At 51.4% G+C, this 57,671-nt stretch carries 39 protein-coding genes (1 of these 39 running past the window's edge); 27 read left to right on the forward strand and 12 right to left on the reverse strand.

Annotated elements, in window-relative coordinates:
* The first annotated feature begins 948 nt into the window (after positions 1-948).
* The gene (locus tag MMG03_RS08470; protein WP_073158694.1) at positions 949-1,581 is read left to right on the forward strand and encodes a hypothetical protein; all 633 of its coding nucleotides are present in this window, start codon (positions 949-951) and stop codon (positions 1,579-1,581) included.
* A 29-nt stretch (positions 1,582-1,610) separates the two neighbouring features.
* Here MMG03_RS08470 and MMG03_RS08475 read toward each other — a convergent pair whose 3' ends face one another.
* Complete coding sequence (locus MMG03_RS08475) at positions 1,611-2,744, reverse strand: acyltransferase (protein WP_249506096.1); 1,134 nt, start codon at positions 2,742-2,744, stop codon at positions 1,611-1,613.
* A 45-nt stretch (positions 2,745-2,789) separates the two neighbouring features.
* Between MMG03_RS08475 and MMG03_RS08480 the strand changes: the two genes are divergently transcribed.
* Positions 2,790-4,115 (forward strand): GntR family transcriptional regulator, encoded by a 1,326-nt coding sequence (locus MMG03_RS08480; RefSeq protein WP_073285430.1) that lies wholly within the window; start codon positions 2,790-2,792, stop codon positions 4,113-4,115.
* Between the two features lie 197 nt (positions 4,116-4,312).
* On the opposite strand, the gene MMG03_RS08485 is transcribed toward MMG03_RS08480, so the two are convergent.
* On the reverse strand, positions 4,313-4,978 hold the full coding sequence (locus tag MMG03_RS08485) for an MBL fold metallo-hydrolase (protein ID WP_073234425.1): 666 nt from the start codon (positions 4,976-4,978) through the stop codon (positions 4,313-4,315).
* A gap of 66 nt (positions 4,979-5,044) precedes the next feature.
* Here MMG03_RS08485 and MMG03_RS08490 point away from each other — a divergent pair, with 66 nt between their 5' ends.
* The 14 genes from MMG03_RS08490 to MMG03_RS08555 all read left to right on the forward strand — a co-directional run bounded on the left by MMG03_RS08490 (position 5,045) and on the right by MMG03_RS08555 (position 21,804).
* Positions 5,045-5,851: an alpha/beta fold hydrolase gene (locus MMG03_RS08490; protein WP_249506097.1), complete on the forward strand. Its 807-nt coding sequence runs from the start codon at positions 5,045-5,047 to the stop codon at positions 5,849-5,851.
* A gap of 98 nt (positions 5,852-5,949) precedes the next feature.
* Complete coding sequence (locus MMG03_RS08495) at positions 5,950-7,281, forward strand: fibronectin type III domain-containing protein (RefSeq protein WP_073158717.1); 1,332 nt, start codon at positions 5,950-5,952, stop codon at positions 7,279-7,281.
* Positions 7,282-7,392: 111 nt separating this feature from the next.
* Positions 7,393-8,496, forward strand: a complete 1,104-nt coding sequence (locus MMG03_RS08500) for a VWA domain-containing protein (RefSeq protein ID WP_073158720.1) — start codon at positions 7,393-7,395, stop codon at positions 8,494-8,496.
* A gap of 174 nt (positions 8,497-8,670) precedes the next feature.
* Complete coding sequence (locus MMG03_RS08505; protein WP_073158723.1) at positions 8,671-9,699, forward strand: VWA domain-containing protein; 1,029 nt, start codon at positions 8,671-8,673, stop codon at positions 9,697-9,699.
* A gap of 178 nt (positions 9,700-9,877) precedes the next feature.
* Positions 9,878-10,561 carry a DUF4956 domain-containing protein gene (locus tag MMG03_RS08510; RefSeq protein WP_073158725.1) on the forward strand — a complete coding sequence of 228 codons (684 nt, stop codon included), beginning with the start codon at positions 9,878-9,880 and terminating at the stop codon, positions 10,559-10,561.
* A gap of 10 nt (positions 10,562-10,571) precedes the next feature.
* Positions 10,572-11,636: an HlyD family secretion protein gene (locus MMG03_RS08515; protein ID WP_101479845.1), complete on the forward strand. Its 1,065-nt coding sequence runs from the start codon at positions 10,572-10,574 to the stop codon at positions 11,634-11,636.
* A 42-nt stretch (positions 11,637-11,678) separates the two neighbouring features.
* Positions 11,679-13,058, forward strand: a complete 1,380-nt coding sequence (locus tag MMG03_RS08520) for a hypothetical protein (RefSeq protein ID WP_073158730.1) — start codon at positions 11,679-11,681, stop codon at positions 13,056-13,058.
* 1 nt (position 13,059) lies between these two features.
* Positions 13,060-13,890, forward strand: a complete 831-nt coding sequence (locus MMG03_RS08525) for a polyphosphate polymerase domain-containing protein (RefSeq protein WP_073158733.1) — start codon at positions 13,060-13,062, stop codon at positions 13,888-13,890.
* A 38-nt stretch (positions 13,891-13,928) separates the two neighbouring features.
* Positions 13,929-15,587 carry a lamin tail domain-containing protein gene (locus tag MMG03_RS08530; RefSeq protein ID WP_249506098.1) on the forward strand — a complete coding sequence of 553 codons (1,659 nt, stop codon included), beginning with the start codon at positions 13,929-13,931 and terminating at the stop codon, positions 15,585-15,587.
* A gap of 175 nt (positions 15,588-15,762) precedes the next feature.
* A complete protein-coding gene (locus MMG03_RS08535) occupies positions 15,763-17,586 on the forward strand; it encodes a TolC family protein (RefSeq protein ID WP_088665966.1) in 1,824 nt (607 codons plus the stop codon).
* Positions 17,587-17,623: 37 nt separating this feature from the next.
* The gene (locus tag MMG03_RS08540; protein ID WP_249506099.1) at positions 17,624-18,622 is read left to right on the forward strand and encodes an HlyD family secretion protein; all 999 of its coding nucleotides are present in this window, start codon (positions 17,624-17,626) and stop codon (positions 18,620-18,622) included.
* A gap of 18 nt (positions 18,623-18,640) precedes the next feature.
* The gene (locus tag MMG03_RS08545; RefSeq protein WP_249506100.1) at positions 18,641-19,819 is read left to right on the forward strand and encodes an ABC transporter permease; all 1,179 of its coding nucleotides are present in this window, start codon (positions 18,641-18,643) and stop codon (positions 19,817-19,819) included.
* Entirely contained in the window at positions 19,820-21,010 is a 1,191-nt protein-coding gene (locus MMG03_RS08550) for an ABC transporter permease (RefSeq protein WP_249269388.1), read from the forward strand.
* A gap of 77 nt (positions 21,011-21,087) precedes the next feature.
* Positions 21,088-21,804, forward strand: coding sequence for a zinc metallopeptidase (locus MMG03_RS08555; RefSeq protein WP_083539733.1), 717 nt, complete (start codon positions 21,088-21,090; stop codon positions 21,802-21,804).
* A gap of 320 nt (positions 21,805-22,124) precedes the next feature.
* Here MMG03_RS08555 and MMG03_RS08560 read toward each other — a convergent pair whose 3' ends face one another.
* Positions 22,125-23,885, reverse strand: a complete 1,761-nt coding sequence (locus MMG03_RS08560; protein WP_249506101.1) for a segregation/condensation protein A — start codon at positions 23,883-23,885, stop codon at positions 22,125-22,127.
* Between the two features lie 90 nt (positions 23,886-23,975).
* Here MMG03_RS08560 and MMG03_RS08565 point away from each other — a divergent pair, with 90 nt between their 5' ends.
* On the forward strand, positions 23,976-24,548 hold the full coding sequence (locus MMG03_RS08565) for an FISUMP domain-containing protein (protein WP_249506102.1): 573 nt from the start codon (positions 23,976-23,978) through the stop codon (positions 24,546-24,548).
* A gap of 73 nt (positions 24,549-24,621) precedes the next feature.
* Here MMG03_RS08565 and glmS read toward each other — a convergent pair whose 3' ends face one another.
* Positions 24,622-26,448, reverse strand: a complete 1,827-nt coding sequence (gene glmS, locus MMG03_RS08570) for a glutamine--fructose-6-phosphate transaminase (isomerizing) (protein ID WP_249506103.1) — start codon at positions 26,446-26,448, stop codon at positions 24,622-24,624.
* A gap of 127 nt (positions 26,449-26,575) precedes the next feature.
* Here glmS and MMG03_RS08575 point away from each other — a divergent pair, with 127 nt between their 5' ends.
* Both MMG03_RS08575 and MMG03_RS16110 read left to right on the forward strand, forming a co-directional pair.
* The gene (locus MMG03_RS08575; protein WP_083538093.1) at positions 26,576-27,517 is read left to right on the forward strand and encodes an FKBP-type peptidyl-prolyl cis-trans isomerase; all 942 of its coding nucleotides are present in this window, start codon (positions 26,576-26,578) and stop codon (positions 27,515-27,517) included.
* Between the two features lie 155 nt (positions 27,518-27,672).
* Positions 27,673-28,986, forward strand: coding sequence for a M23 family metallopeptidase (locus tag MMG03_RS16110; RefSeq protein WP_249506104.1), 1,314 nt, complete (start codon positions 27,673-27,675; stop codon positions 28,984-28,986).
* Positions 28,987-28,992: 6 nt separating this feature from the next.
* On the opposite strand, the gene MMG03_RS08585 is transcribed toward MMG03_RS16110, so the two are convergent.
* The 3 genes from MMG03_RS08585 to MMG03_RS08595 are packed head-to-tail and all read right to left on the reverse strand — an operon-like array spanning position 28,993 to position 32,576.
* The gene (locus MMG03_RS08585) at positions 28,993-30,411 is read right to left on the reverse strand and encodes a S41 family peptidase (protein WP_249506105.1); all 1,419 of its coding nucleotides are present in this window, start codon (positions 30,409-30,411) and stop codon (positions 28,993-28,995) included.
* A 41-nt stretch (positions 30,412-30,452) separates the two neighbouring features.
* Positions 30,453-31,784: a S41 family peptidase gene (locus MMG03_RS08590; RefSeq protein WP_249506106.1), complete on the reverse strand. Its 1,332-nt coding sequence runs from the start codon at positions 31,782-31,784 to the stop codon at positions 30,453-30,455.
* A gap of 39 nt (positions 31,785-31,823) precedes the next feature.
* The gene (locus MMG03_RS08595; RefSeq protein WP_073158764.1) at positions 31,824-32,576 is read right to left on the reverse strand and encodes a leucine-rich repeat domain-containing protein; all 753 of its coding nucleotides are present in this window, start codon (positions 32,574-32,576) and stop codon (positions 31,824-31,826) included.
* 302 nt (positions 32,577-32,878) lie between these two features.
* Between MMG03_RS08595 and MMG03_RS08600 the strand changes: the two genes are divergently transcribed.
* Together MMG03_RS08600 and MMG03_RS08605 are read left to right on the forward strand one after the other, a co-directional pair.
* The gene (locus tag MMG03_RS08600) at positions 32,879-34,771 is read left to right on the forward strand and encodes an AIPR family protein (protein WP_073158767.1); all 1,893 of its coding nucleotides are present in this window, start codon (positions 32,879-32,881) and stop codon (positions 34,769-34,771) included.
* 236 nt (positions 34,772-35,007) lie between these two features.
* Entirely contained in the window at positions 35,008-36,462 is a 1,455-nt protein-coding gene (locus MMG03_RS08605; protein WP_249506107.1) for a fibrobacter succinogenes major paralogous domain-containing protein, read from the forward strand.
* A 129-nt stretch (positions 36,463-36,591) separates the two neighbouring features.
* Here the strand turns inward: MMG03_RS08605 and MMG03_RS08610 are convergent, their stop codons facing one another.
* Positions 36,592-37,647, reverse strand: coding sequence for a PD-(D/E)XK nuclease family transposase (locus tag MMG03_RS08610; RefSeq protein ID WP_249506108.1), 1,056 nt, complete (start codon positions 37,645-37,647; stop codon positions 36,592-36,594).
* A 303-nt stretch (positions 37,648-37,950) separates the two neighbouring features.
* Between MMG03_RS08610 and MMG03_RS08615 the strand changes: the two genes are divergently transcribed.
* The 3 genes from MMG03_RS08615 to mnmA all read left to right on the forward strand — a co-directional run bounded on the left by MMG03_RS08615 (position 37,951) and on the right by mnmA (position 47,895).
* A complete protein-coding gene (locus MMG03_RS08615) occupies positions 37,951-39,573 on the forward strand; it encodes an acyl-CoA carboxylase subunit beta (RefSeq protein WP_073158779.1) in 1,623 nt (540 codons plus the stop codon).
* Positions 39,574-39,891: 318 nt separating this feature from the next.
* Positions 39,892-46,767, forward strand: a complete 6,876-nt coding sequence (gene sprA / locus MMG03_RS08620) for a cell surface protein SprA (RefSeq protein WP_249506109.1) — start codon at positions 39,892-39,894, stop codon at positions 46,765-46,767.
* A gap of 51 nt (positions 46,768-46,818) precedes the next feature.
* The gene (gene mnmA, locus MMG03_RS08625) at positions 46,819-47,895 is read left to right on the forward strand and encodes a tRNA 2-thiouridine(34) synthase MnmA (protein WP_249506110.1); all 1,077 of its coding nucleotides are present in this window, start codon (positions 46,819-46,821) and stop codon (positions 47,893-47,895) included.
* A 60-nt stretch (positions 47,896-47,955) separates the two neighbouring features.
* Here the strand turns inward: mnmA and MMG03_RS08630 are convergent, their stop codons facing one another.
* From MMG03_RS08630 to MMG03_RS08640, 3 genes are all read right to left on the reverse strand, one after another.
* Complete coding sequence (locus MMG03_RS08630; RefSeq protein WP_073158784.1) at positions 47,956-48,744, reverse strand: tetratricopeptide repeat protein; 789 nt, start codon at positions 48,742-48,744, stop codon at positions 47,956-47,958.
* Positions 48,745-48,765: 21 nt separating this feature from the next.
* Positions 48,766-50,589 (reverse strand): BatD family protein, encoded by a 1,824-nt coding sequence (locus MMG03_RS08635; RefSeq protein ID WP_249506111.1) that lies wholly within the window; start codon positions 50,587-50,589, stop codon positions 48,766-48,768.
* Between the two features lie 73 nt (positions 50,590-50,662).
* On the reverse strand, positions 50,663-51,736 hold the full coding sequence (locus tag MMG03_RS08640; protein WP_249506112.1) for a CofH family radical SAM protein: 1,074 nt from the start codon (positions 51,734-51,736) through the stop codon (positions 50,663-50,665).
* Between the two features lie 136 nt (positions 51,737-51,872).
* Between MMG03_RS08640 and MMG03_RS08645 the strand changes: the two genes are divergently transcribed.
* Positions 51,873-53,312: an esterase gene (locus MMG03_RS08645; protein ID WP_088658881.1), complete on the forward strand. Its 1,440-nt coding sequence runs from the start codon at positions 51,873-51,875 to the stop codon at positions 53,310-53,312.
* Between the two features lie 76 nt (positions 53,313-53,388).
* Here MMG03_RS08645 and MMG03_RS08650 read toward each other — a convergent pair whose 3' ends face one another.
* Positions 53,389-55,128, reverse strand: a complete 1,740-nt coding sequence (locus tag MMG03_RS08650; protein WP_158535441.1) for an FISUMP domain-containing protein — start codon at positions 55,126-55,128, stop codon at positions 53,389-53,391.
* A 226-nt stretch (positions 55,129-55,354) separates the two neighbouring features.
* On the opposite strand from MMG03_RS08650, the gene MMG03_RS08655 reads away from it, so the two are divergent.
* A complete protein-coding gene (locus MMG03_RS08655) occupies positions 55,355-56,752 on the forward strand; it encodes an ATP-binding cassette domain-containing protein (protein WP_073158794.1) in 1,398 nt (465 codons plus the stop codon).
* Between the two features lies 1 nt (position 56,753).
* Positions 56,754-57,671 carry the 5' portion of an Mrp/NBP35 family ATP-binding protein gene (locus tag MMG03_RS08660; protein WP_073158797.1) on the forward strand. It continues 207 nt past the right edge of the window, so 918 of the gene's 1,125 nt are visible here — the first part of the coding sequence; it begins with the start codon at positions 56,754-56,756; its stop codon lies beyond the right edge, outside the window.

Here is a 57,671-nt window from a genome sequence, read left to right on the forward strand (position 1 = left end):
TCCATCGGGGTGTATTCTCGACCTTTTTCTGAACAGGATTCCTTGGCGCAGGGAGAACCATTGTCAAAATTAAGGTTCTCCGCCATCCACAAAGTCTGTATCCGATTATAGTGATGTTATTCCGCTTGCGTTGGCTGTGTATCTGGTTGGCGGCAGTGATGCTCTAGAAAATTTGATGATGTCGCTTTTAAAGGAAGCTGTTCTTGGAATGGCCCAGAATGCAGGTGATATAAAGAAAAATAAGCATTTTTGTTAAAAGTCTAACTAAAAAATATTTGTTTATTATACACTCTGAATAGTATAGGGCTCCGAGCCATGAATACATGGGTGTGGGGCGATGGAGTAGTTGTCTTGACCCATGAACACATGGGAATGCATGTGTGCAGTAGTTGCCCTGGCCCATGAACACATGGGAATGCATGTGTGCAGTAGTTGCCCTGACCCATGAACACATGGGAATGTATGTGTGCAATAGTGGCCTTGAGCCATGAACACATGGGAATGCATAATACGAAATGTGAGTACGCAGAACTTTTACATGGGAATGCATGTGTGCAGTAGTGGCCTTGAGCCATGAACACATGGGAATGCATAATACGAAATGTGAGTCCGTAGAACTTTTACATGGGAATGTATGTGTGCAATAGTAGCCTTGAGCCATGAACACATGGGAATGCATAATACGAAATGTGAGTCCGTAGAACTTTTACATGGGAATGTATGTGTGCAATAGTAGTCTTGAGTCATGAACACATGGGAATGCATAATACGAAATGTGAATCCGTAGAACTTTTACATGGAAATGTGCCGGTGTAATAGTAAATTAGCGGAACTTTTTGTGCGCTTGTATACAAATGGTGGCTTTTAGTAAATATAAAGTATGATTAATTTATGCAAATGTTGAGCATAAGCTTTTTCTATATTTTGAGTAAATGAAGGTTATGGAGCATGAATCATAAAAAGATTAATTACTTTAGTGACATGGGGATGATTTCTTTTTTGAAGCAACATCTTGAAATCAGTGAGGGCGCAAAGATGATTACCAATCCCTTGCTTACCCATGCTGTTCAAAACTATGTAGCGCAAGTTTCTGCGTTGTCCAAAGTTATCCTGGTTCCCAAGAATTTGAATCTTGCTCAATGCCGTTGGAATATTGTAAATGCATATAAAATATGTCGACTGGGCGTAAAATCGCTTGCCCGCTATAATAGCTCCAAACACAAGGAACTGGTGTCTACTCTTGTAGAAGCCTTTGATGATGCCGTGTGGGGGTATCGTGTCGTAGAAGTGAAAGCGACCATTGTAAATGCGGTGCGGATCGCGTCTGCCATTCCCATGGAAAAGCTGAAGGAAGTGGCCATGGATGAACGGGTGGCTACCTTGCTGCGGGAATATAATCAATATGTTCAGTGCCGTAAGGCCCTGGATAACAACACCTCAAAAAAGAATAGCACCGAGTACGCCGTGTCTCGCAAGAACTGCCTTGTCGCTTACAGATGCTTATTTGAACAAGTAGAAAACCTAAGTAAAATCGGTGACCCCGACAGCAAAAAATTCATGGCCTGGCTAAGAGCACTGTAGATTAGATATGAGTTACGAGATATGAATTCTCACTTAATGCTCAGGCTTTCCTTGACGGTTGTCTTTTCCTTGCCGATGACTTTGTAGAGTTTGCAGCGGAACAGGGGAATGGCTCCGATTGAGAATGCGGTTACGATCAGGATCGAGAGGTAGGCGATAATAGGTTTGTCTAGCTGAGGCTTGAATACGATTCGCAACACCAGCAGCGCCCACCAGTGAACCGCCAGGATGATCAGGGCGTTCCGGGAGATGTTCCGCAGGATTCCCTTGACGATGCGCAGGACGTTTAAATCCGGCAGTTTTGAAAAAAGTTGGAAGGCCCCGATCAGCGTCAAAATACCAAAAATGGAACTCAATATGAACTGGGGCAAATCTTTTCCCAGGTCGTTGTTCATGATGCTGAACCAGGGATCTGGCTTTTCAAAATAGATGTAGAGGGCTAGTGCCGCAATCGTTAAAAAGAAAGTCAATAGGGAATGCTTGCTTAACTTCTGGATGGCTTCCTTACAGAGGTTGCCCAGGGCGAAGAAGGCAAGGCAGGTCAGGTCACGTTCGATTCCCAGGGGCAGGCGGATGTGGTTTTTGAAAAGCAACCAACCAGCGATTAAACTGCTTGCGGCAACGGCGGCTACAATTATTTTCTGAAGGACTGGATTCTTCGCGTTGCTCAGAATGACGCTGGTTTTTTGCACTCCAAAGAACATCAGGCTGATGGAATACAACGTAAATACAAACCAGATGGGTCCCGACCCGACGCTGGATTTCCCCGCCACGAATATCTTGGCCAGGTTCCATCCTACATAATCCTTGAGGGTGTGGATTTCGGGCCGGATTGTCAATACTTGCATCTTGGGGGCTCGGGGGAACCAGTCAAAGTTCCATACCACAGGATCTAGGGCCAGGAACAGCAGCGAAAGCCAGATGTAGGGGAGGAGCAGCACTTCGGTCTTGTGGAGGGCGTAGCTCTTGAAATCCTTGAATCGGCGGGTACTGAACAGCACCCCGGAAATAAAGAAGAAGGCGGACATGCGCATGGCGCTCAGGTGCAACATCCCGAAGTCGATATTCTTGAAGGACTGTTCCACATGGAATAGGCACACCAGTAACAGGACGAATCCCTTGAACTCGTCAATCCACAAAATTCTTCCCTTGCTCTGCTGCATGCTCGTATAAATTTATTATAGTTTAGGGTGAAAGAGGGAATAGACATGCTAATTGAAGACGTAAAGAAGTCCATTGCCGCAGCCGGTTTTAACGATGGCGACAAGATGCCGTCGGTTCGTAAGATGGCCGCCCAGTTGGGGCTTTCTACCGCTACCGTCCACAAGGCCTATAGGGAACTTTCGGACGAGGGCTTTATCAAGTCTTATCAGGGCAAGGGCTGTTTCTGGGGCGATCTGCCCGTGGCCATGTCGGTTCCCAAGAGCGATACCAATTCCGTAGTGGAAGCCCAGTTCGCCAGAGACCTGGAAGCGGGATTCCTGAATGCCTTCGAACGTTTGCCTTCTATTAAGGAACTGTCGATCCGCTACAAGGTTTCGCCCTACAGCGTCAAGAATTTTTTAAGCGCCCAGGTGGCCCGCGGCGTGCTGCGCCAGGTGGGGGCCAAGTATTATTTTAACGAAGAACGTCCGGTCGGATTTTCCAACTACATTATTTTCGTCCACCGTTCCGATGAACATGGCCATTTTAGGATCGATGCGGAACGTGAAACCGAAGTATTCCGCATGATGTCCCAGTTTGCAGCGGAACAGAAAATCGCGGTGCATTTCGTAGGCTATCACGAATCCAGCGATACCCTGTTTGCTTCGGATGGACGCCCCTTTGTTCCCAGGGATGACGTTCACTGTCTGGGTGCATTCCTGTCGACCTGGCTGGTGTTCAATCCCTCGAACCTGTTCAATCATTTTGCAAAGTTCACGGGCCCCATTTCGGTGTGGTGGGAGTATTCCCCCAATGATGTTCCCAAGACGACACAGAACCGAAAGAAGTGGGCGTTCTACAATGTGGCCTTTGGTAAGGAAGCGGGCGTTATCGTGGCGCAACACCTGAAGTCCAAGGGCTTGCAGAGGGTGCATTTTATTTCGCCCTTCCATAACAGCTTCTGGTCTAAGGCCCGAATGGAAGGTTTGGAAATTTCTGGATTGGAAGTTTTGCCTTTGGTGGATGACCGCTTTGCCAGTCCCTTTGATATTCCCGATGTGGCCGCCGAAGAGGGCGTCACTCCCCAGGCGTATTTGCGTGCCATGGTGGAACGGCTATTGGATGGGGCGACCCTCAATTCGTTTGTGTGTTCTAACGATTGGGTGGCCTTGACCTTGTTGGACATCTATAGCGACAAGGGCTACCCCCGTCCTTATGTCATCGGCTTCGACGATACCATCGAAAGCTACAAGTACGTTTTCGATTCCCTGGCCTTTAACGTAGAGACCATGGTGAAGGAATCGCTGTACCACATCACCTCTCCCAGCATCTACGCCAACTTCCGCCGACAAATGCAGACCCCCCTGGGGAAAGTGGTTGAGAAGAAGTAAGCAGTGAATAGTGAAGAGATCTTTTGACGTGTCATTCTGAACTTGTTTCAGAATCCCATGAATGCACGAGACCCTGAACGCCTGAAGCCTATCGCCTAGAGAAAATTATCATTTACGAGATATGAGTTAACAACTTAGGCACCGTTGGCGCGATTATCTAGCTCGTCGCTCACGGCTCATCGTTCCCCGCTCTTCGCTCAGAATTGCGATTTTCTTTCTTCTTCGATGGTTGTGCTTGGACCATGGCCGGGGAGTACGATGGTTTCTGGGGGCAGTGTCAACAGCTTGTTCTTGATTCCCGTTACCAGGGCGTGATCGTCGCCTCCGAAAAGGTCGGAGCGTCCGCGGCTTCCGGCGAAGAGGATGTCTCCCGAGAACAGTAGCGGAACCTCGATGCTTTTTGATGGAGCTAACTGCAGTGAAGCCTTTTCGCAGTAGAATGCGACGCCGCCGGGGGAGTGGCCTGCCACGTGAAGGACATGGAGTTTTACTCCGGGGACTTCCACTGTATCGCCCTCGGCGATATAGTCCCCCAGGGCGGGGGCGGGATCCTCAAACGGTAACCCATAAAGTTCGCTTTGTTCTTCCTGCAGATCCAAAAGAAATTCATCTTCCTGGTGGGCTTCTGCCTTTACGCCGTAGGTGCGTTCCACGAAGGCGTTGCCTAGCACATGGTCCAGGTGCAGGTGGGTATTCAGCATCCTTCGCACCGTCAGGTTATTCTCCTTGATGTACTTGTCCAATGTCTGCTGTTCCATTGTGTTTGAAACGCTGGGATCGATAAGGATGGCATCGCCCTGTTCGTTGCTCAATACGAAGCAGTTCACGCCGAACGGATTGAATGTAAAATGCTGAAATTTCATGATGGACCGAAAATAAAAATTTGACGTTCTGAATTTACTATATTTGTGCTCCTTACGGAGGTCGTTATGGCAGAAATCCTATCGGTAAAAACCGAAAAATTTGAAATGGAATACGCTAAGTTTGGTGATGGCCCCAAGACGTTCATCATTATTCCTGGTCTTAGCCTCAAGAATGTGTTGAACTCGGCTTCGTCGGTTGAAGTTGGCTATAAGATTTTTAAGCAGGACTATACCTGCTACCTTTTTGATCGAATCAAGAACCCTCCGGAAGTGTACCCCATTTCGCAAATGGCCGAAGACCTGGCCGAAACCCTCAAGGTTCTCGGAATCAAGGACGCTGACGTTTTTGGTTCGTCACAGGGCGGCATGGTGGCCCAGTACATGGCCATCAACCATCCGGAACTGATCCGTAAGCTGGTACTTGGTTCTTCCTTTTCCCGTGCGGAACCCCGCCAGCTGGAATGTATCGGTGGCTGGACCGACATGGCTATTGAAGGCCGTGCCGAGGAACTGGTGAATTCCTTCATCGACAACTGCTTCAGCAAGGAATTCGTGGATCGCTGGCGCAAGGTGCTGCTGAAAATGAATTCCGGTGTGACTCCCGAAGAAATGCATCGTTTTTCCATTATGTCTGCCGCCTGTGCCGGAGTGGATACTTACGATGACTTGGGCAAGATCAGGTGTCCGGTCTATGTGATCGCTGCCGGTAATGACTCCGTAGTCACGACTGTTGCTTCCGAAAAGATTTTTGCCAAGCTCCAGGCCGAAAACGTCCCCAGCGAATTCTTCATGTATGAGGGGCTGGGCCATGCCGCCTATGACGAAAATCACGAGTATAAGCAAAAAATTCTGGATTTTTTCAATAAGGCTTAAATCAGGTTTGTGGAATTGACGAAAAGGCAATAAAAATCTTACGCAATATGCTATATTGTATGCGAGTCCAATAGGGGATTTAACCTAAAGAGGAAAATATGAAAAAGATTCTCGTTCCCGCAGCTGCTATTGCTATGCTCGCAGCCTGCTCCGACAACACTGTCGTCAATTCTTTTGAAGAAGCCAAGTGCAAGGGCAAGATTACCCTGTCCGTGATGGATGGCGATGCCAACACTCCGGTCGCTGGTGCTTCTGTCCGCTCTCAGTACAGTGCCGCAACCGAAAAGACTGATTCCAGCGGTTATGTCGTTTTTGACAATAACGATATCGGTGGCTACATCTTCGAAGTTTCCAAGAGCGGTTACGCAACTGTCCGTTCCTATGTCAGCGTCGAAGAAACCGGTGCAAACGACGTGTCCCGCGTTCCTGACGTGGTGCAGACCATTCCCATGTACAAGGCTGGCGTCACCGTTTCCGGTAACGTCTACTACCGCGATGCCGAAACTGGCAACCTGAATCCGGCCAAGAACGTGACCGTGATCCTTTCTTACCCCGAAGCTTCCATCTTCCCGTCTGAAATCGAAATGAAGACTGGCAAGGATGGCTCCTACAAGTTCGAAGACGTGGCCGAAAAGGTTGAGTTTAGCATCGAAACTGTTCAGTCTACCATCGACGAAAAGATCTACATTCCCGAAAATTCCGTTTCCGCTGTGGGTGTCCGTACCGGTTCTTCCAAGGATATGGACATGCTGGTCCTGAAGCGTGACTCCAAGGCTCCTCACTTCCTGAGCAGCAATCTCAGCAAGATGGATACCGACAAGAACATCGAACTGACCTTCTCTACCGCTCTGGATGCAGACTCCCTGCTGAACAACTGGACTGTCAAGCGTAACGGTTATGCTGTTCTTACCACCCAGTCTCTGTCTAAGGACAAGAAGACTGTGGTTATCGAACCGGTTTCCGGTAGCTGGAGCGATGACGCTTCCTACACCGTTAACGGTGTTGCCTACAGCAAGGAAGGTGGCAAGGTTGTCTACTCTGACGTATTCACCATCGGTTCCGTTGCCCTGCCTGGTCAGGTCTCCAACTTGAAGGTCTTTGTGGATACCACCGGCTATGATCCTGAATACGAAGAAGACTATGGCTATAGCGATTCTGAACTCCTGGCCATGATGAACCTGAACCTGACCTGGAAGGCTCCCACTGGTGATGTAGATACCTACGAAATCTACTACAAGACCGACGAATCCAACGATTTCGTCCAGTTCACCTACACGTCTTCCACCAGCTACTCTGAAACTCTGACTAACCTGCCTTCTTCTATCACTTCTGCTGAAAAGGTTTCCTTCTACGTGCTGCCCAAGAACAAGACTGGCATGGCAAACCCCGAAGAAGCAAAGCCCGTAAGCTGGACTGTGGTTAAATTCTAAGCTTTTTTAAGAGCTGATTTTTAAGATAAGGTCTCTCTACGTAAGTAGGGGGGCCTTTTTTTGTATATTATGAACCGCTAAACGAATATTTGATGTCATTTGGAGTTTTTTATGGATATCGGTACCTTGCATTTTCAGAATCCCGAGGCCTTCTGGCTTCTGCTTCTAGTTCCTATTCTTATTGCCTCTTATATCTACCGCAATAGACGCCGCAAGAGTACCATCAAGTTCCCTGCCCTGTCCATCGCCAAGAAGGCGGTCCCCAGCCGTCGTGTCAAGTTCCGCCACATTGTGCCGGCCCTGCGACTGGCTGCCCTCTGCTGTTTTGTTTTTGCCCTGGCCCGCCCCCAGAATGCCATGGAAGTGGAATACACCTCTACCGATGGCGTCGATATCATGCTGACCTTGGACGTTTCGGGCTCCATGGGTACCTTGGATATGTTGACCCGCGCCGAACAGGCAAAACTTGGGGTCATGAATGCCGAACGAATTTTGAAGACCGGAGCCTACTGGAAGTATAGCCGTATGGGGTACGCTCAGGAGGTCATCGCAGACTTTATAAAGAAGCGCCATAGCGACCGTATCGGCCTGTCGGCCTTTGGTTCCCGCGCCATGACCCAGTGCCCCCTGACTCTGGATTACGGGAGCCTTCTTGAAATCCTGGGCGCCAGCGATGAACTGGCCAAGGATTCCGTTATTGCCGGCCGTACCGCTATCGGTGATGGATTGATGAACGCCCTGGCACGACTCGAAAAGTCCGAGGCCAAGTCCAAGGTGGTGGTCCTCTTGACCGACGGTAAGGATAACGCCAGCGTGATTCCGCCGGTTCGTGCCGCCGAAGTGGCCAAATCCCTGGGCGTAAAGGTTTATACCATTGGCGTGGGTAAGCGCAATGGCAAGATTCTGGCCTTCCAGCAGAACCCCTGGACAGGGGATATTAGCTGGGGCGAACGTGATATTACCCCCGAAGAAGGTATCGATGAAGATGTTCTGAAGGCTGTTGCCCAGAAGACCGGCGGCCGTTTCTACCGCGCCGAGAACAAGGACGAACTTGAAAAGATCTATTCCGAAATCGATGAACTGGAAAAGACAGAAATCGAGACGGTGGCCTATGCCCGCTATGCAGAAAAGTTTTACCCCTGGTTGTTAGTTGGCGCCCTGTTGATCTTGCTGGAACTGCTCCTCGCCAACACAAGATTCGTGAGGATCCCGTGAGGCAGGATTCAGATACAAGATCCTATAATCGCGCCGGAGGCGCCTGGCGTCACCCTGAGGGCGCTCAGGGTCTCGTGCATTCATGGGATTCTGAAACAAGTTCAGAATGACACGTCAAAAGACCTCTTCACTATTCACTGTTCACTATTCACTATTCACTCTTAACTATTTGCCATGCGTTTTGCTGAACCGATGTTTTTGTGGGGCTTGCTGACCCTCCCGCTGTTTGCCTTGCTCTTTGTGTACGCCTATCACCGTCGCAAGAAGCTGGCTGCCCGCTTTGTCTCTCTTTCCATGCTGCCGAAGCTTTCCACCTCGGTGTCCCCCTGGCGTAGACTTGCCAAGGTGCTGTTGCTGCTGTTGGCCATCGCTTTCTTGTTTGTGGCTCTGGCTCGACCCCAGTGGGGCCGTAAGATGGAACATATTGAACGTCGCGGTCTGGATCTGGTGCTGCTTCAGGATATTTCCCTTTCCATGTTGGCAGAAGACATCAAGCCGAACCGTCTGACCCGCAGCCGTCACGAGATTTCCGCCTTCCTGGAAAGCCTTTCCGGCGACCGCGTCGGTCTGGTGGCCTTCTCCGGCGAAGCCCAGGTCATGGTTCCCCTGACTCTGGATTACGGTACCGTGCAGATGATGCTCCGTGAACTGAATCCCGGCTGGCTCATGCCCGGCACCAATCTGGAAAACGCTATCCGCAAGGGTATGTCGCTGTACAGGAATGCCGGCACTGGTGGCCAGTATTCCGTCATGATCCTTATGAGCGATGGTGAAGAACTGGAAGCTGCCGCCGTGAATGCCGCCAAGGAAGCCGCAGAAATGGGGATCCGCATCTATACCATCGGTATCGGTTCCCGCGAAGGCGTGCCTATTCCCGTGCCCAGCCGCAATGGGGAAGTGGCCTACAAGAAGGACGTCCAGGGTAACATTGTGACTACCCGCCTTGAAGACGGAACCCTCCAGGAAATCGCCAGCGTCACCGGCGGCCTGTATTTCTATGCCAGTCCCGGTGAGTTCCAGCTCCAGAAGGTGCTGACCGAAATCGCATCCCTCGAAAAGAAGGAACAGGCCAGCGACCGTATGGAAAACTACCAGGACCGTTACCAGATTTTCCTGGGTCTTGCCGCCCTCCTCTTCTTGATCGAGGCTCTCGTATCCGAACGAGGCGGACGTAAAAAAATGCAAATAGGGCGTTTTAACTGATTTTTTAGATTATATTACGGTTGGTGTTTGAAAAATTGAGGTGATTTATTCCCGAAAATGGCCTCAAAGGTGCTGTTTGGTTTGCTTTGTTCAGCCGAATTTACACAAAAACCCTTAAATTTAGGGCTTAAAAAGGTAAATTATGGGGGCAAAAATACAGTAAACCAACGGAGTCTTTATGTTAGACCTTTTAGCTGTCCAGTCCGGCACAGCCAACGCTTCTCTGATTACTCTGGCCTACACTCTTATTCTGGCCTTTATTCTTTCTTCCGTTATTGCCTGGACTTACGAAAAGACCTTCCTTGGCCTGTCCTATTCCCGTAATTTTGTTCAGGGTATCGTCCTGAGTTCTGTGGTGGCCGCCATGGTGATGTCTGCCATCGGTGATAACGTAGGACGTGGTCTTGGTATGATGGGTGCCCTTTCCGTGGTTCGCTTCCGAACCAGCTTTAAGGACCCCCGCGACATCATGTTCATTTTCGCTTCCCTGGGCGCCGGTATCGGTTGCGGTGTGTACGCCTGGGGTGCTGCAGCCGGCGGTACCTTGGCCTTCTGCGCTGTAGCTTTCCTCCTTTCCCGTACCGGTCTGGGTACCAAGCACTTCTTTGACGGCATGCTCCGCTTTGCCATGCCCAATGAATCCGCTCCCCGTCAGGCTATCGAAGATATCATGCGCAAGAACATCAAGACCTACGTGCTCATTACCATGCGCGAGGTTGATGGCGGTGCCCGTGTGGATTGCGCCTACCAGGTCCGTCTCCGTGCCAACCGTCCTGCTGCAGAGATTCTGAAGGAACTTTCTGCTGTAGAAGGCATTTCTGACATTAGTTTCATGATGCAAGACGCCACCACGGAAATGTAAGGGGTAAAAGATGTCTAAGATTGAAGAAATTCTCGATAACTTCTGGAACACCCACAAAACCAATCCCGGTGTGGCCCACGTCTACAAGTACAAGCTGCTCTATGCCTGGTGCCTGAGCATTCTGGTGGTGATTGTCCTGGGTATGGTTTACCAGGGCAAGGCTACCATGTTCCAGGGTATTGCCGAAGCTGACGAAACTACCATCAGTGTTCCTAGCGCTACCGAAATTGTGAAGGTCCATGTGGTTCCTGGCCAGGCCATCAATGCCGGCGACACCATCGTCCAGCTGAACCGCCCCGACTTGACTTTGCGCATTAACGAAGTGACCCGCGAACTTGACGCCCTGGAAGGCCGCAGCAATCTTTCTACTGCAGAAATCGACCAGAAGGTGGCCGAAGTCAAGGCGACTCTCGCTACCCGCAGCTTGACCCTGAAGGCCGAAATCCGTAACCTTGAAACTGAATACAAGAAGAACAAGGAAATCGCCTCTAAGCTGAAGAGCCTCAAGAATTCTAACGGCGACAGCGATGGCAACGACGCCATGGCCATGCAGATCAAGAGCCTGAAGAACGAACTGGCAGTGGCCCAGGCCAACGCCAACGAACAGATCAAGTTGCTCAAGAGCAGCGGCCGCCTCCAGAAGACTACCGGTAAGAATGAAGCCGAAAACCTCCGCAAGGAACTGGCTGAACTCCAGAAGGAACAGGAAGAACTGATCCAGGTCGCCAAGGAAAGCTGGGTTGTAGGTTCCGTGAATGTTCGCGACGGCGAAAAGGTTTCCAGCTTTACTCCCATCGTGACCTTGACTCATAAGTCTCCCACCCTGGTCCGCGGCTACATCCACGAAAAGATGTACCAGCGTATGGACCTGGGCGAAAAGGTAAAGATTCGTACCTTGGGCGGTACCGGCAAGGCTATCGAAGGTAAGGTTGTGGGTCTTTCCAGCCGTATCGTTCCGTTCCCCACCCGTATGTGGAAACTGCCCGAAATGCCGATTTACGGTCGCGAAGTGACCATCTCCATTCCGGCAGACAATCACTTCCTCCTTGGTGAAATGGTAACGATTTCTGAATAGTACGTTTTTGAAATAGAACGTTTTGGATAACAGGTTTTTGATATGAAAAAGTTTGGGTTAATTTCTCTGGCTCTTGCCGCATCCGTTTTTGCAGGTCCTCTTACTTGGGAACAGCTGATCAAGTCCGCTGACAATGACCCTCGTTACCAGGCTGCCCAGAAGCGCGCCCAGATGACCGGTGGTGAAAGGAATACCAAGCTTTGGGACAAGCTGGAACTGCGCTACAAGCTTGATGGTTTCAGCTTTGCCCAGCACGACTTTGAACTTCGCATTACCCCCAAGGCTTTTGGCGAAGGTGCCGCTGACCGTGCCCACTGGGACGCCCAGGTCCAGTACCAGAATGCCCGTCTGGCCGAAGACCGTGGCGTGCTGATGTATGACCGTTATGAACGCGCCATCCATTACCTGATGCGCCTCCGCCTGAACAAGCTGACCAAGGAACAGTACCAGGTGAATGCCGACCGTATCGAGGTGATGCACCTGAAGTCCGGTTCTGCAAGCTTTAATCCCCAGGACCTGATGACCGCCCTCGAAAAGGAAGCTTCCCTCAGGGCTGAACTCATTAGCGACAGTACTTCCCTGATTAACGCCGAGGCAAAGCTCCGCCTGTGGGTGCCCGACTTTGATGGCGTGGAACTGGATTCCTCCTGGCTCCCCACCATGGAAGAAGTGGAAAAGGAAATTCAGGAAGGCATTACCGTAGACGAAAGCTTCCCGCAGATTGCCAAGGCTCTGGGCAAGAAGAATTCTGAAACTTCCAAGGCCAGGCAGGATGTGGCTTCGGGCCGCGACTATATTTCCCATGTAGGTATCGGCTACTCCATGAAGGTGGAATCCCTGATGGAGAAGTATAAGGATCTGGATGCCTATGATGTATTCTCGACAGGTTCCTATGCAGATTACAGGGACGAATTTACAAGCCAGACAGGCTGTACCTCTCAGTTGAACTGTACTTCTACGGCTAGCGTTCTTGTTCCCGATTATGACAACCGCAAGACTGCAGACAAGTTCTTCTTGAATGTGGGTGTCCGTCTGCCGTTCTTCGACAGCAACAAGGATAGCGAGCTTCGCTACCAGGTGGCTGAACTGGATGCCGAAGGGGACTACATGGATGTGGTCCGTTCCGTGAACCAGAAGGTGACCAAGATTGTAGAAGAAATCAATGCCTTGATTGCCCAGTGGAAGGTCCAGAAGGAATTTGTGGAACAGGTGAATGCCGGCTCTATCTTTGAACAGTTTGCAAAGAATGCCGGTTCCGACCCGCTGCTGTTGCTGCGTGCCCGTGAAAGCGGTATCGAAAGCGATATGCGCGCCATCAAGCTTGAAACCGAAGTGCTGAACCGTTATCTTGAATTGCTGATGTATGCCGGTGTGCTTTCCCAGGAAGGAACCATGAACCATCTGCAGAAGGGCCTGAAGTAATATGGCAGAAGCCCGCGGTTTTAGCCTTCTCGAACGCTTCGAGCTGAAGTACCACATTCCTGTGGAATGGGCCGACAAGATCGGCGCCTTCATTGCTCCCTATTGCGAAGAGGACTATTACTCCAAGATTACGCCCGGTGGATTTTACTGGATTACCAACCTGTACCTGGATTCTCCCACGTGGACTTTCCTGGGTTGGAAGAAGAAACAGTTGCTGGACCGCTTCAACATGCGTATTCGCACTTATGGTGAACACCCTGCTCAGGATGGGACGTTCCACTTTGAGGTAAAGCGCAAGATCAAGAGTATCTGCTATAAGAGTCGCGCCACCATCAAGGGAATCAATCCAGGCGAAGTTTGGCATATGAAGCCTGAGGAATGGCCCTGCAAGACCGACAAGGATCGTAAGTATCTGAAGGACTTTCTGTATAAGACAGAACTGCATGGCGCTCACCCCCGTCTGTTGACCCAGTACAAGCGTCGCGCCTGGTTCGGCCTTCGCGAGGAATATTCCCGCGTGACCATCGATACCGGCATGCGTTTCCGCGAAGAGAACGGTTTTGACTATACGGTGGACCCCCATTATATGCAGACCACGGGAATTCCCAGGTTCTTCTTGCCGGGCTGTGATGCGGTTCTGGAGTTGAAGTGCCCCTGTTCCCAGGTGCCTTACTGGATGATCGATTTGATTCGGTTCCTGAACCTTAAACAGGGTGGATTCTCCAAGTTTGGAAATGCTGCGGCTGAATGGCAGAGACTTTATGAAAATCCCCGCCGTTTCAAGACCCCTTATTGGACCAAGCTGGGCCAGACCCTAGAAGAAAATTTGTAATATAAACCTTAAGGCTTTATAAAAAGAGGATGTCTCCTATGGATATCAAGAAACTTATTTTGACCGGTTCCTGCGTGGCTGCCATGGGCATGTTCAGCGCCTGTTCCGATGATAGTGCTTCCGCTGAACCGGAATCCAGTTCCAGCGTTCAGATGATCACTTCCGTAGACGATAACGGAAACGAAGTCCTGGTGCCTGCATCTTCCGCAAGTGCTCCTACTTCAGCTGGTTCCGATGTCCTGGTGTCTAGCTCCGCATTGAGCGACAAGGATGAACCTCAAATGGCCTGCTCCGAAATCATGTACAACGCTCCGGATAGCTCTTCCCTGGAATGGGTGGAAGTCTATATCGCTGGCGGTATGGACATGGACAACATGCAGGACTTCTTGCTGCACCTGAGCGGCGACGTGTCTTTCGACTTCCCTGCTGAACCCTTGAAGAAGGGTGAGTATGTGGTGGTGACCAACGATATTGACAAGTTCAAGGAAACTTACCCCACCTTTACGGGTCGTGTCTTTGGTAACATGACCGGCAAGATGGTTAACGAAGGTGGCGTGGTGAATGTGAAGGTCCGTGGTGAAGGTGACGTTACCTGCGCCTTCAGCAGCGAACCTCCTTGGCCCAGCCTGGCCGATGGTAAGGGCCGTTCCCTGGTCTATACCGGTGGCATTGCCGCCCAGTCTGTTTCCTGGTGCGCCAGCGCTGTTGACTATGGCGTTCCTGGTGTAGGCAACGATGCCTGTGTCGATGCCGTGAATACGGTTCGCATTAACGAAGTCAAGCCTTATGACAGCGATGCTGATCATTCCTGGATGGAACTTTACAATTCTGGCTCTGAAGCTGTAGATGTGACTGGATGGAGGGTTCGTGTAAAACGTCGCAACGATACCTTGACCATTAAATCTGGCGTGGTGCCTGCTGGCGGTTATCTTGTTCTGGATGGTGTTGACGATTTTGATAAGGAACTTGTGGTTGCAAAGACTGGTGGTGAAATTTATTTAGACGGTACTGTTACCGGTCAGGAATCCAGCATCTGGATTCCCGCAAGTGAAGGTGTCAGCGGTACGATCGATGTTGCTGACGGTTCCATTGCCCAGGGTCCCCTGGCTAGCGCCACTCCGGGTGAAAAGAATGCCGCTCTGAAGCTGGGTTCCGTCTATATTGATGAAATCCATTACCATCCCGATGATAAGGGAGCTTTGCCCTTTGAATATATGGAACTGGTAAATGCTACTGACGCTGACATTTCTCTTTTCAGCACTACGGTGAATAGGGGCTGGAAGATTGAAGGTATCGGTTTCGAATTCACTTCCGGTAGTGTCATTCCTGCCCATGGCAGGATCCTGTTGATTCCTGAAAATCTGGAAGATATCTCTATCGATAACTGGGGTCCGGAACTTGTTCGTACCAGCTATGGAGTTCCTGCAGACGTTCAGATTTTCACCTATACCGGTAAACTTTCTAACCGTGGTGAAACTATCGCTGTCAAGGAACCCTTTGCCAAGGAAGAAGACCCTCGGGATCCTTCGAATGTCAAGTACTTCTACATTTGGCATGACGCAACCCTCTATTCCGATGCATGGGCTGGTCTTACCAGTGCTGACGGCATGGGTTATAGCTTGCAGCGTAAGGATTTGACCACCATGGGTTATGGCCCCTCTGCTTGGACTGCAGCGGAACCGACCCTGGGTAAGTAACGTTCTCCATCTAACTTTTCATTAAAAGTTTGCGGAAACCTAGTGCGGTAAACACTGGGTTTCTTTTTTTATTTATTACATAGGTTGTAAGTTTTGTGTAGTAAAAACGTAAATATCGTAAGTTTTGCTTACCTATGTGGTTTACCATAGTCCAGTTTATTATTTTTTACGTGGTATGAATAAGAGCTTGTTTATTGCATTGTCGTCTTGCGCCGTTGCCTTTGCAACGCCTATTTCTCTTGCTGATGCCATTGCCATGGCAAAATCCAGTAACTCCCAGATTAAGGCCGAAAAGGCCAAGGTGGAAATGGCTGAAAGTGGTCAGACCGAGGCTCGTTCCCGCTTCTTGCCCCAGTTGACTTTGACCGCCAGCGTTACCAAGATTAACGATCCCATTACCATTGACTTGAGTTCCTTGCAGGGACCCTTGGCCGATATCGCAGGGACTGCCGCTTATTCCAAGGCTTATATTTCTACATACAGTGCCGCCTACGAAAAGAAATATGGGGAACTGTATGATGGGGCTGTCAAACAGATGATGGCTGCCGGTTTGACGGAGACTCAGGCCAAGGCTCAAGCTAAGACCATTATTGATGAAAAGGCTGGAGATATTTGGAGTGGCGTGGTTTCTAGCAGGGATGCTCACAACGCCGCCGTTCAGCAGGCCGAAACTTACCAGAAGGCCACTTCCGACCAGATCAAGGAATCCAGGGATTTCGAGATGAAGGTTCAGGACGACGTTTTCTTTAACGCTCGTCTGACTGCCATTTGGCCCTTGTTTACCGGTTTCAAGCGCACCGCCGCCTACGACGCCGCCAAGGAAAATGTGACCGCCAAGAAGGCTGCCTTCGACATGGCTCAGAATACGGTCCTGATGGACGTGGCTACGAAGTATTTCACCTTGCGTCTGGCCGAAGAATTGACCATCATGCGAGAGGATACAAAGAAGAATCTGGAAGAACATCTGGAGCGGTCAAAAAAATTGGAAGAGGGCGGCCAGATTAGCAAGGCGGAACGCCTCCGTGCCGAAGTGGCTTTGGCCGAAGCCCAGAATGCTGTTGAAGATTCCTACCGCGATCAGACTCTGGCCCGCATGGCTCTTGCAAGCCTTTTGCATACCGATACCAGCCTGACTGCAACAACTCCGGTTCTTGCTCCCGAGAATATCCATTCTATGGAAGAGTTCAAGGCTTTGGCTTTGGATAAGCACCCCGGTCTCCGTCAGCTGCGTACCGAACGTAAGCGCTCACAGGATGCGGTTAGCGCTGCCCAGGGTGATTATTACCCTATGATCGCCTTGTTCGCCTACAAGGAACTTTATACCAAGGATTTGACCATTCTGGAGCCGGAATGGGCTGTAGGCGCCAAGCTCCAGTGGGATTTGTTCAAGGGTGGCGAAACCCGTTCCAAGGTGGCAAACGCCAAGGCTCTGGATCGCTCCCTGGCCAGCATGGAAGAACAGACCATGGATAATATCAAGCTGCTGGTAGAAAAGCGCTGGCGTGAAATGGAACATGCCAAGAGCCGCCTGGAAAGCTTGAAGAAGACCCGCGAACTTGCAGAAGAAGCTCATCGTAGCCAGACCTTGGCTTACGAGGCTGGCCTTGCTACGGGCCTCGATGTGGTGGATGCTGAACTTTCACTTTCCCGTTTGCAGGTGGCCGATTTGAAGGCTCATTACGATGCCGTGATTGCATGGCTTGGCTTGCTGGAAGCCAGTGGTGAAGTGGGTAACGCCGGAGAGATGATGGCTAACGTTCAGGCTCCTGTTGAACCGGCCAAGGTTTCTGAACCTGTGGCAGCCCCGGCTCAGCCTGTATTGCCTGTAGTTCAGCCCGCTGCTCAGACTGCGGCTCCGGTTGCTGAACCCTCTGTTCCGCCTGCAGAACCTGTTGCAGAAACTGCTGCACCTGTAGCCCCGGCTGCAGAACCTGCTGCAGAAACCGCTGCACCTGTACCCCCGTCTGCTGAACCTGCTGCAGAATCCTCTGCACAGTAAGTTTTACCACGAAGATTTTAGAAATGGAGAATGACAAATGAAGGCTATCAAGTTCTTAGGAAAGTTTTTTGTTGTTGCCGCCCTCATCGCTCTGATTGTCCTGGGCGTAACGACTTTGCAGAAGTTCGCTACCGAACCTCGCGATGCCTATTTGCAGGGCCAGATGGAAGCCCGTCGCGTTCTGGTGGCCGGTAAGGTTCCTGGCCGTGTGGAACGTCTGTTCTTCCGCGAAGGGGATATGGTCGAAAAGAATGCCATTGTGGCCATTATCAGCAGCCCTGAAATCGAGGCCAAGAAGATGCAGGCCCAGGGTGCTCTCGGTGCTGCCCGCGCCCAGGCTTCCAAGGCCAAGAATGGTGCCCGCTCCGAAGATATTACCGCCTTGAAGGCCATGGCCGATCGCGCTCAGGATGCCGCCAACTTGGCAAAGAGCACTTACGACCGCGTTCAGAAACTTTATAACGAAGGCGTTCTCCCGCTGCAGAAACGTGACGAGGCCGAAACTCAGATGAAGGCTTCCCAGTCTGCCGCCGATGCCGCCAAGGCTCAGTATGACCAGGCTCTTGCCGGTGCCCGCTCCGAAGATAAGGCTGCCGCCAACGCCCTGGTGCTTCAGGCTAAGGGCGCCAATGCCGAAGTGGATGCCTACCTGGAAGAAACCAAGATCCGCGCTCCCATTGCAGGTGAAGTTTCTGTGAAGCTGGTGGAAGAAGGCGAAGTGGTTGGCTCCGGTATGCCGGTGGTGGCCGTAACCGACCTGGAAGATTCCTGGGCAGTATTCCACCTTCGCGAAGACATGTTGAAGAATGTCTCCAAGGGAAAGGTCTTCATGATGTATATTCCCGCACTGGCGGCTCATATCGATATGGAAGTCAGCTATATCGCTTCTGTGGGTGACTATGCCACCTGGCGCAGCTCCAAGGAAAGTGGCGGTTTCGACTTGAAGTCTTTCGAAGTCCGCATGCGCCCCACCAAGAAGATTGAAAATCTCCGCCCGGGCATGAGTGTCCTTTTCCCCGTGGAACAGATTCAGTAATTCGGCTGGACGGTTCTAGTGTTTCGGAATTTCTTTAGAGCGGTTCGCAAAGTTTACTTCGGCCACAATCTGGTGTTGTGGCTGGTGCTTCTGATTTTGCCTGTAGGAACCTCTGTCTTTATGGTGGATGTGTTCTCGGCGGAAATCCTGCAGCACATTCCCATTGGAATTATCAAGCAGGACCGTAGTCAGCTGGCCGATAAGATCGAGGCCGGATTCAAGGCCAACCCGGTGTTGGATGTGGCCTTGGAATGCCATGACTTTAGCGAATGTGAACACTCCATTGTAAAGGGTGACCTTCAGGCTTTCGTGGTGCTGCCCTATGACATGGAACGTCGTGCGCTGCGCCTGGAAACACCGGTGGTTCCTGTTTATTCCAGTGGCCAGAATTACCTGACCAATTCCTTTGCCACCAAGGAAATCCGTACGGTGGTTTCTTCTGTGGGGGCTGGCGTCTTTACCAAGTCCATGGACGACCCGGTTAAGGTGCAGTTACAGTCTGTAGGAAATACCAGCGGAAACTATCAGGGCTTTCTGGGAATGGGGCTTGTGACGGCCATTTTCCATTTGGCAGGTATTCTTGCAGCCGTGTACTTGTTCAGCTTGACTTTCCGTGACCATCGCGTACGTGAATATTTGGCTGCTGCCGGTAATTCCCGCACCATCTTGTGGCTTGCAACAATGCTTCCGCTGGGTGTTGTCCAGTCTTTGGCCATGATCGGTGTCTATGCCTATACCCACCGCTTTATGGCGCCTATGACCTTGGACGAGTTCATTATGACTGCCGGTGGCCAGGTGGCCATGGTGTTTGCCTGTAATGGTGTCGGTGCGGCGTTTGTTGGCCTTACCGGAAACATGCGCATGTCTACCAGTGCGGCTGGCGTGATTGCGGGCCCTGCCTTTGCCTTTGCCGGTCAGACGTTCCCCATTATGGCTATGCCCTTTGCCGTTCGCTGCTTTGCCTTCTGCCTGCCTCTGACTCACATTCTGAAGGTGCAGTCCTGTATGTTGCTTGGGGCTGCAGGAAAGGCTCATGCCTGGAATTCCATCGAGATTCTTTTGGGGATGGCTCTCTTCTGGCATCTGCTTGCAGTTTTCATGCTGTCTACTCGCTGGAAAAAGAGGGCTGAACGTGAACGGGAACTTAACCTGCGCTCCGTAAGCATTATGGGCGACGAGATGGAGGAGGCTAAATAAATGTTTGAATTGTTTGCCCGACTCATCAAGGTTGCCTTTGCTGAATGGAAACTTTTCTACACGGATGCTGCCGCTGTCTTGCTGTTGGTGGTGGCCGGTATCCTGTATGCTTTTTATTATCCCACGCCTTACATGAACCAGACGGTGTCCAAGGTGCCTGTGGCCGTGGTGGATATGGACCATACGGTTATGTCTCGCCAGCTGACACAGATGTCGGCATCGGCCCAGCAGATCGACGTGCGCTATATCTTCTCTGATATGCGTGAGGCGGAAGAAGCTCTTGCCGACGAAAAGATTTACGGCTTCATGGTTATTCCCAAGGACATGGAAAAGACCTTGCGCAACGGCGGCAGTGTGAACGTGAATGTGTTCACCCATGGCGCCTACGTGATGCTCCACGGAAATATCGGAACCGCCTTTACCACTTGTGCCTTGACTGTTGGCGCTACTACCAAGGTGAAACGTATTGCCTTGGGAAAGAAGGTGCCTGCCGCCAAGGCCATGGCCATGCGCGACCCTACGCCCCTGAGCATCCAGACGTTGTATAACAACACGGGTAGCTATTCCAATTACGTGGTTCCCAGTGTATTGGTGTTGATCTTGCAGCAGACTCTGGTGATCGGTATCTGTGTTCTGGGTGGTGCCCGTGCCCACCGCAAGTTCCGCAAGAAATATCGCGAAGCCGCTGTAGAAAATGAGAAGTTGCCCTACCGCTATTTTGGTCGTTCCCTGGCGTACTTCTTGCACTATTGTAGCTTTATCCTGTTCTACCATTTCGTGGTCTATAATCTGTTTGACTTCCCCCGTCGCGGTCAACTCCTACCTATGATTGCCTTTGCCGTGGTGTTTCTGTTTAGCACCATCAATTTCGGCATGGTGCTTTCCCAGGTGTTCCTCCGTCGTGAAACCAGTATGCAGATTTTCCTCTACATGAGTATTCCCATTCTGTTCCTGGCGAATTTCAGCTGGCCCAGTTACCTTGTTCCCAGTTGGATGGTGGGGCTGTCGGCTTTGCTGCCTTCCACTTTTGCGGTACCGGCCTGGCTTAGCATTCAACAGCGTGGTGCCGACATTTACGAGGCTTCGGCCTTGCTGTACCCCCTGGCGCTGCAGGCAGTGTTCTATATGCTGCTGGGGCTGGTGCTTACCCGCATTCGCGACAAGACTCCGCTGAAGACTGGCGACATGTAGCCACTTACGAAAAAATAATGACGCGGGCCGTGTTTATGGGCTCCCCGTTTTGTACATTTAGGGTAGAGGTATAAAATATGATGTTTGATCCCCTATATATGTCCATCCTGGTGGTAACCCTTGCCCTTTCCGGCATTGTTTCGTGGATGGTGAAGTCCCGCTTTAACGCAGGGCAGAAAGTGAATATTTCCAGCGGCCTGACCGGTGCCGATGTGGCCAAGGCGATCCTTATGGATGCTGGCATTACCGATGTGACTGTACATGTGCATCAAGGTTTTCTTTCGGATCACTATAATCCGCTGAACAAGACCCTCAACCTTTCAAAGGAAGTTTTTTACGGCAGGAATGCAAGCGCTGCTGGCGTAGCCGCCCACGAAGTGGGCCATGCTATTCAGCATGCACAGGGGTATTTCCCCCTGTGGCTCCGCAGCTTCATCGTGCCCGCCGCCAACATCGGTTCCAATCTGGGACCGTGGCTTGTGATTATCGGTATCATCCTGATGGGTGCCGGTCGCGCCCTAGGGTACTCCCTGGCTATCGTTGGCGTTCTGCTGTTTGCCATCGCCACCCTCTTTACGCTGGTGACTGTTCCGGTTGAATTTGACGCCTCTGCCCGCGCCAAGAAGGCTCTTGCCCGCATGGACATCGTGGCCCAGGGTCGCGAATACAATACGGTAAGCGGAGTGCTCTTTGCCGCAGGCCTTACCTATGTGGCGGCCGCTATCGGTTCCATTATGCAGTTGCTGTACTGGGCTTACCGCGCCGGGCTGCTGGGCGGCCGTAGCGACGATTAGCTCGTCATACTGCCGCGACGATTGTTGGCTGCATTCAGTCAAAAATGCTGAAAAATGCGATTCTTACGAACCAAATGGCATATATATCGCTGTTTGGTTCGTATTGTTTTGTATAAAGTAATTGAAATTGGGCGGAAGAATGTCGAAAAATCGCATTTGGGAATGAAAAAGGATTGTGAAATTCTCTAATTCTCAAATTTAAAATGAAATTTTGTCCCGAAATACGGAATTTTATTGTGTATAAACTAAATAACTACTTACCGATGCTGGAGAATTTGTTCGCTTGGTTAGTAGTTTTTCAAATTTCGTGAATTTGAGGATTATTTCTTGCCGAAGTTCTTGGCACTGCGGGTAAGGTAGGCGATATATTCAGCATCGGTCATTTCGTTGCCAGCGAAGATGGGGCCCTCGTCCTCATCTTCTTTTTCGTCTGCGGGTGCCGGGGCCGGTGCGACAGGTGCTGCGGGCGTCTCAGAAACCGGGCGCTCCTCGACAGGCTTGACGGCGGGTTCGGCAGGGGCCTGGGTAGGCTTTGGCATGGGCATTGCCGGGGCTTCGCCCTGACCGCCGTTGTTGTAGAATTCCTGGGCCTTGCGCATGAACTCGGCGAATTCCTCGTCGGACATCTGGGACGGATCGCTGCTTGCGGCAGGCTGTTCTGTCTTTGCGATGGTTGCGTCGGGTTGTTCCGCTGCACTGGCGACAACAGGCTCTTCTGCAGGCTCTTCTTCGTCATCGTCGGCGGAAGTGACTACGACGACGGGGGCGTCATCCTCTTCATCTTCTGCGGTTTCGAATTCATCGCCGTCTTCAAAATCATCTTCAAACTCGCCATCTTCAAACTCGTCGCCAAGGTCTTCGCTTGCGGCAGTTTCGGTGGGCTCGTCGTCTGCGAATTCTGCGAGACGTTCAACGACCGGTTCTTCGATGGACTCGTTGGCGGCTTGTGCCGGTTCTGCGGGCTCGCTAACCATTTCCGCGGCCTGTGCATTTTCCGCGGCTTCTGCAGCCGGTGCTGTACCTTCCTGCGGCATGCCGTTCATGGCCTGTTCGGCGGCTTCGTCTGCCTTCATCATTTCGGCGAAGGGATTTTCCTGCACGTCGGACATATCCACCTTGCCTTCCAGCATGGCGGTCAAGTCTTCGTCAGAAACGCTGCGGCCGTTGTTGGTCCACTGCACCGCTTCGCGCATGACAGCGGCCAAGTCTCCCACAGACTGTTCCTGGGAGCGGGCCAATGCCTGGTTACGGATGGCTTCCACAAGGCCGGGCTTGACGTCGGGATCCTTGCTGAAGAACACGGTCTCGCGAGCCATTTCGTCGGCATAATCAGCATTGTTCTTCTTGCGGTAAATCCAGATCGGTCCAAAAAGTTCGCTCTGTCTAAAGACGATTTCGTCGGTCTTGATCATCTCCAGCATAGCCATGAAGGTAACGGCTGCCACGATGGGGTGGGAGTCGTTGTCCAGCAGGTCTTCGAACAGGGCGCGACCATTGACGCTCAGGTAATTGTTGATTGCCTGCTGACGGTCCTGAATGGTGACGTAATCCAGTTCGATGTGGTGGATAGTCTCGGAAATCTTGGTCTTCAGACTCTTCTGATAGGCGCGGAAAAGCTGCCAGATGTTGGCGTCGGCCAGGGTGTCTTCGTCGGACTGGGTCTTTTCGAGACGGCCGCGGGAATAAGTACCGAAGTTGTTGCCTTCCATTTCCTGGAGGCCGCTGGCCACCTGCTTGAATCGCTGGTATTCCAGCATTTCCTTCATGAGGGCTTCGCGGTCTTCGTTGTATTCCGCTTCCATTTCGGGGTCGCGTTCTTCGGCAGGCAAAAGTTCCTGCACCTTCAGCGCCATCAGTCGGCTGGCCATCGACAAAAAGTCGCCTGCCTTGGAAAGGTCCATGCTGGTGGATTCGCTATAGACGTTCACCCATTTCAAGAACTGGTCGGCAATTTCCGCAATGGAAATCTGTTCCAGGGGAACTTCCTTCTTCTGGACAAGGTACACCAGAAGGTCCATGGGGCCGTTGAAGGCTCCAATGCGGACTTCGTAATCTTCCTGTTCCAAAAATTCCTGTTCCATGGAGCGAGAAATGTAGAAAAATCAGAATGGAACGTCTTGCTTTATGGGGTGGATGGAATCTAGATTTATTCAAAGAAAAGGAGCTGCTCCATGACCTGGAAACCATCTCGGATTTTGAAGTCTCTGCCCCGCGTCATGGCCGGGGTTTCGTTGCTGACGGCCCTGTGCTTTGCGGGCACCCTTGTAGATAAAAGGGACGGGACGTCATACAAGACCGTCAAACTGGGGAAACAAGTTTGGATGGCGGAGAATCTGAACTTCAAGACTCCGGGAAGCAAGTGCTTTAATGGCGACGACTGCGCCACCTATGGACGCTTCTACCGCTGGAAAGAAGCTCGTGAAATTTGCCCCGACGGCTGGCACCTTCCGGTAAAGGGGGAACTGGATGCCCTTCTGAAGCTTGGTCCCAAGAACCTCCAGTCCGCAAACGGATTCGACTTGAAATTCGCAGGCAGTTTTGGGGGACAGGACGATGTCGTCTACAATGCCGATAATTCCTTTATCTGGAGCGATACCTTTGTAGACGAGTGCGGTGAAGGTGACGAAGGCATCATCGACTGTTCCTACACCTACGTCCTCAGGAATTCCCATTTCGGAATTTCCATCGTGGAAGAATTCTTTGATGCGGATGTGCTCTATTCGGTACGGTGTGTCAAGGATTAGTTTGGACGTCAAATGAAAAAGCCTCCAGGAAAAATCCTGGAGGCTTCTTTGCAAACTTTTGAGACCCTGCGGATTATTCCACAGTCACGCTCTTGGCCAGGTTGCGGGGCTGGTCCACGTCGTTTCCGCGGAGCACGGCAATGTGGTAAGCCATGAGCTGCAGGGGAATGCAGGTGAGGATCGGCATCAGCATGCTGATGGTCTTGGGAACCTTGATCAGATGGTCGGCGATTTCATCCAGCGGGTGGCAATCGTCGGTCGTGATGGCGATAACCTTACCGTCTCGGGCCTTGATTTCACGGACGTTACTGATAACCTTGTCAAAGAGGGCGTCCTTGGGGGCGATGACCACCACGGGCATGTTTTCGTCGATCAGGGCGATGGGGCCGTGCTTCATTTCGGCAGCGGGGTAGCCTTCGGCATGGATGTAGCTGATTTCCTTCAACTTCAGAGCGCCTTCCATAGCAACAGGGTAGTTGTAGTGGCGTCCCAGATAAAGGAAGTTGTTTGCCTTTACATACTTCTGGGCGATGCCTGCAATCTGGTCCGAAAGCTTGAGGGTCTGTTCCACCTGTTCCGGCAATTCCTGCATGGCCTTGACGATATCTGCACCGCTTTCAAAGCTGAGGCGACGCTGACGGCCCAACAGCAATGCAATCATGGCAAGAACGGTCACCTGGGAAGTAAATGCCTTGGTACTTGCCACACCGATTTCGGGACCGGCGTGCAGATAAACGCCACCGTCGCTTGTACGGGCGATGGTAGAACCAACGCCGTTACAGATGGCAAGAGCGGTGGCTCCCTTCTGCTGGGCTTCCTTCAATGCGGCCAAGGTATCGGCGGTTTCACCGGACTGTGAAATGGCCAGCACCAGGGTGCCCGGCTTAATGATGGGGTTGCGGTAGCGGAACTCGGAAGCGTATTCCACTTCAACAGGAACGCCTGCCAGATCTTCGATCATGTATTCGCCAACCATGCCGGCATAATAGCTGGTACCGCAGGCGGTAATGATAATGCGGTTGATGTTGCGGAGCTCGCGGATGTTGGTGTCGAGGCCTGCAAGCTTTGCGTTGCCTTCGGCGCACAGGAGGCGTCCGCGCATGGTGTTGCGGAGCACTTCGGGCTGTTCAAAAATTTCCTTCAGCATGAAGTGGGCGAAGCCGCCCTTGGCGATGGAGTCCGCATCGAATTCCACATCCTGGACTTCGTGCTGAACCGGCTGGCTCTGGGTGTTCAGCAGGTTGTACTTTTCACGATGGATTTCCACCACGTCGTTGTCGTCCAGATAGACCACCTTCTGGGTGTGGCTGATGATGGCGGAAACGTCACTGGCCAGGAAGAATTCGTTCTGACCGATACCGAGAATCAGGGGGCTACCGCGACGTGCGCCAATCAGAGTATTGGGCTCATCCTTGCAGATGACGGCCAGGCCGAAAGTTCCTTCGATGAGGGAGAGGGCCTTGAGAACCGCTTCCTTCAGGTTGCCCTTGTAGAACTTTGCAATCAGGTGAGTCACCACTTCGGTGTCTGTTTCGGACTTGAACAGGATGCCGTCTGCCTGGAGACGCTTCTTCAGGGAGGCATAGTTTTCGATAATGCCGTTATGGACAATGGAAATCTTGCCGTCAAAGCTCTGGTGGGGGTGGGCGTTCTGTTCGGTGGGGGCGCCGTGGGTGGCCCAGCGTGTGTGGGCGATACCGATGCTTCCGCTTACAGGGGTGGCCTTGAGCTTAGCTTCCAATGCCGAAATTTTGCCCGATGCGCGAACAGTGCTGATTTCATCATTGTCGATGAGGGCGACGCCCGAACTGTCGTAACCACGGTATTCTAGCTTCTTTAGACCGCCAACTAGAATCGGTAAAGCCTCACTTTGCCCAATATACGCGACAATTCCACACATATAAATTCCTTACTTTTTTAATAAAGTGCAATATATGAAAATCTTTTGGTAAAAATGCGTTACAGATTGTCTTTTGAAGCCGCATTTTGTTATTTTTCCACTCGTCTAACAAAAAAAGAGGAATGAAATGAACAAAAAAATGCTTCTTGCTGCAGGTGCAATTGCTCTTGCTATGACTGGTTGTGATCAGCTGTGCCAGGGTTCCGCTCCCGCAAAAAAGACTGCTCTCGTTACTGAAAAGGATAAGTATAGCTACGCTCTCGGTGCTCACTTTGGTAACCAGGCTCACTTCCAGCTGGTGACTCGCGACTCCATCGATCTGGACATCGACGTGTTTATCCAGGCTTTCAAGGAACGCTATAACGAAGATTCCGCAAGCTTCCTGATGAACGATTCCGTTATTTTCCAGACCCTGACCGACCTTTCTCAGTCCCGTCAGAAGGAAAAGGAAATGAAGGATAGCATCGCTGCCGCCAACAACAAGGCTGCTGGTGAAGCTTTCCTCGCTCAGAACAAGACTGCTGAAGGTGTCGTTACCACCGAAAGCGGCCTTCAGTACAAGGTAATTACCGAAGGTACTGGTGCAACTCCTGCCGATGGACACATCGTCAAGGTTCACTATACCGGTACTCTCCTGGATGGCACCAAGTTCGATAGCTCCGTCGATCGTGGCGAACCTCTGGAATTCCCCATTGGCGCAGTGATTCCGGGTTGGACCGAAATGCTGAAGCTCATGAAGGTTGGCGAAAAGGTTACCGCATGGATCCCCAGCGATATTGCTTACGGTCCCCGTGGTCGTGGCCCGCAGATTCCGGGTAACAGCACTCTCGTGTTCGAAATGGAATTGATCGACACCCACTCTGCTGACGAACCCAAGGCTGAACCCGCAAAGGAAGAAGCAAAGGCTGAAGTGAAGCCCGCTAAGGCTGAAAAGAAGGCTCCCGCCGCTAAGGCTGCAAAGCCCGCAGCTCCCAAGGCTGAAGCTAAGCCCGCTGCAGAAGCACCCGCTGCCGCTGCACCGGCTGCTGCTCCCGCCGCTGCTGCAGAAGCTCCGGCCGCTGCACAGTAATTTGCGCTGAAATCTTTTATGATTTGAGGACCTCTCCAAACAAAGGGAGAGGTCTTTTTTTATCTTGCGCTTGTTAACTGAAATAGCTGCATTTTATGTGATGCTTTTTGAGGGTTCGCAGATTTGACAATGCAGCTTGTATAGTCGAGGTGTTTGTGTTCCGTTTCTTTATAAAATTTGCGGTAGTCATTTGCGTCATCACCCTTTGGGGTTGTAACGAACAGGAAAAGATCCTGCAGTTGCAGGCAGAGGGTGTCGCCCTTCAGGCCAAAATCGATTCCCTGAATCAGGCTATAGAACAGTCCCAGATGCTTCCCGGAAACTGGGTTGTAGAAAATGATACGGTCCGTGCTGGCGATGGCTTGTTCCAGGTGCTTTCCCGCATGCATATTAACGAAAAGGAACGCGGCAAGTTGGTGCTTGGCATGCAGGATAGCGTGGAACTTTCCAAGATGCGTGTGGGGCAGGTCTTCTTTGCCGCCCTGGATTCTACAGGCAGCGTTCAGCGATTCCGCTATGCCACTTCTCCCGCCACCATCCACATGATGAGCAAGACGGATACGGGCTACATCTATAGCCGTATCGAAAAGCCGGTGACCCGCCGCATGTCTATTTTCGAGGGTGCTCTTACCGAAGGCAGCACCCTGAACGGCACCCTGTTCAAGGTGGGCATTCCTGGCCGCATGGTGGGTATCGTCAGTGGCGTGCTCCAGTGCAAGGTGGCCTTCCCTCTGGCCCGTGCCGGCGACAAGTTCCGTATCCTTCTGGAAGAGACGTTCTATCAGGATTCTATCTGGATTAGCGGCAAGGTGGTCTATGCCGAATTCGACGGTCGCATTGTGGGCCATCACGAAGCCTTCCGCTACGAGGATCCGGATCCCAAGAGTTCCTTTAACGCCCACTATACCGAAAAGGGCGAAGCCCTGGTCTATGACGGTCTGCGTTACCCCTTGGACCGTCTCCACGTAACAAGCCCCTATGGCTCCCGAATTCACCCCATTACAGGCCAGCGCAAGAGCCATCACGGTATTGACTATGGTAACCCCACGGGCACTCCGGTTTATGCCGTGGCCGAAGGTGTGGTCGTGGTTTCGGGTTATGATGATTTAAGCGGTAACAAGATTGCAATCCGCCATCGCGACAATTCCCAGAGCTGGTACATGCACCTGTCTGTTCGCGGTGTAGGTGTCGGTGCCAAGGTGGCTCCCCGTCAGGTTATCGGCCGCGTGGGTAACACCGGTCGTAGCACCGGCCCCCATCTGCACTTCGGTTTCAAGAACGAGAAGGGCGCCTGGATCAATCCCACCAGCAAGACCATGATTGCGACTCCCAGACTGGAAGGGGAACGCCTGGGCCGCCTGCAAAAACAGGTTGCCGAAATCCGTGGAGAAATTGAAAAGACCCTGGCCGCTCCTGCGGTCAAGGCCAATGATACGACGGACGTCATGGTCCGTATGCGAAACCTGTAACAGGTGCTAATTCGCTACTTTCTTGAATCTGAAGCTTCCTGCGCCGCGGCGGATATAGTCGCGGTCAAGAACCTTTGCCTCGCTGCTTTCTCCGGCGGCTTCCTTGTCGAAGTTTCCTGTAGAGACCTTGCCGTAACCGGCTGTTCTTTTTTCTGTGCCTAGGGTGGCAATTTCTACAGCCTTGGTCATTTGCTTGTCGGGGTCGTAGATGAGGTGGTCGGGCTCGATTCCGAAGGAGTGGTATGTTTCCCCGTTCTTGTCAAAGATGTGGGCGTCGGTAATACCGAAGATTCCTCCTGCGAAGGTTTCGCTATAACCCTGGCCGATGCCCTTGCCGTAGGTGGTGGTTCCTACAATGGGGGAGGCCTTGTTGCTGGTAATGTTCATCAACATGATTTCAGAGCAGCTGGCGGTATTCTCGTTGGCCAGGAATACCACATACAGGTCCTTGCCGATGCCGTCGACTTCTGCGTAATCCGTGGTGGTGTCGAATTTTTGAACAATCTTGTTCTGAATTCCGCTTTGAACGGAATCCCAGGTGGCTTCAACGAATGTGGCCAGTTTTTCTCCCTTGGAAAGCAGGTCTGCCGATGCATTTTCGCAGTGTTCGATTGTGCCGCCACCATTGTCGCGCAAGTCGATGATGAGGGATTTGTCGCCGTTGTCTACAATCTTCTGGAGGCGTTCATGGAATTCTCCATAGGTTCCGTATTCGTTTGCGGTAATGTCGGTAAATTCATCGATGGTAATGACAGGGATGCCGCTTTTGTATGCCAGATGGACTGTAGGGGCGTTAAATGAGTCCAGCTGGATCACGGCGGTGTGGGATTCTCCGTCGCGGATGTATGCAATCTTGATGATGTCCAGCTTTTGCCCCTGAATCGCCTCTTCGTAATCGGCCTGGCTTGTGATGGTTCGGTAGTTTACCGCGGTGATGATGTCGCCTTCCTGCAGCCCTGCGAAATAGGCGGGGGAATTGCGGAAGATTTCGGTAAATACCAGTGCGTTGTCGATAACGTCAACCTCGGCGCCGATACCCACGCTTTCTGGAGATTCGGTCAGGGCCTTCATGATGCCGTCAGAGAACTCGGGGTCGTAATAGCGGGTGTACCTGTCGCTCATCTGGTTGTACATGCCGCAGACGTCTGCATAACGAGATGTGCAGGCACCCTTGGAGAAGTCGGCGGTAAAGAGTACCTTGAAGTAGACGTCGGGATCGCTGTTCAGTTCATTTTTGAGGTGGGCGTCGTAATAATAGGCGCTTAACAGAAAATGATTGTACAGGAGTTCCTGGTAATAGATGGATTCCCTGTCCTGGTCCGTGATTTCCTTTGTGGCGCTGCTGCTGTTTTCGGTACAGCCCCACATCAGGAAACCCATGGTCAACGCAGCAATGCTTGCTATAGATAAACTTTTGTTCTTCATTTCATCCTCAATAAACTAACCCAGACTTTCTAACCCAACGTTCAAAATATAAGAAAAGGTTCTTCACTTTCTATGAAAGCACCACCGATAGATGGTTTGCTGGGGCTAATGGCCTTCTTCGAAACTTTATCGTCTTCGGAATCGGAGAACTTTTTCCCGTAATATTTTTCTAGGGCTTTCATGCCGCAATTCAAGTCGACGCTTTGACAGGGGTAGTCGGGAATGATTCCGATTTTGTGGTAGGAGTTCCCCTTGGGTGTCAAAAATTCCAGGTTGGTGATAATGGCGAGGCCGCCTGCCATGGTGTTCCAGGTGGTCTGCCCGATGCCCTTGCCGTAGGTAGTGTCGCCGGCAACAGGGATGCCAGCGCCCTCGGCGATGGCTGCAGTAAAGATTTCCGCGCAGCTGGCGCTTCCTCCGTTGACCAGGGCCAGGAACTTTCCTTCTTCGCCTGCGTCTCCGGAAATGGCGTTAGATGTATTTGACTTTTTGACAGGAGTCCCGTCGCCGTTAAAAGTTCTCCAGCTTCGGGTAGAAATGGGTCCGGACTTTATGAATAGATCCGCCATGTTGACGCACTGGGTTACATGTCCGCCCGGGTTGTTTCTCAGGTCCAGTATTCTGGGCTTGCTGTAATTCCGCGTGGAATCAAGATAGGCTTTCAGTTCGCCATACGATCCCTTTTCCTTGTCGGCGGTAGTTTGTTTGAACTCGGTGATGGTAACCACGATGGTTCCGTCGATTGTGGTATCTACGAAAACGGTGGGGGCGTAAACGTCTTCCTTTTCCATCTTGTAAGAAAGGGTGTCGTCTTCGTAGGCGACCTTCAATTCAATGGACTTGTTGTAATTCAGGACGGAATCGTAGGTGTTGTAGGCAGCGCTATAAGAAAATGTCTCGGTTTGCAGAAGGCTCTTGCCGTTGACTTCCGTGATGTAACCCCAGCGGCGAATTCCTGCGCGCCCTGCAGGGCCATTGGGGTAGACCCGCTTAATGCGCAAGGGGTATGGCTGGTTAGCGTAGAGCACGTATTCCATGCCTAGAGAACCGGGGACGATGCTGGTGTTGATGGAGATGGAAGTCTGCTCGCTCTTGGACGGGGCCACGTATCGGGTGAATGGGTCGTCCAGGACTTCATACAGGGTTTGAACGGAATCCCCTTCCGGTTCCAGTTTTTCCAGTTCCTCTTCGAAGAGGTAGGTCCGTTCCAGCAGCCAGTAATTGTAGGTGTACTCTGTGGGGGCGGGGGTGCTTTCTACGGGGTGCATAAAATCACCGCAACCCCAGAGGTTGGCGATAATAAGCATACCGATAAAAAAAGAAAAAACCGATGGAATGTTCTTCACACCGGTTTCTGTAGAAAGCTTCTGCATAACCCTTTAGTCTTTAACCTTTAATCGCTAAGCTAATGATTACTGGTCGATTTTCAGGTTCTTCTTGTCCAACAGGATGCGAGGAACGCCGCCTTCCATGGGGTTTTCCATGACGGAGATGGTTTCCAGCTTTTCGCATTCGGCCAGGCTTTCGGGCAGGGATTCCAGCTGGTTTGCGTCCAGGACCAGTTCCTTCAGGTTCTTGAGGTTGCCGAATTCAGAAGGAATTGCTCCCAGGCTGTTGCCGGAGATCATGAGAATTTCCAGGGATTCCAGCTTGCCCAGGGTGGCGGGGATGCTGGTGAGATCGTTATTGTCAAGATAGAGTTTTTTCAGCTTGGAGAGCTTGCCCAGAGATGCGGGAATTTCGGCCAGCATGTTGTCGTGGAGACTCAGCTTGGTCACCTTGGTCCAGGAGCCGATTTTGTCGGTCAGGTCCAGCAGCTGGTTCTTGGCGATGTTCACCTGCTGCAGGTTCTTGAGGTTACCTACGGAATCCGGCAGTTCAGACAGACTGTTGTAACCCAGGTACAGGTGTTCCAGCTGGGTCAATTCGCCAATGGTTTCGGGAAGTTCCATCAGGTCGTTTTCGCTGACGGAAAGCTTTTTAAGGTTCTTGAGCTTGCCGATGTCATCGGGCAGTTCTACCAGCATATTACGGTCTAGAACCAGTTCCTCGAGGGAATCCAGTTCGAACAGTTCCGGAGGGAGCAGACGAATATTCTGCTGCGACAGATCCAGTGATTTGGACTTGTCGGCTTTGGCCTTGGCAATAACATCGAGCAAATTCATAACGTATCTCCTATAGCTTTAATCATAGTATTTTTAAGTTGCGTTGGAGCGACATCGGCCGAAAAAATGCTAAAATCCATCTTACATTTTTCGTACGGTTAGAGGTAATGATTTGAGTGTTTTTCTATAATTAGTGCTCAAATGTTTATGAAAACGTCAATTTTTTTCAAAAAAAATTAAAAGTTTTTTGAAAATTGTGCTCAAAGGGGGGGATTTGAAGCTATTTTTTATATATAAATATGACAAATTGGAAGGTACATCATTAGTACCGGACTTTTTAGTGTATCATACTGAGGAAAAAAATGGAATTGACCAAATCACAGGAACGCCGTCTAGCATTTGTAGCTAGCCTTTTGAGTCTTAACCCTAACGATCCTACTGATCGAATCAAGGCACTTCGGCACCTAAACCTGGATGAAAATGGTTGCTTCCATGGATTCCAATACTCCCAGGGCTTTATGGAATTCTTCATCTTCCTGGATGAAGATACTCCCCTCGAAAAGGTTGTGGCTCACCTGAATGCCGACCTGAAGCAGTTGCAGATCGCCGTGTTCCGTACCAGCGATCCTTCCAATCCGTTCTTCATGTCTCTCCGTGAAGAAGCCGACCCCTGGGCTGTCAACAAGATTTCCGATGATGCCGAAGAAGAAGATTCCGATGCACCGGCAAGCCGCCCCTACATGGAAACTCTGGAAATCACCGTGCTCCGCACCCGCGCCAGCCGCGATATTACCGACTCCGAACTGGAACGTACCCTTAAGGACATGCGCCGTAAGCTTACCCTCTGGAAGGACGAAATCAAGGCCAAGCTGGAAATCGTTGCCGAACACGATGACCTGACCCGCGACTTCCGCTCCGCCGACGACAAGCTTGAAATCGTCATGGAATCCGAACCGCTGCACCTCACCAGCGATCACGGTGAACTCTTCCTCGGTTTCTGCCCCATCCGTACCATTTTCGACTACCATGTTGCATTGGGCAAGCGCCTCAAGACTAAGCACAACATGGCTATCGTCAGCTCCAACATCCGTACCTACCTCGGTAACCTCACTCATACCAACGCAGCCCTTATCGATGCCTTCCAGACCATGGAACGCGCCGACGACCAGAATGTGAACGTGGACGACTTCCCGTTCCTGCACAACGGTATGACCCTTACCGGCGATGACCTGCGCCTGAAGGATCGTGACGGCAAGAAGGTGCTGTTCATTGAACGCCCCAAGATTATTAACGGTGCTCAGTCCCTGTTCACCTACGAACAGTACGCCAAGAAGAGCAAGAAGCCGGTGAACCCCTACGTTCTCGTGAAGGTTGTGGTGCCGTACCCCGGTGCAGACAGCTTCCTGAACCAGGTGACCATGGCTAACAACCGCCAGAACCCGGTATTCAGCTACCACCTGCGCGCTGCAGACGATCTGCAGTTCTTCATCTGGCAGCGTTACCAGGAAGAAGGCTTTACCTATGTCTATAAGGATGGCGTCCGCCTGAAGGCTCGTACCCGTAAGCTGGAAGTCCGTATGCGTCCGGAACTTGCAAAGACCCTGTTCATGATGGATGGCAAGCTTTCTGAATGCCGTTCTTCTGATTGCATCTTCGACAAGGAAACTCTTTACCAGCGTTGTTTCGGCGCCTTCGTCCGCGTGGCTCCCGAAAAGGAACGCGATTTCGTTCGCAAGACTATCGCCTTCACCAAGGCATGGCAGCTCCTGAGCCGTCTGCCCATCAAGATCCGTAAGGTGACCCCGGGTAAGGGCGTGTCTATCGAAGCTAACGACGATAATCCGCTGACCCGCATTACCTGGAACGGCCGTCTTGAAGACAAGTTCATCTTCCGTAGCGCCGTCAAGGACCTGGTCGTGGCTCTGGCCCTCAAGCACTGGCTCATCTACGGTGATCCGATCCAGGACTTCGAATGGCTGGTCGAAAACGAACTGAACTTCAACGATTCTATCCTGAAGTATGCCGCCAAGATCTACACCGACGATCTGAAGGGCATCCTCATCAGCGAATTCAAGGATAACTCCAACTACTACGACACCATCACCACCATCGACAAGGATAGCGGTGAATCTGTGGAACGTCGCCTGTGGAAGGGCTTCTCCAACACGGCCACCTACGAAAAGATGATGGATCTGTTGTGCAAGAAGAACCCCCAGTGGGAAAAGTGCCGCGAAGGTATTGAAGCATTTATTTAGGAAAATGAGGCCGGTCCCCTTGCAGGGTCCCTTTGAGGGATGAGGTCGCACCTTCGGTGCTTTTAGGTAAAAGGCTCCTGGCGAATGCCGGGGGCTTTTTGTGTTTGTGGGATTGGTTTTGGACGTACAGTCCGTTAATACTTGTTTGGGGAGAGGGGCTCTGGCAAGGGCCTGTAAATTAAGTTATACTTAACGCATGGAGCGAGTATGCAAACTTGTTCTCGGGGGTAGATTCGATGAACATAAATTTTTTTGAAATGGTTGCGGTTAAGGCCGGCTTTGTTGCCTTTGCTCTGGCCATGGGTCTTGTGGCCTGTGGCGATGATGGTTCTACAAATGGACCGTCTAATGGCCATAATGACTCGAGTGCTTCGTTCGTTGAGTCTGAAGATGATTTGCCTAACTGTACAGAAAGTAGGGATGGTTCTGTTAGCTTTGTTGACGGGACTAAGGAAGGCTTTGTTTGTAAGGATCGTAAGTGGCTTCATTACGATATGATTGTTGACGTTGATGAAAACTTGCCTGGCTGCACGGGGTCAAGAGAAGGCCTGACTGCCTACCTTTATGAAGAAAACCGCGAACTGAAATGTGTAGAAGGTGTCTGGGGGGCTGTTGGCGAAGCGGCTGGCTCGTCTTCTTCTGTCTTCCCGAGTTCTTCTTCAAGTGTCATCCCGGGCACCGCCCCGGAATCTGGCAGCTCCGTTGCGTCGTCCAGTTCCGCGAAGTCTTCGTCGTCGGTAGCGAGCAGCTCCAGCGAAAAAAGTAGCAGCTCCGTTGCGTCGTCCAGTTCCGCGAAGTCCTCGTCGTCGGTAGCGAGCAGCTCCAGCGAAAAGAGTAGCAGCTCTGTTGCGTCGTCCAGTTCCGCGAAGTCCTCGTCGTCGGTAGCGAGCAGCTCCAGCGAAAAGAGTAGCAGCTCCGTTGCGTCGTCCAGTTCCGCGAAGTCCTCGTCGTCAGTTGCAAGTAGTTCCTCCGCAAAGAGTAGCAGCTCTGTTGCTGACAAGGCAAACTGTGCCTACTTGAATCCGAACATTGACTACGGCACCATGACCGACACCCGCGACGGCCAGGTGTACAAGACCGTCACCATTGGCTCCCAGACTTGGATGGCAGAAAACTTGAACTACGACCCGGGGAATGTGTCTAGTATGGGCTCCTATGCATGGAGCGGCTGCTATAACAATGAGTCAAGTAATTGTTCCAAGTACGGTCGCCTGTACACCTGGGAAGTTGCCATGAATGACGCAAGCTGTAATTATGGTACAACCTGTGGTGCTTCTCTAAACCCGACAAATCCTGTTCGCGGTGTCTGCCCCAGCGGCTGGCATTTGCCTAGCCATTACGAGTTCGAACAGTTGATCAACTTTATAGACCCAACCTTCGGTTATAGCCATACTGATGACGCTTATTCATCTACCGCTGGCCAGTACCTGAAGTCCCTGTCCGGCTGGAACTCTAGCGGCAACGGATCGGATGCCTACTGTTTCTCCGCGCTCCCCGGTGGCTTCAGGAACCTCGATGGCTATTTCTACGGTGCCGGCTACGACGCTTACTTCTGGTCATCAGGTGAGTACGGTAGTAGCAACGCCTTCCACTTGGACTTGGTCCTGTACTACCTTAACGAGGGCGCACTCCTCTGCTGGAACGACAAGAGCGACGCAAGGTCGGTTCGCTGTCTCAAGGACTCTAACTAGACCGACGTAAGTCGGACTAGCGGTTGGCTAATGTAGGACAATCAAAGCGACAAAGGATTGCCCTTTTTACAAAAAAAACACCATTGCATTTTTTTGAATGGTGTTTTGATTGTTACTTTATCTGTGATTTTACTGTTGGAATAAGTTTTTCTGAATCTCCAGCACCCTTTCAATCGAAACATCGTTGTCTTCTGCGATTTCATCCAGGGTGAGCTTGCCTCGCTTTAAAGCCTTGATGACCGCCTCGGTCCGAGCTTCGTCCTTACCTTCAGCACGGCCTTCAGCACGACCTTCAGCACGGCCTTCTGCGTGTCCTTCGGCTAGTCCCTTTTCAAAGCCTTTTGCATGCCCTTCGTTGATGGCGTCGTCGATGCAACAGTCGATGTCGTACTGAGTAGTCATGGAAAAAGCCTGCCTTTCTAGAACTTCCTTGGGGGTTCTACGGATGCGCAACCGCTCGTAGGCGTCGCGGATGGCGCCCTGGGCGGTGCTGGGAATTTCGTCGCGGCTGCCGCAGTTGTTGATGAAGTCCATCCATTCCCGCTCCCTTTCGGGAACGTCCTTGGCGGCTTCCAGCTTCGGCAACTTAATGAAAATATAGTTCAAAACATCGCTTACGGGCAAGGCGTCCTTGTTTCCCAGGTCGCTCTTGCGATAGATTGCCCAGGTGTCGCGGTAGTCCTTGTTACCGTCGGTGGCGTTCTCGCAGATCCAGATGCTGTATATCTTGGGCATGCGATAACGTTCTGCGAGGGAGAGCTCGCGGCGGCGCTTCTGAAGGGAAAGAAGTTCTTCGCGGTGGGCCTCGGCGGCCATGACGGCTCCGTACAGAACGACGCGATCCTTAAAGTGAGTGTGACCGTATCTCTGCATCTCTACGTCGATGTATTCGCCCTTCTTGGTCTTGGCGTGAACATCGACACCGACGATGTCGTCGCTGGGGTAGATGACCGCCAGGTCGCGGTTCATGTGCTCAACCTCTGTAATGGCATCCTCGTCGTTGCGACGGAGGACTGCGTTCAGGAAGTCCATCAGGATTTCCTTGTCCTCGAAAAGCCTGACGAAGGCGGTGTTCTCCTTCGCGGAAAGGAAAGTGGATTGACGCAGCAGCTCCGGAATTTCCTGTTCCGGAAGGTCCTGGTTCAAAATGACACCGAAGTCGGCGCGTGATCCCAATGCTGTCATGGGATACCTCTTGAGAAAAAGTTTAACGATATGGTGCCGACCTCAATTTTTCGTTGAAATCGGGGGCCCTACGTTACACACTCAGGAAGCGCTTTCCCAGGTACCCTGCGGCGTCCTTCCTTCGGTCAAGTTGAAGACGAAGTGCCGCGAGCAGCAAGCAGAGAGTTAATGGCCGCGCACGAATGCCGGATGAGAATAGGCTGAATATAGTAAAATACTCTAAAGATGGCGTTTTTTGTTGACCGCTTTTACAGCGTTTTTTATCTTTGTTTGCGAAAATTTTACACGAGGAGTTCTTACAATATGTGGAACGAAAAACATCTTAACAGACTGAATGAGTACCTGAGCCAGGCTCAGGCTGCTGGTGGCGCTGCCCGTATCGATAAGCAGCACCAGTCCGGCAAGTATACTGCTCGCGAACGCATGGAAATGCTGTTCGATGCAGGCACTTTCGTGGAAGTTGGCGCTCTCCGCAAGTCCAGCAACCGCGTTCTCAAGGAAAGCAAGGTCATCCTGGGTGATGGCGTCGTTACCGGTTACGGCAAGGTGAATGGCCGTCTGGTGTTCGCTTCTTCTCAGGACTTTACCGTTGGTGGTGGCGCTCTCGGTCAGTGCCATGCCGAAAAGATTTGCCGCGTCATGGACATGGCTGTTGAAGCCGGTTGCCCGTTCGTTGCTATGAACGACTCTGGTGGAGCTCGTATTGACGAAGGCGTGTTCTCCCTGGCTGGCTATAGCGCTATCATGGCTCGTAACGTTTGGGCTTCTGGTGTTATTCCCCAGATCGCCGTGATTATGGGCCCCTGTGCTGGTGGTGCCTGCTATTCTCCGGCTCTGTCTGACTTCATCTTCATGACTCAGTCCACTTCCCAGATGTTCCTCACTGGCCCCGCTGTGGTTAAGCAGGTCATGGGCGAAAACATCACCGCTGCCGAACTGGGTGGCGCTCCGGTGCATACCGCAAAGTCCGGTGTGGCTCACTTCATGTTCGAAGATGACGTAAAGACTTTGGAAGGCGTTCGCAAGCTCCTTTCTTACCTGCCTCAGGGCAACAAGTGCAAGCCGGTTCCTGCTGCAGAACAGCTGGAAGAAAAGGCTGACGAAAAGGGCATCAAGAAGCTCTTCAAGAAGTTCCTGAACAAGCAGGAAGCTACCTGCGAAACTGCAGAAGATAAGAGCGCAACTATCCAGGACATCGTTCCGGATAACTACAAGCAGGCTTACGACGTTAGCGCCGTGATTGCCGCTTTCGCTGACGCTGACAGCTTCTTCGAAGTTCAGAAGGACTGGGGCAAGAACGTGGTGATCGGTTTCGCTCGCCTGAACGGTGAAGTTATCGGTATCGTTGCTAACCAGCCCAAGGTCCTGGCTGGTTCTCTGGATGTTGATGGTTCCTCCAAGGCTGGCCGCTTCGTTCGCTTCTGCGACGCTTTCAACATTCCTCTGCTGGCTCTCGTAGACGTTCCGGGTTACATGCCTGGTAGCAAGCAGGAATACTCTGGCATTATTCGCCACGGTGCAAAGCTCCTGTACGCCTTTGCCGAAGCAACCGTTCCTAAGGTTACCCTCATTCTCCGTAAGGCCTTCGGTGGTGCTTACATCGCCATGAACTCCAAGGACGTGGGTGCAGACTATGTCTTCGCTCTGCCTATTGCTCAGGTGGCTGTGATGGGTGCAGAAGGTGCTGTTGAAATCATCAACAAGAAGGAAATCACTGCTGCACCGGATCCGGTTGCCGCACGTGCCGCTTGCATCGCCAAGTACGAAGACGAATTGATGAACCCCTACGTTGCCGCTGCCATGGGCGTGGTTGACGAAGTCATCAAGCCGGAAGACGTACGTAAGCGCCTTGTGGGTGCCTTCGACGCTCTGAAGACTAAGGATCAGAAGCGTTTGTGGAAGAAGCACGCTAATATTCCGCTGTAAGTGAAATAAGGCCGATAAAGATCGGTCCTTGATGCTCACTGTTTTTAAAAGGTTCCTGGTTAATGACCGGGAACTTTTTGTATAAACTAATCTGCTGTTTTGAGGCTGTTTCGGCGGATTATGCGGTTTAGGGGCTCTTGTTGTAAAGTTTGCGGCTTCTACTGCGAAAAAAAATGCTAATTTCCCAAAAAATTTCGGTGCTTTGTCCATAAAAGTAATGGTCTCCGCAGGGCGGAATTCAGTATTTTTTTGGTAGGGTGGCCGAGGGGTTGCTTACAAGGATTTTTTCGCGGCTTATTGTTTGTGTCTATTTCTGATTTGAAATACTGGTTTTATGCTTTAGGTGTTGCTCTGACGGCGGGTTTTGCCTGGTCTCAGAGTGATTCCATGTCTGTTGTTTCTGCGGCGGATGCCGAGGTTGGCGAGGTTGATCCTGCAGAAACCGAGTGGCAGCCTACTATGCAGTATATGGAGTTGCCCCCGTCCGTGACACCTTTGAGCGGTATGGCGCCTTTTGGCGGAATCGGTTCTTCTCCCCGTTTGATGAATACCATGAAGGGGCAGGTGTTCACCCACGATGTGGATGTGGCAACCCGTGAAATGGACATTTCCGAGAAGCATGTGAATGCCGCTTCCCGAGATACCACCGTGCTCTGGTCGGCACATTATCCGGAATTGACGGATTACGTGAACGACATGTATCTGGCAGGCCGTAAGAATTTATGGTTGAACGGTCTGGTGGGGCAAGCTAACGAAGGGTACGAGACTCCGGAGACGGGTTCCGTTTTCGACATTACGGTCCCGGTGACTATGCCGGCCTGGATGCGCGATTTTGGTCTGGATAAGCCTAAGCTGATGCTTCAGGGTACCATGGATATCCGACTGAAGGGATACGGTGAAAAGGATGATGCCGAAGGTAGTACCTATACCAGCCTCTGGCCCAGTCCCACGCTGAACTATACTCCCAACTTTATGGTGAAGGGCAAGATCGGCCCTTACATTACCGTCGAAATCAATAACGTTGAAGAAGGCCTTGGTACCAAGAACCAGGTGCGCGTGGTGTACGAAGAATCCTATAAGGATGAATTCGAGGACTACATCTTGCAGCGTGTGGAAGCGGGTACCACGAACCTGGCCCTGACCGGTACGGAACTGACGGGTTATTCGGAAAACCATCAGGGCCTCTTTGGTATCAAGGCGGACTGGAAGCTGGGCGACTGGCGCCTGACTACCATTGCATCCCAGGATGGTGGTGAACAGGAAGAATATACCTTGAAGGCTAGCGAGTCTACGTCTGAATTCCAGATTCTGGATAAGCAGTTCATTGCCTACCGTTATTATTTCTTGAACCATGGTGCCAGGAAGGCTTACGTTAAGAACGCCATTCATGGTAAGACTACGTCTGACTATCCTGCCGCAAAGAACTTGCAGCTCTATAAGCGCGGAAACATCACCACTTTCAGCAATTCTACAAAGGATGTAATCGATAATGTAACGGCGGTCTATAGGACTCCCGATGGCAAGGTTATCGAGAAGAAGGTGGACCGCCTGATCGCCCTGGACCCCAAGACGGACTTTACCTACGATAGCAAGACCGGTATCTTGAAGGTTAACGGTGTCAGCCGCAATACCTTGATTGCCGCAAGCTGGAGCGACGATAGTTCTGGCCGTGGAAATACGTCTGACGTCAAGAACGGATCCAAGGTAATCTTGGTGCAGTGGGATGCGGCTCTGCCGGAACTGACGGACATCGACAAGTTGATGCTCCGTAACGTGTACTCTGTGGGTATTTCTGACGCCAGTGCCTCCAGCTATGTGCTGCGCATGAAGAATAAGTCTGGCATTGCCGGCAACTATCTTAAGACCCTGGGCCTTGTGGATGATAAGACCGGAAACCCTCTGGTTAACGACGCAACCATCTTCAAGAAGAATGAATCCGGTACCTACACCGGTGAAATGTGGCTTCCCTGTAAGACCACTTCTGATACGACGGTAAAGTCTGAATCCAGATTGATGGATAACTGTCTTGAACCACTCCGCTGGGTGGACTCCTCGGCGGCTATGGCCCAGATGTATTCCTTGCCGGTCTACAACCTTTCCCGCTACACCAGCAAGTTCTATTTCGAAACTGTGGGCAAGCGCCGCAGTTCAACGCTTAGCGTTCGTGATCCCAGCTCCAGCTATTCTGTGAATGGTAGTTCCTGTATGGATATTTCTCCGGGCTCCGAAAAGGTGACCGCAGGTTCTACGACTCTTATCCGTGGTACCGACTACGAGGTAAACTACGAACTGGGGCAGATTGAACTTTTGAGTGAACGCGCTCTTGACCCGAATAAGGAAATCAAGGTCAGCTACGAATGCGAACCGCTCTTTGAAATCGACAACAAGCTGTTGCTGGGTGCCCGTGCTGAACTGCCTTTGGACTTGTATGGCCTGGGTGCAGGATCTGTTCTGGGTATTACCGCCCTGTACAAGAGTCAGAGCACCACGGCTGAAGTGCCGACCTTGGGTAACGAACCTTACTCCAGCGTATTGCTGGGTATGAACCTGCGCTTGCAGGATACCGTAAACGCCTTGACTGAACTGGTGGACGCCATTCCGGGAATCAATGCTACTGCTCCGTCTTCCTGGCGCTTTGAAGCTGAAATTGCCGCAAGCCATCATAATGCAAATACTAGCGAGAACCAGTCTGCCTTGGTGGAAGACTTTGAAGCCACCACCTCTGGCTTGACTTACCCGCTGTCTAGGCTTTCCTGGTATCAGGCTTCTCCTCCTGGTGGTACGGACCGCTCCATCTTTACATACATCCCGGAGCTGGATTACAGACATCAGGGTGAATTCATCTGGCATAGCAACAATACGGAACTGTACAAGAACATCTACCCGGCTGTGGGTAATTCCGATGTGGACAATCAGCACTTGACCGTGCTGAAGATGACGCTTCGCCCCAATGACAACCTGATGGGAAATTCCTGGGGTGGTGTCATGCGCCCCAACAGCGCCTACTATCAGGATATGAGTGACCTGAAGTATGTCGAAGTGGTGGCTCGTGGTAACGTGGGATCTATTTACCTGGACCTTGGTCTTGTTAGCGAAGACTTGTCTATTAACGGTGATCGTCCTAACGAAAAGTATGATGGTGAAAATGACCTGGGTACGACTACGGCCCTGCACGACAAGGGTCTGGACAACGCTACTGGCGCCGATGAAGTCCGCTATGTATGGAAGTGCAGTAATGCCGGCTGTGAATCCAGGGAAGTGAAGGCGGATGCCGGTTCTACGGATATCGCTCGCGATGATTACGATGATGACCTGGAAGATCTTAGCGATCCTCCGGTAAACATTAACGGTACCGAAAACAACTCCGGTGAACGCAGCTACGATACCGAAGACATTAACAAGAACGGCGCCCTGGATACGGACATTAGCTTTGTTCGTTATCGTATCGACCTTTCTGATACGCTGAAGGCTCATTTCGAGGAATTGAAGAACGGCTGGCGCAAGTGGCGCATCCCGCTGAACCAGTATGATACCATCGTGTCTTCTACGGGTAGCGATTATCTGTCGATCTTGTCGGGCGCTCAGTATTCTCGACTCTGGATGGGTTCCTTGAACAAGGGTGTGGCCGAAGCCAAGGTCCAGATTGTTCATCTTGCCGTTGTGGGTAATGCCTGGGAAGAAACAACCGTTGCCGACCTGTATCGCACTTCGACTAACGAAAATTCCCAGATTGTAGAAATCAATGGCGTTGAAACTCAGGTGAGCGAAGTGACCTCTGCAAGGGATACCACCTACATCAAGGTTTCTACAATCAATAACCGCGAAAACTCCGACAAGTATTCCAAGTCTCCCAATACGGCGACGGAACGTGATTCCGATACAAACGCTCCCCTGAAGGAAACGGCACTTGTCCTGGATTACCATAATATGCAGCCGGGTCAGGAAGTGGGCGTGACCCGCATCTTCGAGACGGACAAGAAGGACTTCTCCAGCTATAAGTCGGTGAAGATGGAAATCCATTATGCCGCGAAGGACAATACGGGTGACGTCCGATTTGCCATTCAGTTCGGTGAAGGCTCGCTGGAAGGTTCAAGCGATTACTACGAATGGAGCTTCAAGCCGGTTAAGCTGGAATGTAGCTCTACCGTATGCCACGATGACAACTGGCTCGACAACGCCTTCTCTATGAATGTGGCTGATTTCTCTGACTTGAAGCGTGGCCGTACTCCGCCGTTTGTAACCGCTGTCGAAAAGAAGCTGAAGCCGAAGAGTGGCGAAAGAGACCGCGAAGAAAAAATCCGCCTGGTGGGTAATCCGTCTATTACCAGCATTGACTGGATGCGCTTTGTGATTATTGCGGATTCCAGCAGCGACGCCTCTAGTTTTGAAGGTACCTTCTGGGTAGACGACTTGCGCCTTTCCGATATGGATACGGATTGGGGTTATGCAGGCCGTGTTGGCGGTCAGGTGAACTTCTCTGACTTCATCTCCCTTTCTGGAACGGTCCGTTATCAGGATGGAAACTTTGCTACCCTTTCTACTTCTAATGGCTCTCCTAAGCCCAAGGTTTCTGAAGCCGCTTCTCAGCTGGATGTGGCCAGCGACTTTACCATGAATTTGAACAAGTTCCTGGATGATAGCGCCGGCTTCCATATTCCGCTTTCTTTGGGATACCATAGCACTACGAAGCGCCCCTACATGAAGCCTACTGATGACATGATGCTGAACCACAGCAGCTTTGTCGAAATGACAGGCGATATGTTCCAGCAGCAGCTCGAAGTGGATCCCAGTGATGAACAGCAGCTTCGTGACGAAGGTGAATCAAAGGGCTACCAGTCTTACGTTCGCGAAAAGACCATCGGTATCAGCTACCGCAAGGACTACAAGGCTCACGAATCCAAGTTCGGTGAAGTGATGTCCCAGATTTTCCTGGACCGCCCTGCGTTCAGTTATTCCTATACTGAATCTGAAGGCCGTTCCACAACCAGTGCCGACTCCACTTATTCGTACCATACGATTCTTGAATATAAGTTGGGTACGTTTAGCCTCTTTAAGTTTAAGCCGATGGAAGGCCTGTCTGACATCTCCTGGCTCAAGGAACTTTCCAAGACTGAATTTGAACCTTGGCCGCAGACTTTCGACTTGACCCTGTTCGACTTGAACTATGTGCGTTATGTGAACCAGGCTCGTGATCCGGATTATGTGGATCCCCAGGTAGACAAGGTGGTTACCTATACCACGGAATTGAACCACAAGCTGAACATGCGCTGGAATATTTTCTCGTTCTTGACGACCAGCTATTCCTTGAACATCAAGCGTGATATGTATGGTGGTGGCGACCGTGAAGCCTTTGTAAAGAAGAACTTCTTTACTTCAAGAGACGGCGGCCTCTTTGCCAGCGATTATGTCTTTGATTTCGATCATACTGATCGCAAGGTCTACATTTCTTCTGATAGTGTGCTTGTCATTCCTTACGACACCATTCCTAGACCGAAGCTTTCTGCCGATGGCGATACCTTGGGTGAGGACTGGGTGGTCGATATGCAGAATCCCGACTCCTATGAAATCCTGTATGATAGCACCCGCTTCTACAAGGTGGATAGTGTGGGCCACAGGGAATATGGCCGTTCCTATGGTATTCTTCGTAACGAACGTGCTCGTAGTCAGCAGTTTAGAATCGGCTTTAACCCCAGGCTGATTCCCTTCATTCCGTTTACCACGAATTTCACCTCTGACTTTAGCCAGCAGAAAACGATTCCCGATGATTTCTCCTTTAGGGATGAAACCATGATCGAAAAGAACTACTGGACTATTTCTCAGACCAACCGATTCGAATTTTCTCCCACCTTCAGGATTTTGGATTTGGTTCAGAGCTTTGGCAAGGAAAATGCCGTGGCCAGCGCCCTGGAAAAGATCAAGTGGCGTGAAATTCGTTTCAACTGGACTGCAAGCACAAACACCGTGGGTGAAAACTTCACCTTGTCTCAGCTTTATGAAGATCAGGGTGTGACTCCGCTGCAGTATTATCTGTACGGTCTCGGTCTTGGCAATGGCTATAGGAACCGCGGACTCTACAATATCGTAACTGGCGACATGGGACTTGACCATCGCGATGATTTCCGCAGGTTTGCCCAGTATCGTAACCATGAAGTGGATACTCTGGTTTATCAGGGGAACTTTAGACATGCCGTTTCCCGCCAGTTCCAGGTGGGTACGGGAATTACCTTGCCGATTTGGGATATCGGTGTGACGGGCGATTTGCAGTGGAAGGAAGATTTCTCCCAGTCTCGTGAATACCCGCTGTATATCGATACCACCACGTTGTGGCCGAAGATTGGTGTCGGTGTGACTGTTCCCAACTTCGCCCAGAGAGTTTCGTTCCTGAATGATTTCAAGAGTGTTTCTACATCTCATCGTTTCGACTACTCCTACACAACGACGGTTCATCCGTTCCAGAGTGCAGAAGATTCCTGGAGTCAGACGCTTAACTTCAATCCGCTGGTCAAGATTACCTTCTTGCTCCAGAACAATATGCGTATCGAAAATGCGGTCCGCATGAAGATTGAGAGCACGGATCGTCGCCCCAAGGAAGAAGTGGTCAGCTGTACCAGTTGGGCTCCTGAAAATCAGGATTGCAGTGGTGGAAGCTCTCGCGATACGACGGACTATTTCTGGGAAACGCCCTGGATTCATACGGCCCTGTATAACGACTTCGCCTTCAATATTGGTGACGACTTTACCGTTACCTATCCTCTTAAGCTAGACAAGGTACTTAAGATCTGGAAGTGGTTCTACAAGTTCAAGAATTCTATCGACTTGAAGTTCACCGCAGGTTACGACTACAAGAAGACTATTCGTAAGGAATACGTTCCCAACGAAGGTTATGACATGTGGGCTCCCGAAAGCGGTACTTCTGATGGTGTCTTTAGACAGTGGTCTTATGTGGCTCCCACGACAGGAACTGAAGAGACTCTGACGGTGTATAATCCGAAGCTTCATCTGGAAGAACGTAGGGTTCCCTCAAGAACACACGAATGGTTCCTGCGTCCTGCAGCCAGCTATCAGTTCAATAAGATGGCCTCTATGAGTTCTTACGTCGAGTACCGCCAGATTCATGAAAAGCTGGATGACGAAACTCCTCACCTGCGTCAGATTCTGCAGTTTGAAATTGCGCTGATGCTGCGATTCAATTAAAAAATATGAGGCGCCTCTTCGGGGGCGCACATTGTTTTAAAGGATGTAATTATGGCAAAGCAAAGAGTAGCTGTTGGAATGAGCGGAGGTGTGGATTCCTCGGTGGCGGCGCTTTTGTTGCAGGAACAGGGGTACGAAGTTTTTGGTGTGACCTTGCGAGTGTTGCCTCCCTTGGCCGAGGCTTCTCGCGCCTATGATCCCGAAAAAGATGAGAGCGTTTTGAAGGCTCGCTCCGTGGCTGATAGATTGGGAATTGAGCATCATATGGCTGTTTGTGATGACGCCTTTACGGAACGTGTGTTAAAACGTTGCCACAATGATTTTTCTAGGGCCCGTACGCCAAACCCCTGCTGCTATTGCAATCGTTACATCAAGTTTGGCTGGATGATGGATTTCGCCCTGGAACATGGTGCTGATTTTTTGGCGACCGGTCATTATGTCCAGATGAAGGACGTTGACGGAGCCCGCAGACTTTTTAAGGGACTTGACGTAGGTAAGGACCAAAGCTATTTCCTTTTCGGTGTTCCCGACGAGTCGCGTGCCCGTGTGCTTACTCCTCTCGGAGGTTTTGTTAAGTCCCAGGTTCGTGAAATTGCCGCCCAACATGGTTTCGTAAATGCCAGTGCCAGCGATAGCCAGGATATCTGCTTTGATATTTATGGCGAGGACTATACAAACTTCTTGACGGACCGTTATGGCCAAATGACCCGTGGCGGGAACTTTGTTACGGAAGAGGGCAAGGTGCTTCGCAAACATGACGGTTTCCATCGTTATACGGTCGGTCAGCGTAAAGGGCTTGGAGTCGCTTTGGGCGTGCCTGCCTTTGTGCGGAACGTGAATCCGGAAACAGGGGACATTGTGGTGACTGCCGACAAGGCTGCCGTAAGTGCCGACATGGTGCAGATTGAAAACTGCGTGTGGCATGGAGGGGCGGTAAAGCCCGGTGATGTATTCCGCTGCGAGGGCATGGTGCGTTATAGGCAACGTCCTGTGTCTTGCGAGGTAAGCATCCTTGAAGACGGGAAAGCTATCGCCCGCTTTATGGAACCGCTATTTGCCGTGACTCCGGGGCAGTGTGCCGTATTCTATGATGGCGACATGGTCGTCGGTGGCGGCTGGATCGTATAACTAAAAAACGCGGGAGATGCCCCGCGTTTTCTGTTTAGATATTTTTTGTGAATCGAATGCCTAGCGGACGATACCTATTTCGCTACGCTTTACAAACCCCTTGACCTTTTCGCCGAGGCGGATTTCTACGAAACGGCCTTGTTCCGAAAGAACTTCGAAGGAGGTTCCTTCAGAAAGGGTATTCAAGGTTTGGGCCTTGTCGTTAGGTGCGCTGGTGACATCGGCATCGGCTGCGGTAACGACTCCGGTAATTTCGGTTTCGGCAACAATGATCTTGTAGCCAGCGCTTGCTCCGATGATGCTGAAAATGGCGGTGAGCACGAAAATGAACCCGATAAAGATATTCTTGGTCTTTTCGCTGGTGGAAACCTTGCGGACGATGGCTGCCAGCATAATGAGCCAGAAAATACCTAACAGGGCGAACATCTGAGCTTTCAGGGAAAGGGCATGGTGGGCCTTGAAGAGACCTGCCAACAGCGGGTTCTCTTCGTCGTCTTCATCAACCTTGTCCTTGGTCATAGCCTGGGCATAGGCCAGATTGTGCTGGACGTCGGCATCGTTGGGACGTAGGCGTAGGGCGCTTTTAAAGTAATAGATGGCATAACCCAACTTTGCGCTACGGAAATAGGCGTTTCCCAGATTGTACAACAAGTCGGCGTCCTGGATGCCTTGTTCTTCGTAGCTGTCGTTGCAGGTGCGCCATTCGTCGATGGCTCGTTCGAAATCGCCTTCGTTGTAGGCTTTTGTTCCGGCCTCGATGCCGGCGCAGGCGGTAGGTGCTGCACTAGCTATTCCCAGACTTGCAATACAGAGGGCTGCTAAAAACCAGACTTTAAAAATATTCTTCATTTTATAAAACCTCTTTTGGCCTTATTTCAGCCCGTTCAGACTTTCGCAAAGTTTTTCCACGTCCGCGAGCATTTTCTTCTGTTCTTCGGCGGAGGGACTGACCGGGGCGAAACGTGCGAAGGCGCATTTTTCAAGCCAGCTGTCAATGGCGGAAATGGTTTCGGCAGAGACGCCGCGGCTTTCCAGTTCCTGCTTCATCTGGGGACGGGTCATGCCCCTGAATTCTGCGTTGGTCAAGTCGCTAAGGTAATCTACCAGACCGTTTTCTAGAGCGGCGTAGAGAGCCTTGGCGTCGCCCTTTTGCAGTGCGGCATTGGCGTTGGCAAAGCGGGTCTTCAGCTGCTTGCTAGCCTTGCCCTTGCGAACCAGGGCCTGGTTGCTGCTGAGTTTGCGCTTACGCTTGATGGCCAAGGTGACAATGAAGTAGAAGGGAAGGGCCGCTGCAAAGAGAATCCAGTAGAGGACGTTCTTGTAAGGGGCTTGACTCGAAGCGGTACCGCTAATTTTATGAATGAAACGGATGTCGCTGCCCAGAGCCTCGATCTCTTTCTTCTGAACTGGGGCGGGACCGTTTGATACGTTGGCTACAGGTGCCTGGAACATGGCTTCTGCAGAAGCGTCGCCCTTTTCTACTTCGATATTCCAGGGGCCAGCCACTGCGGTTTCGTATTTCTTCTTGCTTGGATTGAACCAGCTGTACTTGATTTCGGGGATGGTGAATTCGCCCTTCTTCTTGGGGTAAAGGAAGACTTTTATGCTCTTGCTGGTGACCACCTTGTTTCCAACGATCTTCTTGGAGATGTCATTTTCGGGAGGCACCGAGCGGAAATCGCTAAAGTCGGGAAGCTTGGGATCGGTAATGGATCCGGGAAGGCCGTCACCCTTGATGTTGATGGACAGGGTCATGGCTTCGCCCACCTTGAGGTTGGTGCGGTCAAAGTCTGCGCTAAAGCTGTAGTTGCCTACCATACCGCTAAAGTTTTCGGGCTTGCCTTCGGTGGGGAGGGGCTTAACGGTAATGTTGACGGTGGGGGAGGTGGCTTCGGCCTCGATCGATTCCTGCTTGACGCTTCTGCTCGAGAAGGACATGCCGCCCATCTGCTTCTTTTCTTCGACGACCTTGGGTTCACCCAGCTTGGTGTATTTGAACTTGAATGCCGGAATTTGCAGGTTGCCGCTCTTGGTGGGGCTGAGCCATGCAAACTTGGCGCTGGCCTGAAGTTCTCGGCGGGCGTTTTCAACCGGTTCGAATTTCATGTTGGCGAGATCACTGCGGTGGACGATAAAGTCGTTACCGGTGCTCATGTCGGTGGCCTGCAGGTTCCCCTGGAAATGTTCGTAGGTGTGGAAACCCAACGTAACAGAGAACTGTTCGCCTTCGTAAACGGATTTCTTGCTGGGGGTCAGGCTAACGGCAAGGGCATCGTCGGTAAAGGCCCGCTGAATGTTGACTGGGATATCGCCTGTGATGCCATGTTTCTGGCCATCGATGTTCATGAAGATGCCACCGGCGCTGATCCGTCCGGTTTTCTTTGGGGCCTTCAAGGTAAAGGTGTAGACGCGTGCCTTGTAGCTGCGGGCTCTGCCGCCACCGCCAAAGAAGGATTCAAAGGGGTCCATTTCTGGACGCATGACCTGGTCGGCACTGTCCAACTTTACAAGGTTGAATCCATTCTGGGCTTCAAAATGCAGGTCGCTTCGGTTGTCGGGCAAATCCTGCAGGGGGAACACAAGCTGAATTCCAAAAGTGTTGCCAGCCTCAATACGGTCCCTGTCAAATTGGAGGGACGGGCGGGCAAAAGCCATGGCTGTAAGGGCCATACATGCTAGCGTCAATTTTTTCATGGCCTAAAAATACCAAATTTTAGGTTGCGAGATGTATAAAACGGCTGGATTTCGTGAACAGAAAACGAAGATATCAGTCGAAATTCAGACTGCGGCGGTAAGGAGTGAATCCTGCCTTACGGATAAAGTCTTCTGCGGCTTCGATGCTGGTCAATCCGTGGTTGGTAAGGACGTTTTCTTCGATGACAATGCTGTTGATGTCGTCGGCACCGGCGTGCAGTCCCAATTCACCCAGCGAAAGTCCCATCCCCAGCAAAGAAACTTCGATATGGGGGATGTTATCCAGGTAGAGGCGGCTGAGGGCCAGAAGCTTTAGGTATTCGTCTCCGCGAACATGGCAGATGGGGAACTTGTCTGTCTGGGGTTGGAAAGTCCATACGACGAAACTGTTAAATCCGGCGACGTTTGCGGTGACTGCCTGGTCCTGGGTCTTTCGGACGTACTCCAGGTGCTCGATAATCTCTTCGGGGGTTTCGACACTGCCGAATACGATATTGGCGCTGCCGGGGAGACCCTTCTTGTGGCAGGCTGCCAGAACGTCGCACCATTCCTGTGCTTGCAGTTTCTTGGGGCTGAGCATTTGACGCATGCGGTCGCTGAGAATTTCTGCGCCTGCACCCGGAACAGAACTAAGACCTGCATCCTTAAGAATGTCCAGCAGACTTTCGAGAGGCATGTTGTTGAACTCGGCCATGCGCTTGAGTTCTACGGGCGAAAATCCGCGGACTCGTACTCCCATTTCCTGGGTCAGCATTTTCAGTACGTCGGTGTAATAGGACAGGGGGATTTCCTTGTTGACTCCGCCCTGCAAAAAGATGTGGTCGGCGCCCTTGGCCTTGGCCTCGATGGTCTTCTGACGGATTTCGTCGAGAGTCAATACATAGGCTTCGGGGCTCTTGTAGGGCCTGCAAAAACTGCAGAAACTGCAGGTCACTTCGCATACGTTGGTGTAGTTCACGATGCGGAATGCGGTGTAGCCCACACGGTTGCCGGGAAGGCGTTTTTGACGTACCGTGTTGGCGGCTTCTACCACCTGTGTCCAGGGTGTTTCTGTCAAGAGTTCCAGCCCTTCCGCAGGGGTCAGGCGGAAATCATTATTTGTCGGGTTTTCTGCCCCTAGAATCGCTTTTTGCAGGATCTTATTCATTGTCCCCTAAAATAGAAAAGTCTATGCCGGTTGTGCATGGATATATCGTCCACGGAAATCCACTTTGTTCATAAGCCATTTATCGTAAATAAGGGTAAGTTTACCTTGTGGTTTTTATCAAAAAAGGAAAAATGAGATGAAAAACAGGAATGTTCTGGCTTTGGGTTTGGCCACAGCGCTGTCTGTATCTTCGGCAAATGCCTTTGTTTTGACAGGTTCCGTTCATGATGCCAAGGGAAAGGCGGTGAAGGGGGCTGAACTATCTTTGATCGGCACAGAGTATTCTGCTGTTTCGGACGGGGTAGGCTCCTTTACCATTCGCGATACGCCGATTAATACTACGGCGATTAAGCCTGTTGTGAATCCTGGCTTCGTAAGAGTCGATAACGGAATACTTTCTTATTCTCAGGCTGCATCGGCTCCTGTGCAGGTACAGGTTTTTGATGCCATGGGTTTTAGAGTTGTGAATCAGGAATTGAACGGCTCGGGTTCCGTTGATATGCGTAGCTTTGTAAAGAGCGAAGGAACGTACTATGCCCGAGTGAAGATGGGGAACGCCTTGCAAGGTGTGAAGTTTACGGCCCGAGGTTCCTATGGTTCATCTTATGGAGTGGCTCCTGTAAATACCCTGAAAAAGGAAGGGGAGGGGGGAACTCTACAGGTTACCGCAGACGGTTATGATACACTTAAAGTAGCTCTCGCGAATCTCGATACCAACTTGGATCTGACCCTGGAAAAGGCCGTGGGTGCAGAGGAAGTTTATGACTTTGGATGGGCCAAGGGGAACGCACCCGTGCCTACTCGTGGTTGTGGCAAAACCTGGAGCCGCGTAAAGTCGGGCAGCTATGAATTCCAGTGGAGCAAGGGCAAGCGTACCATCAGAATCGATATCCCTGACAACTACGATAATACCAAACCTTATCGCCTTGTTTTCGGTATGCACTGCATGGGTGGTTGGGCTGGTGGCGTCCAGCAAGAAGGCTACTATGGCATGAAACCTCTGGACACCGAAAAGACTACCATCTTTGTGGCTCCCGAAGGAAACGGCAATCAGGCTCCCTGGGCACAAGATGACTACACTCTGTTTGATGAACTTCTGGCAGATCTTCAGGGAAATCTCTGCATTGACTCTTCCCGCGTGTTCTCCGCCGGCTTCAGCTATGGCTCTATGTTCACCAACGGCCTTTCCCGCGACCATCAGCATGTGCTTCGTGGTGTAGCAGCTTACGAAACGGCTGAAATCAACATCTATGTTCCGCCTCATTCCGGCAAGTCCATCGCCTGGATGGGTGTGCTTGGCCTGCAGGACGACCTGTGCCGTCCGGACCTTGGTCGTGCAGCCCGTAATACAGCCTTAAAGCACAATGGACCTAACTTTACGGATGCTAGTGGCGAACAGGCCGAAGAATACAAGGGCTCTGGTCCTCATCTCTGCTATGACTACAAGACTGTGGATGAACGCTTCCCGGTAAAGTGGTGTACTCAGAACGGCGGGCACATCTGGGATCATAAGGATCCGGGATCGACAAAATCCTGGGTTCCCGAAACAACTTGGGAATTCTTCACCCAGTTCTAGAAAAGGTCTAAAAAAGCCTAATAAAAAACGCCCTGGCTGTGATGCCAGAGCGTTTTTTGTTTCTATGATAGAATGGTTAGTCCTTGACGCAGCGAACGGAGTAGCCCCATTCATACTTTTCTTCGTATTCGGTATTGAGACTGGTGTTGTCGTAATAGCCGATGTTTCTGCGAATTGCAGAGTCAGAAGATTCAGTAGCGCTCCAGAAGTCTGCGACCCAATCAACGTTGTCGAAGTAATCGGAACGGTCGATGAGGTCGGTTTTCCAGTTTCCTGCCAGCATGGCGGAGAAGCCAAAATCATCAGTGCCGCCGTATGTCTTTGCAAGGAGAGCCTTGCCGATATAGCTGTTCTTCTTGCTGACGACGTAAGCGAGAGAGTCCCATTCGGAATTTGTGGGGAGATGCCAGCCAATGGGGCATGCACCCTGGTGTTTTCCGGAGATTCTTGCGCTGCTTCTGTTGTAGCTTTCAGAAACGTCGGCTGCTGCGGCCCATGAATACAGTCTTCCGTAGATATCGCAGTTGGCTTCCTGGTTCTTATAGCACCAGCTCTTGCTGGCGGTACCGGCGTAGTTCAGGTTTTCAGCCATCCAGGTCTGATTGCCGATGACAACGCACTTGTACCACTGTCCATCGCGGGTGTCCTGGAACTGACAGTAGTCAATGTCGGGGTTCAGATTGGCCCAAGTCTTCTTGGTGATTTCGACAGTGTCACAGCAGTTGCAGTCTTTGCCGTCCTTGCCATCGACACCGTCACGGCCATCCTTACCATCGATGCCATCCTTGCCGTCAACGCCATCGCGGCCGTCCTTACCATCGATACCGTCCTTGCCGTCAACGCCATCGCGGCCATCCTTACCATCGATGCCGTCCTTGCCGTCAACACCATCACGGCCGTCCTTGCCATCGATGCCATCCTTGCCGTCAACGCCATCGCGGCCGTCCTTACCATCGATACCGTCCTTGCCGTCAACACCATCGCGGCCGTCCTTTCCATCGACACCGTCCTTGCCGTCAACGCCATCGCGGCCGTCCTTGCCATCGATACCGTCCTTGCCGTCAATGCCATCGCGGCCATCCTTACCATCGATGCCGTCCTTGCCGTCAACGCCATCGCGGCCATCCTTGCCATCGACACCGTCGCGGCCGTCCTTGCCATCGACACCGTCGCGGCCGTCCTTACCATCGACGCCGTTTAGACCGTGGAGCAGGACTCCGACGGAATCACCACCGCAGAGGATTTTATAGCCGGAGTTGTCTGCAAGAATTGCAACAGTGCAGGATGTTCCATCCTTACCGTCAACGCCGTCCTTGCCGTCGATACCATCACGTCCATCTTTACCATCGACACCGTCCTTGCCGTCTTTACCGACAATTGCTGCGACGGAAGTGTCCAATGCGCTGTTTCCTCCAATGACCAGAGTGCCAATGGTGGCATTACCGCAGAACACTACGTTGTTGTTGCCGTTTCCGGAAATGGTACATGTATTTCCGACGGAGGTTGCTTGCTTCTGTTCCGACCACAGTCCTCCTGTGCACTGGAAGTAGGCTTCTTCGTCAATGACGTAGGTGGCGTCTCCCTCGTTGCTTGTGTTGCAGGGGCCCAGTCCATAAATGGACTGAACCATTGCACGCAACGAAGGTGCAGTGGTAGAAACGCTGGCTGATCCAGATACTTCAATAGATCCGGAGATTTCTGCAGAAACAGTTTCGCTAGTTGCTCCAGTTTCTGATGTTACGGCTTCTGTACCTGCTTCAAGACAGCCTCCCAGCAGGAATGCCGAACATGCAACGAATGCTACTGACTTTTTCATAAAAACCTCCGCAAAAGCGAATTAAAATTTCCCAATTAATAAAATACGCTTGCCTTGAAAATAGAGGAGAAAAAAGTGCAAAACGGATGTTTTGTCTTGGAATAAAAAATCAGGTGCTGTCTGATTTAAATCACGCTTAATCTTGTTTTTGTGCGACGGCCGTCACACTTCGTGTTTGCTAGAGCCGTTTCGGCCGATTTATCCATTAAATACTATCTTTGGCCTCATGGAATTCAAACGTTTTGAAGCCTTGATAGAGAAGTTCCCGCAGGTGCAGATTTTTAGTACCGAAGGTGCTGATCTTGACCGGGTCATTACTCATTTTTTGAGTCAGCGAGAAAAGGTTTCCACTATGTCGGAAACTATTCAGCGAAAGATTCAACAGGCTCTTGCCCCGTTCTTTCAGCAGCGCTTTATTAGCCTCCATGATGATGAGGCTCTGTTGGTGCGTAATCTGCTTTTGAACAAGAAGTTCTTCTTGCAGACGGATCGCTATATCGAGGACATGGCCTGGCCAGAAACGGATCCCGAAAAACTTGATGAAGCGTTAAAAATTGCGGACCTTGCAGAAGGTATTCTGGATAGAAAGCTTCTGAGCCTTTCTAACGGGGAACTGCGTCGAGTCTTGCTGGCTCGCATGTGGATGGAAAATCCGGAGTGGATTTACTTCAACGATCTGTTTGGCGGGCTGGATCCTGAGTATCGCGCCCATCTGGCAGGCTGTGTGGCAGAACTTGCCCGTAGTCGCGGCACCGGCTTGAAAATCGCTGTCCGTCTTGCTCGAGAAGACGAACTGCTCCCGGAAATTCCCGCCTTTGTTTATGCCGACAAGACTTTTGTGCAGTACGAGGGTGAATTGCCCAAGGAAGCGGCGAAGCCCAAGTATACCAAGGCAGAACTGAAAGATTATGAAATCGTGGAATTGAGGTCCGAAGCTTCAGACTCCAAGTCCGAGGATGCTGAAATTCTCTTCGACTTGAAAAATATCAATGTCCGCTTTGGTGAAACCGATGTCCTGAAGAATTTGAACTGGACTGTTCGCAAGGGTGAACACTGGGCCGTGATGGGCGAGAATGGTGCCGGCAAGAGTACGTTGCTGGGCATGCTTACTGCGGACCATCCCCAGATTTACAATAATGACATTACACTGTTGGGGGAACGCCCGGGCCATGGTCTCAACATTTGGGACCACAAGGCCAAACTGGGATTTTTCTCTCCTGAACTGGCCTTGCAGTACCGTGAAGATTTGACGCTCCTGGAGGTGCTCTGCACCGGCTTTACCCCTAACCTTTGTCGCGCCGCCAATCCCACTTGGGAAGAAAAGGCGAAAGCTCGTGAATGGTTGACTTATCTGGGATTTGAAGACGTGAACCAGAATATCCGTTCCCTGTCGCCCATCGACAAGCGTCTGGTGCTCATGGCTCGTGCCGCAATTCGCCCTCCCGAGGTTCTTCTGTTAGATGAACCTTCCCAGGGGTTGAAGGGTGAATATCGCGAAAAGCTGTTCCATCTGTTGCAGCTCCTGTCCACAGAAACCACTCTTATTTTGGTTAGCCATTACGAAGAAGAATGGCCTCCTTGCATGACTCACTTGTTGCGCATGCCGAAATTCTCGCTAGGTTAATATGACTCTAAACGAAAAGACCATTTTGAAGGCGCTTAGCGCCGTGCAGGATCCGGACCTTCACAAGAATATTGTGGAACTGGATTTCGTGCAGAATCTTAAGATTGAAGGCGATAAGGTTAGCTTTGATCTTCGCTTGACAACTCCCACTTGTCCTATCCGTGATCAGTTCAAGGATCAGTGCATTGCCATCGTGAAGTCTCTTGGCGCAAGCGAAGTGAATGTGACCTTTACCGCGAAGGAAGGTGGCGCTGCCGGTAATTCCGCTGCCCAGGCTCCTAAGGATTCCCATATTGGCGAAGTGGCCCATGTGGTGGCCGTGGCTAGTGGCAAGGGCGGTGTGGGTAAGTCTACGGTGACTGCTAACCTGGCCATGGCCTTGAGCCTTTCCGGTGCCCGTGTGGGTATTCTTGATGCTGACATTTACGGCCCTAGCATGGGTCTTATGTTCGGTATCGACAAGGCTCCCGAAGTTTTTGACGACAACACCATCGCCCCTGTTGAAGCAAAGGGCGGCGTAAGCATTGTGTCTATGTGTATGTTCGCTGATTCCGATAAGGCTACCATTTGGCGTGGACCTATGGTAAGTCAGATGATTCAGCATTTTATTCACCATGTGCGCTGGGGTAAGTTGGATTACCTGCTGGTGGACTTTCCTCCGGGAACAGGCGATATCCAGCTGACCTTGACCCAGAACTGCCCCATGTCTGGTGCGGTCGTGGTGACTACTCCCCAGGAAGTGGCCCTTGCTGACTGCCGCAAGGGTATCGCCATGTTCGATAATGTTGGCGTTCCTGTGGTCGGCGTTGTAGAAAATATGAGTTACTTTATTTGCGACCAGTGCAATAAGCCTCACTACATCTTCCGCCAGGGTGGTGGTGAATCCATCGCTAAGAAGTGGGGTGTCCCCCTGATCGGG

The organism is Fibrobacter sp. HC4 (genome assembly GCF_023373925.1).
In the GTDB taxonomy this organism is placed as follows: domain Bacteria; phylum Fibrobacterota; class Fibrobacteria; order Fibrobacterales; family Fibrobacteraceae; genus Fibrobacter.

Bases quoted from the DNA above. Each gene is read 5' to 3' on its own strand.
- MMG03_RS08615 (WP_073158779.1), top strand. From the start codon at position 37,951: ATGTGGAACGAAAAACATCTTAACAGACTGAATGAGTACCTGAGCCAG.
- MMG03_RS08495 (WP_073158717.1), top strand. From the start codon at position 5,950: ATGAAAAAGATTCTCGTTCCCGCAGCTGCTATTGCTATGCTCGCAGCC.
- MMG03_RS08595 (WP_073158764.1), bottom strand. From the start codon at position 32,576: ATGAATTTGCTCGATGTTATTGCCAAGGCCAAAGCCGACAAGTCCAAA.
- MMG03_RS08505 (WP_073158723.1), top strand. From the start codon at position 8,671: ATGCGTTTTGCTGAACCGATGTTTTTGTGGGGCTTGCTGACCCTCCCG.
- MMG03_RS08640 (WP_249506112.1), bottom strand. From the start codon at position 51,736: ATGAATAAGATCCTGCAAAAAGCGATTCTAGGGGCAGAAAACCCGACA.
- MMG03_RS08635 (WP_249506111.1), bottom strand. From the start codon at position 50,589: ATGAAAAAATTGACGCTAGCATGTATGGCCCTTACAGCCATGGCTTTT.
- MMG03_RS08550 (WP_249269388.1), top strand. From the start codon at position 19,820: ATGTTTGAATTGTTTGCCCGACTCATCAAGGTTGCCTTTGCTGAATGG.
- MMG03_RS08520 (WP_073158730.1), top strand. From the start codon at position 11,679: ATGAAAAAGTTTGGGTTAATTTCTCTGGCTCTTGCCGCATCCGTTTTT.
- MMG03_RS08605 (WP_249506107.1), top strand. From the start codon at position 35,008: ATGAACATAAATTTTTTTGAAATGGTTGCGGTTAAGGCCGGCTTTGTT.
- MMG03_RS08490 (WP_249506097.1), top strand. From the start codon at position 5,045: ATGGCAGAAATCCTATCGGTAAAAACCGAAAAATTTGAAATGGAATAC.
- MMG03_RS08485 (WP_073234425.1), bottom strand. From the start codon at position 4,978: ATGAAATTTCAGCATTTTACATTCAATCCGTTCGGCGTGAACTGCTTC.
- MMG03_RS08535 (WP_088665966.1), top strand. From the start codon at position 15,763: ATGAATAAGAGCTTGTTTATTGCATTGTCGTCTTGCGCCGTTGCCTTT.
- MMG03_RS08610 (WP_249506108.1), bottom strand. From the start codon at position 37,647: ATGACAGCATTGGGATCACGCGCCGACTTCGGTGTCATTTTGAACCAG.
- MMG03_RS08565 (WP_249506102.1), top strand. From the start codon at position 23,976: ATGACCTGGAAACCATCTCGGATTTTGAAGTCTCTGCCCCGCGTCATG.
- MMG03_RS08555 (WP_083539733.1), top strand. From the start codon at position 21,088: ATGATGTTTGATCCCCTATATATGTCCATCCTGGTGGTAACCCTTGCC.
- MMG03_RS08585 (WP_249506105.1), bottom strand. From the start codon at position 30,411: ATGAAGAACAAAAGTTTATCTATAGCAAGCATTGCTGCGTTGACCATG.
- MMG03_RS08510 (WP_073158725.1), top strand. From the start codon at position 9,878: ATGTTAGACCTTTTAGCTGTCCAGTCCGGCACAGCCAACGCTTCTCTG.
- MMG03_RS08530 (WP_249506098.1), top strand. From the start codon at position 13,929: ATGGATATCAAGAAACTTATTTTGACCGGTTCCTGCGTGGCTGCCATG.
- MMG03_RS08480 (WP_073285430.1), top strand. From the start codon at position 2,790: ATGCTAATTGAAGACGTAAAGAAGTCCATTGCCGCAGCCGGTTTTAAC.
- MMG03_RS08630 (WP_073158784.1), bottom strand. From the start codon at position 48,744: ATGAAGAATATTTTTAAAGTCTGGTTTTTAGCAGCCCTCTGTATTGCA.
- MMG03_RS08645 (WP_088658881.1), top strand. From the start codon at position 51,873: ATGAAAAACAGGAATGTTCTGGCTTTGGGTTTGGCCACAGCGCTGTCT.
- MMG03_RS08500 (WP_073158720.1), top strand. From the start codon at position 7,393: ATGGATATCGGTACCTTGCATTTTCAGAATCCCGAGGCCTTCTGGCTT.
- MMG03_RS08560 (WP_249506101.1), bottom strand. From the start codon at position 23,885: ATGGAACAGGAATTTTTGGAACAGGAAGATTACGAAGTCCGCATTGGA.
- MMG03_RS08475 (WP_249506096.1), bottom strand. From the start codon at position 2,744: ATGCAGCAGAGCAAGGGAAGAATTTTGTGGATTGACGAGTTCAAGGGA.
- MMG03_RS08470 (WP_073158694.1), top strand. From the start codon at position 949: ATGAATCATAAAAAGATTAATTACTTTAGTGACATGGGGATGATTTCT.
- MMG03_RS08600 (WP_073158767.1), top strand. From the start codon at position 32,879: ATGGAATTGACCAAATCACAGGAACGCCGTCTAGCATTTGTAGCTAGC.
- glmS (WP_249506103.1), bottom strand. From the start codon at position 26,448: ATGTGTGGAATTGTCGCGTATATTGGGCAAAGTGAGGCTTTACCGATT.
- MMG03_RS08655 (WP_073158794.1), top strand. From the start codon at position 55,355: ATGGAATTCAAACGTTTTGAAGCCTTGATAGAGAAGTTCCCGCAGGTG.
- MMG03_RS08590 (WP_249506106.1), bottom strand. From the start codon at position 31,784: ATGCAGAAGCTTTCTACAGAAACCGGTGTGAAGAACATTCCATCGGTT.
- MMG03_RS08515 (WP_101479845.1), top strand. From the start codon at position 10,572: ATGTCTAAGATTGAAGAAATTCTCGATAACTTCTGGAACACCCACAAA.
- MMG03_RS08650 (WP_158535441.1), bottom strand. From the start codon at position 55,128: ATGAAAAAGTCAGTAGCATTCGTTGCATGTTCGGCATTCCTGCTGGGA.
- MMG03_RS08540 (WP_249506099.1), top strand. From the start codon at position 17,624: ATGAAGGCTATCAAGTTCTTAGGAAAGTTTTTTGTTGTTGCCGCCCTC.
- MMG03_RS08575 (WP_083538093.1), top strand. From the start codon at position 26,576: ATGAACAAAAAAATGCTTCTTGCTGCAGGTGCAATTGCTCTTGCTATG.
- MMG03_RS08525 (WP_073158733.1), top strand. From the start codon at position 13,060: ATGGCAGAAGCCCGCGGTTTTAGCCTTCTCGAACGCTTCGAGCTGAAG.
- mnmA (WP_249506110.1), top strand. From the start codon at position 46,819: ATGGCAAAGCAAAGAGTAGCTGTTGGAATGAGCGGAGGTGTGGATTCC.